The sequence below is a fragment of the Pseudomonas sp. B424 genome, assembly GCF_055408345.1.
This window is the reverse complement of record NZ_JBUZTL010000025.1, coordinates 1-57,671: the sequence shown is the minus strand read 5'-3', so window position 1 is coordinate 57,671 and position 57,671 is coordinate 1. Positions and strand designations below refer to the sequence as shown.

The 57,671-nt window shown below is 49.7% G+C and carries 42 protein-coding genes (1 of these 42 running past the window's edge); 10 read left to right on the top strand and 32 right to left on the bottom strand.

All coding sequences use genetic code 11. The features are described 5' to 3' along the window. The 4 genes from ACZRMS_RS22035 to ACZRMS_RS22020 all read right to left on the bottom strand — a co-directional run. Positions 1 to 5,322, bottom strand: the 5' portion of a protein-coding gene (locus tag ACZRMS_RS22035) for a helicase-related protein (RefSeq protein ID WP_463997058.1). 2,091 nt of this gene lie to the left of the window's left edge; 5,322 of the gene's 7,413 nt are visible here — the first part of the coding sequence; its start codon is at positions 5,320 to 5,322; the stop codon falls past the left edge of the window. 83 nt (positions 5,323 to 5,405) lie between these two features. Then, positions 5,406 to 6,827, bottom strand: coding sequence for a hypothetical protein (locus ACZRMS_RS22030; RefSeq protein WP_463997057.1), 1,422 nt, complete (start codon positions 6,825 to 6,827; stop codon positions 5,406 to 5,408). A 9-nt stretch (positions 6,828 to 6,836) separates the two neighbouring features. Continuing rightward, complete coding sequence (locus ACZRMS_RS22025; RefSeq protein WP_463997056.1) at positions 6,837 to 8,342, bottom strand: YqaJ viral recombinase family protein; 1,506 nt, start codon at positions 8,340 to 8,342, stop codon at positions 6,837 to 6,839. Between the two features lie 219 nt (positions 8,343 to 8,561). Beyond that, on the bottom strand, positions 8,562 to 9,161 hold the full coding sequence (locus ACZRMS_RS22020; RefSeq protein WP_169873041.1) for a hypothetical protein: 600 nt from the start codon (positions 9,159 to 9,161) through the stop codon (positions 8,562 to 8,564). Positions 9,162 to 9,253: 92 nt separating this feature from the next. On the opposite strand from ACZRMS_RS22020, the gene ACZRMS_RS22015 reads away from it, so the two are divergent. Then, entirely contained in the window at positions 9,254 to 9,946 is a 693-nt protein-coding gene (locus ACZRMS_RS22015) for a hypothetical protein (RefSeq protein WP_463997055.1), read from the top strand. 3 nt (positions 9,947 to 9,949) lie between these two features. After that, positions 9,950 to 10,774 carry a hypothetical protein gene (locus tag ACZRMS_RS22010; protein WP_463997054.1) on the top strand — a complete coding sequence of 275 codons (825 nt, stop codon included), beginning with the start codon at positions 9,950 to 9,952 and terminating at the stop codon, positions 10,772 to 10,774. Between the two features lie 3 nt (positions 10,775 to 10,777). Here ACZRMS_RS22010 and ACZRMS_RS22005 read toward each other — a convergent pair whose 3' ends face one another. From ACZRMS_RS22005 to ACZRMS_RS21950, 12 genes are all read right to left on the bottom strand, one after another. After that, on the bottom strand, positions 10,778 to 11,062 hold the full coding sequence (locus ACZRMS_RS22005; protein ID WP_169873038.1) for a hypothetical protein: 285 nt from the start codon (positions 11,060 to 11,062) through the stop codon (positions 10,778 to 10,780). After that, complete coding sequence (locus tag ACZRMS_RS22000; protein ID WP_169873037.1) at positions 11,052 to 11,384, bottom strand: hypothetical protein; 333 nt, start codon at positions 11,382 to 11,384, stop codon at positions 11,052 to 11,054. Before ACZRMS_RS22000 ends, ACZRMS_RS22005 begins: the two co-directional genes overlap by 11 nt. A 34-nt stretch (positions 11,385 to 11,418) precedes the next feature. Continuing rightward, positions 11,419 to 14,376, bottom strand: coding sequence for a hypothetical protein (locus tag ACZRMS_RS21995; protein ID WP_463997053.1), 2,958 nt, complete (start codon positions 14,374 to 14,376; stop codon positions 11,419 to 11,421). A gap of 143 nt (positions 14,377 to 14,519) precedes the next feature. Next, positions 14,520 to 16,589: an ATP-dependent helicase gene (locus ACZRMS_RS21990; protein WP_169873035.1), complete on the bottom strand. Its 2,070-nt coding sequence runs from the start codon at positions 16,587 to 16,589 to the stop codon at positions 14,520 to 14,522. Beyond that, positions 16,564 to 17,904, bottom strand: a complete 1,341-nt coding sequence (locus ACZRMS_RS21985) for a hypothetical protein (protein WP_169873034.1) — start codon at positions 17,902 to 17,904, stop codon at positions 16,564 to 16,566. Before ACZRMS_RS21985 ends, ACZRMS_RS21990 begins: the two co-directional genes overlap by 26 nt. Before the next feature lie 2 nt (positions 17,905 to 17,906). Beyond that, positions 17,907 to 18,599 (bottom strand): hypothetical protein, encoded by a 693-nt coding sequence (locus ACZRMS_RS21980; protein WP_169873033.1) that lies wholly within the window; start codon positions 18,597 to 18,599, stop codon positions 17,907 to 17,909. A gap of 12 nt (positions 18,600 to 18,611) precedes the next feature. Then, complete coding sequence (locus ACZRMS_RS21975; protein ID WP_169873032.1) at positions 18,612 to 18,992, bottom strand: hypothetical protein; 381 nt, start codon at positions 18,990 to 18,992, stop codon at positions 18,612 to 18,614. A 20-nt stretch (positions 18,993 to 19,012) separates the two neighbouring features. Continuing rightward, complete coding sequence (locus ACZRMS_RS21970; RefSeq protein ID WP_169873031.1) at positions 19,013 to 19,534, bottom strand: hypothetical protein; 522 nt, start codon at positions 19,532 to 19,534, stop codon at positions 19,013 to 19,015. A gap of 13 nt (positions 19,535 to 19,547) precedes the next feature. Further along, positions 19,548 to 20,867: a hypothetical protein gene (locus ACZRMS_RS21965; protein ID WP_169873030.1), complete on the bottom strand. Its 1,320-nt coding sequence runs from the start codon at positions 20,865 to 20,867 to the stop codon at positions 19,548 to 19,550. Positions 20,868 to 20,880: 13 nt separating this feature from the next. After that, positions 20,881 to 22,170 carry a DotG/IcmE/VirB10 family type IV secretion system protein gene (locus ACZRMS_RS21960; protein WP_463997052.1) on the bottom strand — a complete coding sequence of 430 codons (1,290 nt, stop codon included), beginning with the start codon at positions 22,168 to 22,170 and terminating at the stop codon, positions 20,881 to 20,883. After that, positions 22,170 to 23,180, bottom strand: coding sequence for a DotH/IcmK family type IV secretion protein (locus ACZRMS_RS21955; protein ID WP_169873028.1), 1,011 nt, complete (start codon positions 23,178 to 23,180; stop codon positions 22,170 to 22,172). The genes ACZRMS_RS21960 and ACZRMS_RS21955 overlap by 1 nt, the downstream gene beginning before the upstream one ends. Before the next feature lie 2 nt (positions 23,181 to 23,182). Then, a complete protein-coding gene (locus tag ACZRMS_RS21950) occupies positions 23,183 to 23,920 on the bottom strand; it encodes a DotI/IcmL family type IV secretion protein (RefSeq protein WP_169873027.1) in 738 nt (245 codons plus the stop codon). 177 nt (positions 23,921 to 24,097) lie between these two features. Here ACZRMS_RS21950 and ACZRMS_RS21945 point away from each other — a divergent pair, with 177 nt between their 5' ends. Continuing rightward, entirely contained in the window at positions 24,098 to 25,168 is a 1,071-nt protein-coding gene (locus ACZRMS_RS21945; protein ID WP_169873026.1) for a DsbA family protein, read from the top strand. Positions 25,169 to 25,225: 57 nt separating this feature from the next. Here ACZRMS_RS21945 and ACZRMS_RS21940 read toward each other — a convergent pair whose 3' ends face one another. The 5 genes from ACZRMS_RS21940 to ACZRMS_RS21920 are packed head-to-tail and all read right to left on the bottom strand — an operon-like array spanning position 25,226 to position 33,039. Beyond that, on the bottom strand, positions 25,226 to 29,689 hold the full coding sequence (locus tag ACZRMS_RS21940; RefSeq protein ID WP_463997051.1) for an LPD1 domain-containing protein: 4,464 nt from the start codon (positions 29,687 to 29,689) through the stop codon (positions 25,226 to 25,228). A 2-nt stretch (positions 29,690 to 29,691) separates the two neighbouring features. Then, on the bottom strand, positions 29,692 to 30,825 hold the full coding sequence (locus ACZRMS_RS21935; RefSeq protein WP_326427831.1) for a hypothetical protein: 1,134 nt from the start codon (positions 30,823 to 30,825) through the stop codon (positions 29,692 to 29,694). A 10-nt stretch (positions 30,826 to 30,835) separates the two neighbouring features. Beyond that, complete coding sequence (locus ACZRMS_RS21930; protein ID WP_326427830.1) at positions 30,836 to 31,900, bottom strand: hypothetical protein; 1,065 nt, start codon at positions 31,898 to 31,900, stop codon at positions 30,836 to 30,838. After that, a complete protein-coding gene (locus ACZRMS_RS21925) occupies positions 31,890 to 32,534 on the bottom strand; it encodes a hypothetical protein (RefSeq protein ID WP_169873022.1) in 645 nt (214 codons plus the stop codon). The genes ACZRMS_RS21930 and ACZRMS_RS21925 overlap by 11 nt, the downstream gene beginning before the upstream one ends. Then, positions 32,527 to 33,039 carry a type IVB secretion system protein IcmW gene (locus tag ACZRMS_RS21920; RefSeq protein WP_169873021.1) on the bottom strand — a complete coding sequence of 171 codons (513 nt, stop codon included), beginning with the start codon at positions 33,037 to 33,039 and terminating at the stop codon, positions 32,527 to 32,529. The genes ACZRMS_RS21925 and ACZRMS_RS21920 overlap by 8 nt, the downstream gene beginning before the upstream one ends. 100 nt (positions 33,040 to 33,139) lie before the next feature. Here ACZRMS_RS21920 and ACZRMS_RS21915 point away from each other — a divergent pair, with 100 nt between their 5' ends. After that, positions 33,140 to 33,661 (top strand): hypothetical protein, encoded by a 522-nt coding sequence (locus ACZRMS_RS21915; protein ID WP_169873020.1) that lies wholly within the window; start codon positions 33,140 to 33,142, stop codon positions 33,659 to 33,661. After that, positions 33,594 to 36,008, top strand: a complete 2,415-nt coding sequence (locus ACZRMS_RS21910) for a DotA/TraY family protein (RefSeq protein ID WP_463997050.1) — start codon at positions 33,594 to 33,596, stop codon at positions 36,006 to 36,008. Before ACZRMS_RS21915 ends, ACZRMS_RS21910 begins: the two co-directional genes overlap by 68 nt. Positions 36,009 to 36,084: 76 nt before the next feature. On the opposite strand, the gene ACZRMS_RS21905 is transcribed toward ACZRMS_RS21910, so the two are convergent. From ACZRMS_RS21905 to ACZRMS_RS21885, 5 genes are all read right to left on the bottom strand, one after another. Further along, positions 36,085 to 36,963, bottom strand: coding sequence for a hypothetical protein (locus tag ACZRMS_RS21905; protein ID WP_463997049.1), 879 nt, complete (start codon positions 36,961 to 36,963; stop codon positions 36,085 to 36,087). Positions 36,964 to 38,196: 1,233 nt separating this feature from the next. Further along, entirely contained in the window at positions 38,197 to 39,264 is a 1,068-nt protein-coding gene (gene parM / locus ACZRMS_RS21900) for a plasmid segregation protein ParM domain-containing protein (RefSeq protein WP_463997048.1), read from the bottom strand. 17 nt (positions 39,265 to 39,281) lie between these two features. Next, entirely contained in the window at positions 39,282 to 39,581 is a 300-nt protein-coding gene (gene icmT / locus ACZRMS_RS21895; protein WP_169873016.1) for an IcmT/TraK family protein, read from the bottom strand. After that, the gene (locus ACZRMS_RS21890; RefSeq protein WP_169873015.1) at positions 39,581 to 40,792 is read right to left on the bottom strand and encodes an ATPase, T2SS/T4P/T4SS family; all 1,212 of its coding nucleotides are present in this window, start codon (positions 40,790 to 40,792) and stop codon (positions 39,581 to 39,583) included. The genes icmT and ACZRMS_RS21890 overlap by 1 nt, the downstream gene beginning before the upstream one ends. Then, positions 40,792 to 41,559, bottom strand: a complete 768-nt coding sequence (locus ACZRMS_RS21885; protein WP_463997047.1) for a type IV secretory system conjugative DNA transfer family protein — start codon at positions 41,557 to 41,559, stop codon at positions 40,792 to 40,794. The genes ACZRMS_RS21890 and ACZRMS_RS21885 overlap by 1 nt, the downstream gene beginning before the upstream one ends. An 893-nt stretch (positions 41,560 to 42,452) precedes the next feature. Between ACZRMS_RS21885 and ACZRMS_RS21880 the strand changes: the two genes are divergently transcribed. Then, positions 42,453 to 43,934: a hypothetical protein gene (locus tag ACZRMS_RS21880; protein ID WP_463997046.1), complete on the top strand. Its 1,482-nt coding sequence runs from the start codon at positions 42,453 to 42,455 to the stop codon at positions 43,932 to 43,934. A gap of 4,891 nt (positions 43,935 to 48,825) precedes the next feature. On the opposite strand, the gene ACZRMS_RS21875 is transcribed toward ACZRMS_RS21880, so the two are convergent. Then, positions 48,826 to 49,764: a hypothetical protein gene (locus ACZRMS_RS21875; RefSeq protein WP_463997045.1), complete on the bottom strand. Its 939-nt coding sequence runs from the start codon at positions 49,762 to 49,764 to the stop codon at positions 48,826 to 48,828. A 627-nt stretch (positions 49,765 to 50,391) separates the two neighbouring features. Here ACZRMS_RS21875 and ACZRMS_RS21870 point away from each other — a divergent pair. Beyond that, the gene (locus ACZRMS_RS21870; RefSeq protein WP_463997044.1) at positions 50,392 to 50,880 is read left to right on the top strand and encodes a hypothetical protein; all 489 of its coding nucleotides are present in this window, start codon (positions 50,392 to 50,394) and stop codon (positions 50,878 to 50,880) included. A 103-nt stretch (positions 50,881 to 50,983) separates the two neighbouring features. Here the strand turns inward: ACZRMS_RS21870 and ACZRMS_RS21865 are convergent, their stop codons facing one another. After that, positions 50,984 to 51,580 (bottom strand): hypothetical protein, encoded by a 597-nt coding sequence (locus tag ACZRMS_RS21865; protein ID WP_463997043.1) that lies wholly within the window; start codon positions 51,578 to 51,580, stop codon positions 50,984 to 50,986. A 164-nt stretch (positions 51,581 to 51,744) separates the two neighbouring features. On the opposite strand from ACZRMS_RS21865, the gene ACZRMS_RS21860 reads away from it, so the two are divergent. Next, positions 51,745 to 52,611: a hypothetical protein gene (locus tag ACZRMS_RS21860; RefSeq protein WP_463997042.1), complete on the top strand. Its 867-nt coding sequence runs from the start codon at positions 51,745 to 51,747 to the stop codon at positions 52,609 to 52,611. Between the two features lie 63 nt (positions 52,612 to 52,674). Here the strand turns inward: ACZRMS_RS21860 and ACZRMS_RS21855 are convergent, their stop codons facing one another. Then, a complete protein-coding gene (locus tag ACZRMS_RS21855) occupies positions 52,675 to 53,553 on the bottom strand; it encodes a restriction endonuclease (RefSeq protein ID WP_463997041.1) in 879 nt (292 codons plus the stop codon). Between the two features lie 67 nt (positions 53,554 to 53,620). Then, on the bottom strand, positions 53,621 to 54,007 hold the full coding sequence (locus tag ACZRMS_RS21850) for a hypothetical protein (RefSeq protein ID WP_463997040.1): 387 nt from the start codon (positions 54,005 to 54,007) through the stop codon (positions 53,621 to 53,623). Positions 54,008 to 54,293: 286 nt separating this feature from the next. On the opposite strand from ACZRMS_RS21850, the gene ACZRMS_RS21845 reads away from it, so the two are divergent. Then, positions 54,294 to 55,310, top strand: a complete 1,017-nt coding sequence (locus ACZRMS_RS21845) for a hypothetical protein (protein ID WP_326427812.1) — start codon at positions 54,294 to 54,296, stop codon at positions 55,308 to 55,310. Between the two features lie 251 nt (positions 55,311 to 55,561). Next, on the top strand, positions 55,562 to 55,825 hold the full coding sequence (locus tag ACZRMS_RS21840) for a PapB/FocB family fimbrial expression transcriptional regulator (RefSeq protein WP_463997039.1): 264 nt from the start codon (positions 55,562 to 55,564) through the stop codon (positions 55,823 to 55,825). A gap of 691 nt (positions 55,826 to 56,516) precedes the next feature. On the opposite strand, the gene ACZRMS_RS21835 is transcribed toward ACZRMS_RS21840, so the two are convergent. After that, positions 56,517 to 56,945 (bottom strand): DUF6283 family protein, encoded by a 429-nt coding sequence (locus ACZRMS_RS21835; protein ID WP_169873004.1) that lies wholly within the window; start codon positions 56,943 to 56,945, stop codon positions 56,517 to 56,519. A gap of 60 nt (positions 56,946 to 57,005) precedes the next feature. Next, entirely contained in the window at positions 57,006 to 57,479 is a 474-nt protein-coding gene (locus ACZRMS_RS21830; protein ID WP_463997038.1) for a hypothetical protein, read from the bottom strand. Between the last annotated feature and the right edge of the window lie 192 nt (positions 57,480 to 57,671).

Sequence of the window (57,671 nt, the reverse complement as noted above, 5' to 3'; positions counted from 1 at the left end):
AAGGTGCGTCTCATCGACGTTGATCAGGTCGATACCCAACTTGTCTATGGTGAGAACGCCTGTCTTGCGCTGTGCGTCTTCGAAGACCCTTTTAACGTTATCGAGCTTAGACACCTGTGTCTTCAGATGGGCTTCCAGTTGACGCTTAATACGGCCATCGGTCCCCTCGATTTTTGCACTGATTTTGTCGATGTTCTTGAGTAGCTCCCGTGATTGGATTTCGAGTGGTGCCTGGAGACGATTCATCATCCCGTGAGTGAACACGACCAGATCCCAATCGTTGTTTCGGGTGCGGGCAAGGAACCGCTGGCGAGCAGCCCCCTTCAAGTCATCAGCGGTGACCTGCAGTATGCGTGCAGACGGGAACATCTGTTTCGCTTCACGCGTGATTTGCCCAAGCATGTGGTTGGGTACCGCAATCGCCGGTTTGTTGCACATGCCTACTTGCTTGAGTTTGATTGCGATGGCGACCATTTCAAAAGTCTTACCCGCTCCAACGCAGTGAGCTGCCATGCAGTTTTTGCCCATCAGGGCCATGGCTGCAGCATCACTCTGGTGATCTCGCGGGTGCCATGTAGCAGCTAGACCTGGAAACGTCAGGCGTGAGCCATCGATCTTAGGTAGCGCAATGGTGTTGCAGTTGGCGTTGTACATCTCGGTGTAACGATGGATTCGATCTACATCGCGGCCAACCCACGTTCTGAACGCAGACTCGATGTCTTCCTGCTTGGTGCGGGAAGCCATGGTGCGTTCGTCATTAACTGAAGATTTGCCATCAGTGCTTTTATCGTAATGCGTTGGCTTCTGTGCGTTGAGCTGCATTTCCAGCAGCTTTTCGAAAGAGCAATCTTTTGTACCGTGTAGGGTGCTACGACGGGTTTCATGGTTGGTCTTGAATGAGCTTGAAACCTCAACAGTCCACAAACCGACCTCAGCGGTGTGGCTCACGCTAAAATCCCGAGGTGACAGTTCTTGACCGAACAGCTCGCTAACAAATGCTTCAATGTCGCGCTCTGGAATCCAGCCGACGCCTAAGCGAAGCGAGATGTCCTCGAAGGGAATTGGAGAGGGTTGAGCTTCACGCAACTTTTCAACGTTGACATGGAGTTCTGGCATTGTCTCCAGCGCTTGCTCGGCATCAGCTAACTTGCGCACGACGTTGCCGCTCAGATACTGGTGCTGCGCTTCGTACTCGTGAGTTTGCGGATTCAGGAATACCAGATCCCCAAGTAACTTCTGCTTGATCTGATCAACATCTTGTCCGAGTGCTTCGGACATGAACTCGAAGTCGATACGTCCCTTGATGTCCAAGGAGTGGAAATAGGCGTCCTCTGCCGTCTCAATGTTAGGGACCAGCTCAGCACCTATGACACGCTTATCGAACGTATCTGCCAGCGCCAGCACCTGCTCTTCTTCATCATCCCAAATCTCAAGCGCGCAGACTTCAGCAGACCCGGCGTCATCACCATAAATGCGAACGTTCTTAGTGGTGTTTACGGCGCCATGCTTTTTGGTGAACGCGTCGTACAGACCTTTCGTCTTTTCCTGAGCTGCACCCAAAACGACATCGCTGCCATTGAGTTGGGCTGAGATCAACTCACGGCATGCATCACGCAATTCGATGTACGCAACCATGGTGGCAGCTCGTTTCCCGGAAAATTTCGTTTCCGCGACAACATGCTCAAAGCCCAGCAGTACACCTTCCTCATCGAATTTGTGAGCGATGTCTACTATTTCAAGAATGCGTCCATCGTCGACAATGATGTTGTCGCCAACAAAATTGGATTGCCGTTGTTCAATGCGGGCAAAACTGCTCCAGTCCTCATCTTGATATTCTTTTTGATTGGTGGAAATACTCTGCTCGGTAGGCTCCCAAGCTGCTTTGTGGGCGATGCCTTCCGGCATAAACGCAGTGACTCGCGCATCGATCTGCACTTGCAATGCGTCGAAGCGATCAACAATGGTCTGTGCCTGGAGTTGCTTGTTGTGCAGGACTGGCTTTGGTCCAAAAGCAGTTCCGACCATTTCGTACTTACCAAGTACATTTTGGGGGTTGTCCAAAAAATACCGGTTGATGGACTCGCTACCCTCCTCATCCGGATACATCAGCCCAGTTGACTCATCGAGGGACACCCTGACCGATTCGGTGAAGTCATATGCTGGCTTAGTACCTTCGGGTCTGCGCTGAAGGAACAGAATGTCAGTCGCAACGCTCGCATTGAGGTGCATGAACGCTTCGCACGGTAAGCGTACGGCGCCGATTAAGTCGGCCCGGTTGAGCATCTCTTTTCGGACAGTGTCGTCGAGCTTGTCCAACGAACCAGCTGACGTAATGACTGCCGAAATCCCACCTGGCTTAAGCTGATCAAGGCTTCGCAGGTTGAAATAGTCATGGATATGGTGAGCGTCCGGGTAATTCGAATCATGAATTTTGGATGATCCGAAAGGGACGTTCCCAATCACTGCGTCGAAGTCACGCGCTAGGATTGCGTGCTCATATTTGGCGTTAATGATCCTGGCATCAGGCGCAACTGCAGAGGCAAGCCGCGCAGTGATTGGGTCACATTCGACACCTATCAACGTAGCGTGACATTGTACCTTGTCAGGAGCTGACGCAAAAAAGGCAGCTGAGCCGCAACCAGCGTCTAAAAACTTGCCGCCCGCGCTGACACCCGCCCGCATAACACCGTTCCAGATTGCTGAGCACAATTGAGGTGGGGTGTAGTAGGACTCAAGCCGGTTCTCCAAATATGACCGCTGAAAATCTGCAGGAGTCATTCCCAAAGATTGTGCAATTTGGTTACCAGCATAGTTGGCGTGACTCTGGCGGTGGTCTACGCGAAGCTTCTCACCCTCCACGCCCCAGCCCCTGAACGATGACAAAACGCGCTTGCTCACATCCCCGTGTGCCTCTCCTGATTCAACTGATACCAGTGCGGCGAAGATCGCGTTGGTCGAAGGTGTATGACCCTGTGTATCGAGCATGTGCTGCAGCGTAGAGCCGCGCCAAACGCGATCAATCGCGAACGCTGGCACGTCACCATCGTCACTGAAGGAGGACGTGCTCGGTTCGGATGGGGAATTACCTTCTGGTCCGCTTACTGCACCGACAGCACTCGTTACAGTTACAGGGCTCTCTATGTGCTCCGCAGAGCCATTTGAACGCTCTGGTGCGGCGTCTGTCGCTTGAGCCCCCTGTTCGGCCTGTACGCGCTTCAGGAGCGCCTTCATTTGCCCATAAGGGGTGTGTTGCATACGAGTAATAAGCGGAGTGACCAAAAGCTTACGCTCGATGTCGTTCAGCTCTTGTTCGTACTCTTTGCGGTACCGACTATCAGCAATCGCCATACGCATCTGTTCATCGACACTGGCTGTGACGATGACCGAAGCATTCAGCTTTCGATTTTCTTCGATGTAGGCGCTTGCAAGGCTGTCTTGCGGGTCTATACCTGCGTAGTAGATACCATCAAGGAATTTGCCATTCTCATTCGCATGACCCAGCAAGGGGCGAGAGGCATTCATAACAAGCCACCCTTCGGGGAAGCTTGGTTGAGACTCAGCTGTAGCTACTACGGATTTCAGGGTTTGCAGCTGCTCATCCAACGCAGAGTTCGCTGGTTCAATAGCGGGATTTGGCTCAACAGAGTCTGACGCCACCTTCGCTGGTGCCTGCTCCTGTGCCTGAGACTCAGAAGATTGAACCGACGCTACCGTTTCAGGATTACGACCAGTGATTAGGTGCGGCCAAATTGCAGCTACTTCTTCCAGTAACTGCATCCCCACAAAGGCGATTGGGGTGGATAGAGTGTCGCGCACCTCGAAGATCGGTAGAACCTGGCCCTTACCGTGGCCAGTGATCTGTAAACCCCCATTGCCTACGCCGATTACTACTGACTCACCAAACGGAGAGCGGTAGAGATACTCAGGGGCCCCGGTGCTTGGCTCTTCATCCGCAACAAACTCAAAGCCTGAACTGGTCAGCAGGCCGCCAAGGCCTTCATTTCCAGTCATGCGCCGAGTAATGGATGCAGCCAGCACTGAGTCATTTTGAGAGGCGAAGTTGAAGGCATGAGCTAAATTGGCCTCCTCCCCCGTGTAATGGGTAGCAAAGTGCTCGACGATATTGTCGCGCATGCCCATATGATGCAGCTCTCGCCGCTGATCTTGGGTCAAATAGAGAGAGGCTGCTCGCCCACCTGACATGCCAGCGAGCGCATGCTCGAATGCTTCACGATCAACCCCGTTGCCATTCATGCCAGTTTGATAAAGGGCGTAAGCGGTGTCGTATTCACGGCGGTTGAAAGCTTCGCGGGTATCCCAGTAATCGTCGGATTCTAGGTCTTGGCTTTTCTGTACCTGGTGCTCATCACTTAGCTCTAGAACAGGCGCAGCTATGTCCTGGTCAAACGGGTTTTCAAGATCTGATGCGCCACTCAGCCCCGTGCCGTAGTTCTCACTAACAGCGTCGTACTCCAGCTGGCTAAAACCTTCGCTGGTGCGCGCTTCGGGTGTTTGAATTGGCTCAGACTCTGGCGCAAGCAAAGGCTCAGAACTTTCAGCGGCAGGCAGAGCGGCTTTAATTGCCTCTGCCTCATTCGGTTGGGTTAGTGCTTCGCTTTTCCCTGATGTTCCTCGCGCAGCGTCTGTATCTGCAGGCTCAGATTGCTCAGCAGAGTCTCCGCCGCGAACGACTTCGCCTGGTTGTTCCACGCTGCTCGTACCAGATGAGTCGCTTCTCGATTTAGTGGATTCAGTTTCCGGTACTCCTTCTCCAGTTGCCGGGCCCTGTCGATCAGGATCTCCTCCTGTTCGTTCAGATAACTGGTCAACGTGCCCGACTGGTGTAGGGACAACATCATCTGAGGATTGCTTTCGTACATCAGGCTGTGGAGCGTCCTTGACCAGTACCCCATTGGCTCCAGCACCGCCAGCATTGAGGCCTCTAGCGGTATTGCGAGCTGTAATTCCTGTAGGGCGGCTTCTTGGCTCTGTGTTTGTTTCATGCTTAACACCTGTTTCTTGGCGCTGTTTAATATCAAATTTGGCTGCTGGCGAAATTTCCTCTACAGGCAGATCCACTACCGAACAGTTTGGAAAGCTTTTTCGGAGATCTGTCAGTCGAAAACCAGTATGGCTTCGCGTCCAGTACTGCTTGTTAGGGAACCTTACATCACGTGAAAAACCAAGTGAGGTAAGGATGGCAAGCGTCTGCTGGTCCTGAAGGCCTGGGCCAGCGAAAAGAAGAGTGTGATTCTTTTTGGGTGATCTATCTCGACCAAGTACGAGCTTAATCCCGTAGCTTTTGAAGTCGAGCCATTTCATTGTTTGACTCATATACACCATCCAACACAGGACAAGCCGAGCGGCAATGCCACTCGGCTAGATAACATTGAGAGCGAATGGGCTTAGCCCATGCGGGGTGCATGGCGCTGGGCAGAAAGCGCTTCAGCTTGCTTAAGCAAATCGTCAACGTCGTCAAAATTATCCAGACCGGTGCCTAATTGCTCGATGATTTGCACGTCCGTGTCGAGCCCCTCCAAGTCATATTCGGCTGGATTGAATTCTTGGCTCGCGTTTACTGGGGCGCTTTTTACTACTGCTGCTTGTTGATTTTGCTCATGAACCAACGGCTGTTGCGGTGCTTTGTCGTCAGGGAAATCGTTCAGCTCAAGCGCTTTCTCGCGGGACATCGCCGGACTTTGAGAGGCTTGCGAGCTTTGCGCGGCTATAGCGTGGTCAGGCGCAGCATTTGGCACGCCAGCAGCTAAGTTTTTCCGGGCCTCGATACGCTCGATTTCGTTGGAGAAAAGAGGGACCTTCGCGGAGGCCTTGCCCCCTGGAACAGGGACAGTATCTACAACGGCGAATTTGTTGGTGCGCGTCATTTTTACATGAAGAAACGTCTCGCGATGACCTGCAAATGAACCTCCTCCATCCTTTTGGATTTCATAGGCTTGCGGAACGCTGTAGTACTCGCGGGAGATTTTTTCGTTGGATGTGACTTTGTCGCGACCGACATTGATGACCAAACCCGGCACCACAGCGATGTCTACTTTCTGCAGTTCTTGGATGGGAGTTCCTGCACCTATCAGGTTCTTCATCACCGTATTTAATGTGATCACACCCTGGGTTTTTTCAATACGCTCTAGCAATTCTTTATCTGTTGGGAAGCGGACACCCTTCTGCTTATCGTTGGGGTCAACAAACATCGCTCCGACGCCAAAAACCTTGAAGCTTTGGTCTGCAAAGCGAACCGTTACCATGGGGGTCAGGCCGCGATTAGCACCATTACCCCAGATTGGCTTACCTACCATGTCGTGGGTAATACCTGATGACTCCTCGGCATCCCACTGCTTGAGGTGGTGCAAGATTGATGCTGACAGACCTGTTTGTACTTCAGAACCATTCAAAATGGTGCCAGAGCTTTTTGGGTCGTATGCAATAACTTGAGCACCCACCATGTTTGAGCCCGGCGTAGTTCTCACTGGAAGCGGTTGCATTACAGCATTCAAGCAAAAGCTGTTCTGATCATAAGTGTGAAAGTACTTCGCCTTAAACACGGCACCGGGATGCTGTGGGCTGCGCTCCACCTTGTCTGCACGCATAAGGTCGCCTGCCTTTGGCACGGCCTGGCCAGCAGATGACTTAACCGCAATTACTGCAACACGCTCATTGGTATCCATACGAACCCCAACGACCTTGAACACATCATGGTTGGTTGGCGAGTGAACCGGGTCATGCTGAACCTGGATCATGAAGACCTTCGGGTCTGAAGCTTTTTGTTCCTTTTTCAGCGTCTCTTTAAATAGCGCATTGATGTCTACCATTTATAACTCCTAACGCAAGCCGGGTTGGGCTCTCATGGGGAAGTGGGATTCTTGCTCTTCGATGTTTACGGACGCTTGGAAGGCGTCCGCTAATGCCAAACTGAGATGCCCCGTCTCAATCTCAATTGGCATATTGGTTTCAACGGAAGGATCGTCGTCCCTAAAGTCCGACTCCTCTCCCTGATTGGAAATTAAGCTTTCGTCAATCCATGCGCCAAAGTGCTCAGCAGCACGCTCTTCGTAATGCTGAGAGACAGCTTTATCGTCTTTTTTTGTGGAGATGCGGACGGCGATACCTGGCTTACGAAGCTTGGCCATGTCCACCCCCTGCTCTTTCAGGTATGCCTCTGCCTTTTCAGCATCAAGCCCTGCCTCATAAAGCTCTTTGTTGTCCAGTTGCCCGCCCAGTCGCTGAATTTCTTCCAGTAGTGCACTGACAGAATACGTGCGGGACTCGGACTGCAGCTCCTCCTCTGTCGCCCCGCGTAGCAGCGCTTCGTTGACGACCAGCTTCGAATCCAAACCATTTGGTTTTACGCCGACCACTGACAGCGGTAGAGATTTCCCCTCAAAATCGACATCTTCAAGTAGCTCAGCCATGCCGGAACTGGCTTGGCTGGCAATACTCGTGAGATAGGAGATCCCCGACTTAGCCATCACATACTGCTGCTGGTATCGCGCAAGATTCAGCTCAACATCCCCTTTCAATTCGAGTTTGCCGTACTGACCTGGAGTTGGAACCACCCCCTTCATGACAAAGTCATTCCAACAGTCTTTTCCTGCTGCAAGCAGCTCAGCCTGTAGGTTTGTTTTCAGTTCAACGGGTAGCAAAACAATCCGGCAACCTGGGAGGTCAACGCGAGATATAGAGTCGACCAGCTCTGCAAAGCGCTGAGGCTCGATCTGGGCCACATTCTTGGTGAGATGCTCAGCGAGCTGAGGAGGTATGTCGAGTTTTGCCAGAATCAGACCGTCAATTCGGATACCAGCGAATTTTGCGAGGGTTGCGTAATGATGCAGCTGAACCTCGTAGTCCAACTCGATAGAGTCAGAAAAGGTATTTGGGACCTTGTAATCAACAACAAACCGTTTGCCGTTCAAAATGACAATATCGTCAGGGTTACCGACCATGAACTCATAGCCCGGTAATTTTTTGGCAACCGACAACGCATTCATGGCCGCTAGATCGACCGACCCAAATGATTTCTTCAGAAATACCTGACGTGCAAGGTCTTCAAGGGCGTTCCCCCTGCGCATGTGAAACGTTTCAAAGGAAGGTAAGCGCTTCATTAGCTTACCTTCCACCACGTCTTTTATGGTGCTGAACCCTGAAGACGTTTCACCACGATAGAAACTGATTAGCGCGCCCATTTCTGAGCCGCCGATACCATGTAACCTTTTAGCGTGCCATGTGGCACGCGGCCCGTGATACCGAGTGATGCCCTCCACCCACCGATTAGCATCTGCCTGTGCGATAACAGGCAGCTGAGGCAGGGCTTCAAGTATCTGTCTCATATAATATTATTAAACCTTGCTAAACGGCACAAAAAAAAGGGCGCTTCCGCCACCATCTCCCATCGTGATGGTAGGCGCAAGGCCCTTCTGCGTCAATTTTTTGGACCCGCCAGTCGATAGCCTAGCGGTCGCTCCCGTTGCTGGCCGTAAGCCCGGTGCAGAGGCCAAAGATAAATAAAATGAGGGGATGGGTGCAGTTAGTTACTGAACTGTTCAGTTTTATATTGCTTCACAGGTGATGTCGATGCCACTAAGCAGTTGTCCGCAAGTAACACCATCGATAGCGCTTAGATTGAATAGCGTTGCTACCTGAAAGTCTCCAGCTTCTTTCGTATTGATCGTGTAGGCGATAACACTTAAGTGTTTAAACTTTTCCATCAAAATTACCTCGTCCATGAAGTTAGCAAATCGCGTTCCGCTCCTTTTAAAGTCTTCGTGACCTTCAGGGAGGTTGCGTTCCCAAACTGACTCGACCGCATCAGTCACTTCTTTTTTTGCTCTGGACATAGCCAAGAAGCCGGTATGTTCAATACCCCGCTCTGGGTCATCCGGAGCAAAACCTGCTTTATTCCTTAACCAATTCCCAATATCTACTGGCACTTGGACAATAGCTGGGGTTAAATCATGTTTAGGCGCTTCTTTGAGGAGGTATGCCTCACCTGGATTCCTATGACCGTATAAAAATGTCATTCCGCTTGATGGAAATTTGACGCTGGGAAATCGACTTTCTATACCCTCCAAAGCAAGCGTTGGCATTATTGGCCTACGATCCTTGCCTGCCTGATACCACAGAACCGTGGTCAGATTGATTTTTGACATACCTACTCCACTAGACACACGGTAAAACCGGGCTTACTAAACGCAATGTACAGCTATACTATACCTATTTCCACCGATTCAGGAATTGCGACGTGCGTAAGAAAACACTCAAATCCAGCGTCACTGAGGAGAACGGAGACCTTTCTCAACCAGTCATGCTGCGAGGGAGTAACCTTGACCAATTCGCTAGCACCCAGCAGTTAGGTCTCATCGAACGAGCTACCGCTTTTGGCATGAATACGGCAGCAATGTACGGTCTTAAAAATGCTGATTTGCCGCTGAAGGCGCCCCTGGCCATTTTGCTGCGTCTCTATGCCGCATACCCAGAACATCTTCCTAAAATGTGGACGCCTTCCTTTACTGAGTTCATTTTGCTTGTACAGAAAGCTGAGCCTGGATTCAAAGAGTACTCTGCAGGACCTCTATTAGGGATCGACAAAAATTCAATTTATCGAATCCGAAATGAAGGGTTTGATGTTTGTAAAGAATCAACAAAGATTCTAGTTACTTTGATATATAAATTGCTGAAGGAAAACTTGTCTAACTGGTCAGTTATTAAGGATACAGTGCAAGTTGAAGCCGAGTCACGCGGCTTAGACCCTGAATTAATATGGAAGAAAGGGAAATGGAAAAGTTCGTCAACGGATGATGAAGAGCCTGAAGCTAAGACCACAACAACTAAAGTAACCAGCCCTAGAAAAAGCATGAAAACTGCGACAGTGACACCAGTTAAAGGTCAGGCGATCAGCAAGAAAATTGTATGGACGGACTCAAAACGGAGTTAGATCATGACTGAAGGTGAAGGTATATGCTTTGCGTCTGATGCCCTTTCAGACCTGGTTGAAGCCCTAAACCGCTGCAAAAGAGAAGCGCTGCGCCCTGGCTCGATAGGTCGTAGTGCTTTTTTCAGCTCAACAGGCATCCAAATTTTTGGCGATTCGTCAGAGCTTCTCATCAAGGCTCTATCAGACTGGGATGTGATGGGGAGCGCCGAGCACGGCAAGGTGCCTCGCTACCCGGCTCTTATCGAGGCAGACGCAGGGTTGCTATGCGCAATTGATGACTTGAACTCCAGTAAGCTGGCGTTCAAAGCCGCTGCGACAAGCATTGAAGCGGCCACTGATAAAGACCGCCAACGCAAGTTGAGAGAAGTTTTTAAAAAACTTCATCTGGGTCGTGCGCATCCACTGCAGTGTTGGCGGGAAGTCAGGGTTTTCCGAGGCCCGAGCCTACAAACTGTCGGTTTCACCACATCGACCAAATCATTCAGCAGCAAAGCAATGACCCGAGTTCAAGCCATCAGAGAGCTTGAGAAAAGAGATGCTGATCGCGAAATACGAGCAATTGAGCGAACAGCCTATCAGTCGGTACGGTGGGTCAACCCAGTGTCGCCATATATTCGGGTCAATCTGTCATACCGAGCGGAAAATAGAAATCTCATCAACGCTACCTTCCACGCTAGCTTACCCATCATCATTGAGAAAGGGGCATGGCCAGCAAAGCTGAATTTCAACCAACCTAAGGAAACACCACAGGACCGGAAAGGCGGCGCTCAAGCGGGAGAGGTAGTACAGCTCCTATTTAGAAAAGACGCTTACCTGGCACTCAGCTAAGTCTCAGCCCATGCGCATCGAGAACGACTTTTCTTCTTTGTATTCAGCGAGAGACCGGAGTATATCGCGGGGACTGGGCATCAGATCCTGAATATCATTTGCCCGACAATCGTAGACGGGACGGTCCTTTGTGATAAAAGACCAGTCTTGGGATTCGACAAGAATATCAGCTGGAGTATCGCGACCGTTCAGGCGTAAAGCGGAGACCTGTCCCGGCCCGCATAGCTGAAATGCATCGAAGCTATCGATCATCTCTTGAATAGTTTTATCGGTACTTTCAGGTTGCATAATTTACCACGCCATTATCTAGTTCTACACCGCGAATGGGGTTAACCACCCCCAGACTACGCAGTCCATCGATTACACTTACGACCTTCCCTGCCTCTAGGAGTTCCGTGATCGTAGGTGGTAGCGCTACTAAGCCCACCCACTCACACGGCGCACCCTCCTCATCAACCAGTTCAAGGATGAGGTCTTTGCGTCCCATTCTGGCGATCAAGTCGCAACGCCCGAGAGTTAGATCATCACCAATGTAGCCTGCCTGACCATTTAAAATAATGGTTGGTGCATTGTTGCCCCCAACGCCTACCAGATATTCACACAAAATCAAAGCACCGTCTCCTGTCAATTCTTAAGCCACGACGTTACTGCTTACGAAGCAGCTCTATCGCTATTTGCTCTGTTGCTTCCTGCCGACTCAAATTTTTGCCAGCGGCACTTTCCATCTTTGCCTTAATCGCTGCTTCAGTGTCAGGCACATGCTTCGCAAGTGTTGCCCGAGCCCATGATGCAGATTTTCCATCTCGGTAAAGGATACCACGAAGTGCACGCTCATCTGGCTCTGTTGCATATGCCCAACGCTTAATGCCACCCATCTGGAAGTGTAACAACAGGTTCTGGACACCATCAGAAGTCTTGAACTGAGCAAACACCATGGCACCCTTGGTAGCGGTGGGTCTCGTAATACCATATATAGCATCACGCTCGTCGTCATTTAGGGTGAGGATCGTTTGAACCCTGTTGGCAGTATCCATATCCTGGCTTACTCCAAAGATAAGAATTGTAGAAGCCAATCTCAGCAAATCTTGTGGGAGATGCTCAGGTATTTGTGTGCCTAGCAAGATGCCGACCTGGTACTTACGCCCCTCAAAGCCCATAGAGTCGATAATGCTCAAAGCTCCTGCAACCTTACCGAGACGGTGAACCTCATCAGCCCAGAACAGCTTATCTACCTGATCCTGTGTTTCTAGGTAGGTCAAGTGATATTTGACCATGACAGGTGACAGACCAAGTTGTTTTTGATTAGCAATAATCTCTGGCCCCGTGAATTTCATGTTGACAAAAAGGTCCTCCGTCAACAATCGCATTGCCACTGAGAAATATACTGTTCGTTCCCAATCGTTGAACGAGGCCGTACCACGCCCGAAAACAGTTGTCATATCGAATACACAGACTCTAGATTCTGAAATATCAATATTTGTCATACCACGCAAGCATGGGAACAATGAATTTGCCGACGACAGGCAGTTAGCAATCGCAGATGTAAGGGGTTGCCCTTTGTACTTCATGTCACCGAATCGCTGTGATAACGAATCCACCACTAGTACTAAGTCACCGAAAAGAGGTACGGCCGACCTTTGAGCAATTCGAGCAGCATATAAAATTGAGTTATCTTTGTGTTTCACCCCGTAGTGCGCAAGAGCGTCAACAATATCCCAGTAGCACTCATCAGGTTTGGTTTCATATTCAATTTTATCCAGAGCTGCTATCACAATCGGATTTGCAGCAAGGGGTTGAAACATTGCTGGTTGAGACTGCCGCTCGTTTGGATCTTTGGCACTGTAAGCCAAATCAATGACGACTTTGAGAACGTTCATTACGTTCGCAATACCCGCATCCTCCAACAATTCTTCACACATAATGCTGAGGAAACTCAACAGGTGTTGCTTATGATCCTCAAGTGGATACCTAAGACAGAGTCGCGTATCTAGTTGATTTTTAACAATGCTCCCATTGTTGGTAAATTCAATGAATTGGGCTTCATGTTTTCGATCAGCAGGCAGAGAGTCTCTAACCATGTCCACTACGCCCGAGGATGATGAACCGAAGTCTATTCCTCGAATGTATGGCATTTCCCTGGCCAAAGGGTGATTAGCAAAGTAAAAGATATGCTCGGAAATACAGTTTGATTTACCGTATCCCATCCCGCCAGTGATAAGAGTAATCATGGCGTTTTGCTTTTTGCTCATTGGTTGGTACGGCATTAGTACCCCATCAGGGGTCCTGAACCACATACTTAATCGTGGGTCCCAAAGACTAGCTGGACGCATAATAGGCAATTGCGAGATTATATCAAATTCGGTTTGAGGGGCTTTAGGACAGATTGGGGGGATAGCGTAGCCTGCAGTTGCTGACATGGTTGCTTCGATTGAACAACCGTACATAGTGTCAACTTGCTGTCCACCCCATTGCTGAAGAAGAGTTTCGACATCGCGAGCACGGGACTGCAATTCTTTGATGTTGTAACGTGGTTCCCCATCTTTGGCATAGGTCACATCGACTTTTGACCAAGTGGTTACCGCAAGCCCGTAGCCTAGCACCGAACCTCCAGATTCGGTGTACTCGGATAGCGCTTGATCTGCTTTTGAAATTTGGCGATTGCTTTGAGATGCAAATGAAAAGACAGAAGCAAACAGGCGATTCCAATAATTCGCCTGGCTAGAATTTGTTGTAAGACTGAAGGCCATACGTACAGGAAGGCGTCTGGTATAGCAAGTTTCTAGAAAGCTCTCCAAATGCGTTGGATTTGTTGCAAGCTCAGAAACATACATAGGTGCGTAAATCCTATCACCCATAACAGCGTACTTCCCAAGATCAACCGCATCCTCAAGCATTTGATGAGAAAGTTTTGGTGGTAACTTGAAAGTCCAATCATTTGGTTTCCCAGTCGCTGTTTGGGAATCCTTAAACGACTGCTTTACTTCTTCAGTTGCGCGTGTGCGTACATCCTTGGGCTTGAGCAAAGCCTTCCACCCTGGACCAGTCCCATCAGGAAGGAGTGAATAACGCATTTCTTTCAACGCAGTGTAGCTATCCAAACGCTCAAACGAGTAACGACTTTCATCACTACTCATAAACATTTTTATCTTATTTACTTGTTGTTCATGAAGAACTTCAAGTGCCCGTACACCTGCCTTTAGGGTCATTCCATTTCGACCCTTAGCAGACTGTCTAATATCGCGCAGGCGCTCTGCAAGGGCGGTAGACTGATCTGACTTAGGCAATGAATCTAGATGCGTCACGATCAGCAGGTACTGACGCTCGCGGGCGCAGATGGACCCGTATACCCCCGCCTCTTCTCTTAGAACGTCTTCAGAACTTAATCCTCGGCGTTTGCCCGCATCGATCATGGGTTGACGACTATCCATGATCTCGTCTTTCATTCCATCGGGATCGTACTCATAAAACCAAAAAAGGTCACTGCCACTCGAACTTTTAGCAGACGTAGAGTTACGAATGAATGTCATCCACTGAGAGCGCAAATTTTTGAATTGTTCGGGAAAATATTGTCCCATGTAACCATTCACTCGAATAACACTCATGAGTGATCCGTTATATAGCGCAAGCACCATATCGTCATGGGGACACGCTATGGGAAAATATTGTGTGTGATCAGCTTTAGTCCAACCCCGGACTCCATCGTAAAGCTCTTCGATACCGTCGAATAGGCGATCTACAATATTAGTCAATTTGTCATTCCCATAGCTTTAGTTATTGCTTGACGAACGTCGTTGTAGGAACCGGGTAAAAAATCTGGTTCGTTGGAGTTCGAAGAAGTAAGAATATTTGAACAAGAGTAACCCATTTCACTTAGGAAGCGAGATGGTGCATATATTTTATCGTCATCACTGCCTGGGAATGCATAATGAGCGGAGTGAAAAAACTCGCAGCTAACTTTTGCACGCGTAATGCCTACATAACCTAGGCGTCGTTCTTCCTCCATGTGCGAGTAACCAGCATCTTCATCACTCACATCACTTCTTGCATCGAGAGGCATCAACCCCTCACTCATGCCGACAATCAGGACATAGGGATATTCCAAGCCCTTGGACCTATGTATGGTGCTCAAGGTTACCTGGTCAGAGCTGCCTTCAGTTTGACCCGCATCTCGCAAAGCAATCTCAACGGCAATATCGCGCCACGAGAGTGTTTCCCCGGATTCTTTTCGCTCTCGAAGTTCATCTTCAATATTGTGAGCGAGCATCTTGATGTACTGCTCTTTTTTCTCACGAATTTGCTCGTCTTTTTCTCGATCCAGTATTGCCATTGGCCCGTTAACGGCCCAATCAACAAATTCCAAAGCGGAATGACATAGCAAAGCTTCCGACTGAAGGTCGCTCATGAATGTCCGCAGCGTTGAAAGGCCACGTTTCGGTACGTTATCCAGCGATTCTGGGAGTTCATATAGCGTTGCGCCTGGCGTATTCGCTAGCCAGTCACATACTGCATAGCAGGATGCTTCGCCAAAACTGTCGATGTATGGCGTAAGAGATTTTAACGCATATGTATCTTGGGGATTCCGCGCCAATCTAACCGCATTCGTGATTGCGGAAACCTCAGAACGATCAAACAAACTCATCCCGCCCACCACGTGATAGGAGATGCGCTCTCTTCTAAGGGCAGGTTCGAGCAAGCCCGCCATTCTATTCGTGCGATATAGAATGGCAATGTCTTTGGCAGGAACGCCGGATTCAATAAGCCTCGAAATCCCCTCTGCAATTTCGCGGACCATCTGCCAATGATCGGGATAAGAGTTCAAGGTTAGCTCTTCTCCTTCTTCTCCGTTTGAAAACGGAGTCTTATCTAGACGGCCTTCATTGTGTTTGATGAGATCGTGCGCCGTATTAACAATGGCTTTTGTAGATCTATAGTTTTGCTCTAGTCTAAGAGTGGTAGCATCAAAGTCGTGTTGGAATCTAGTGAGGTTTTTCACCTCAGCACCACGCCAACCATATATTGACTGGTCATCGTCGCCCACGCATGAAACTGAACAGTATCCTTTGGCGATTTTTGCTATCAAGCCGTATTGGATACGGTTTGTGTCCTGGTACTCATCCACAATTAACGCGCCTAATTCTTTTCTCACACTTTGGAGAAAATCAATATCACGAGTAACGCGCAAAAGCGGTAGGAAAATCAAATCATCAAAGTCGAGACAGTTTGTAACTTGTTTTTGGTTTTCATACCCAGTAAGGGTATTCCAAGCCAGTTCAGTTTCCATATCAGTTAATTTATGGCTGGATTGTAGTGCCTCACAAAGCACGCCCTTATTTTTGCTTTGATTCCTTACGTCGTAACCACTTTGCCGCTTTAGGCTCCAAGTGTTGAGCCAGTTCATCGGGTTAAGCCGTTTTTTATCAGTTGGATCGATTTTCTTAGGCAGACCTAACTCGTGTGCTAGAGCCCTTAGGGACCTTTTCACATCAGTTTCACTAAGCAAGCTGAACTCAGGTGCTAAGCCAAAACCTTGAGGGTCTGACTTGATAAGTTTCATTCCATAACTATGAAATGTGTCTATAAGCACATTATGAGGAATGATCCCATTCACGCGCTGAACGCGGGCCTTCATTTCTTTGGCTGCTTTGTTGCTGAACGTCAGCATCTGTAAATTCAGACCATCAGGTTGCAGCTTAGCCATTTTGATTGCTTTCTGAGCAATTACTGCAGTCTTGCCAGATCCTGCCCCTGCAATAACCAAGCACGACTGATCAGATGGAAGATCAACTATTTCACTTTGTTGTGGATTTAGCTGCATGCTGAGCAAGCTCCATCTCTTTGAGGCAACCCTGGTCGACCTGAATGTTTTTAACAAACTCAAGGGACGATATAAGCCGCTGCTGAACGCAAAGAGCGGACATGTTGTTCATTGGGTATGGCGTCAACCCTTCCAAACTGGCGGGGTATAGCAAACCGCTTTCGAGAGCTGCCTGCGGTATTAACATGCGTACGGATTTCGGACAGACCACACCGATACGTCCATTGCCGTAGGTGGTTATCTCCATTCCGGCTTTGTGCAGGGTGAGCGCCGTCTTCAGGCACCGCATACGGTCTTCAGCTTGAAGCCACGCGGTAGACAGCGTTTTGGATATTGCAAAATTACCGCTGTTTTTTCGAAGTGTTCCAACCCAGAGATTTTCCGCTGCGAGGCCGTAAGCATAAGAAATCGCTGAGCGTTTGGTATTGAATATGCGTAGGCCGGTGTTTTGCCATGAGTCGGCCACCGCTACATCTAACACTTCGACCTCACCAAAACTGCTGAGGAATGCTAATTCTGGTAATGCACACCACTCTCTGAAATTGCGCGCATCGTATGACTGCCCTCTCGCGGTCACCGAGTTAACTCCAAGCGCTCCTGCGCCGTAGTTCATCAACTTACCGACACGCTCTTCGATCTTGTGTAGTCGAATACGAGCAAAAAGTGGTTTTTTGGCATCGAAGGCCCAGTTCACCAGTGTGGCAGGTGATCGACCTAGATCAGGTAAATTGTGCTTGGCTATTTCCTTGAGCCCACCATGTGGTACTGGCAACTTAAGCATTTCATCTGCCCATGGCACCCTAGGAAACCAATAGCTAAAGACCTCAGCTTTTTCGTACCGCCGATTGCGCTCGCAAGCGGTGAATCTTTGACAAGATTGTTCTGCCACATGATGCAATATGCTGTTCTTTGGACCCTCTGCACTTCCATACAGCTGGCCTACTGCCTGGGCCATGCCGAATGCCGGGTACTGTGTAAGTCCAAGTTGCTTTTTTAACAATTCAGCAGCACACCCCAAAACCTCGGCAAGGATGACTACTTGTTGTTCAATCGATACAGTCTGGAGCCCTAGCTCTTGAACCATTTGGCTCAACCTGGTCCGGAAGTAACTATCACTCGCAATATGCGGGGTGCGGTTCAGTCCTGCCTGAAACAGATCGTCAGAGCTTGCGTTTGTAATCCAAAGCGTTTGGGAGGGAAGGTCTGTGGTAGCCGAAAAAGAGAATGGCTTGCCGCGATGTTCACATGCAATGTTGTCATCTCGGCTGAACGGAGATGCATTTCGAAAAAGCACAATTCCAATTTTCAGAGCCATCCCTAAACCTCGTCAAAAAAGTTATTCGCTTTTTCAAGCGGTAAATAAGTCGCCTGGAACCAATATTTAGCCTGACTAACCCAAAAGCTTGAATTTGGCCAAAAACGAACGCCACTCATTATTTCATCACGCGCCGAGTGAAACTCATTAGGTAGTAGCGCCAATGCCCGAGAAAAGTCCGAATCGCAGTCTTCTTTATATAATGGAATGTTACTTGCTAGATGGGCTCTGCGCCCTCGGAACGAGATGTCCGCGTGATTCAATGCCTCTGCAAGCGGGTGTGCCACATCCAAGCAATGCGTGCTAACGGCTATGTAGGAAGCAATCAGAGATAACTTACTCTGCTCAATTTCTGGCAGCCATATCAAACTCCCAGCCAACGGCGTCAGCTCTCCTTTTAATGCTGGATGCTCGACTACTGACCAATTGACTGCTAGCGCTGAAGCACAAAGAGGACACATACATTTAGCGTCTTTTAGTTGTAGTGCAGCAAGACCTGGGTGTTGTATATCAATAGGCACCATGTAGCCATGCGGTATTTTCTTACTAGTACGGCTAACAAACCCGCAGGAGTAGCATTTGAATCCAGCTTTATCAAGAACTTGCATGCCAACTTTCTGTAATCTTTCGTTGGCGAACCAAAATCCTTGAATTACTTTTCCAGCCAAATCGGGGTTGTCAACCGTACCAATCATTGAAGTTATTCCTTAGTAAGAAACACCAAGCTCATCGAAGCTGTTCGAGGCGTTGCCTGCACCTGAGGTCAACGAACCCGATGCGGCCAAAATGATGATAGGAATAACAACTGCTGCTGCACCCCCGCAAATCGAATATAACTGCCAAGTAAGCGGCTGCTGTTGTTTTTTGGTAGTGATGGAAGAAATTACTCCCCATGCAGCGAAAACGACCCCCGTCGCTGCAAAAAGCAAAAGAATGATAGGAAGCATGATCTTCGCTTCATCTTTCCAGCCCAGCCCAAAGTCCGAAATCATAGGACCTGCTGCAAACGCAACACCTGAGGCACTGAGAAGTGCAATTGTTGCTACTGCCATTACAGCGCGTGTAGCAATATTATTTTTCTGTTTCATAGGTAAAGCTCCTTCGATAGTTAACTAAAAAAACCCAAGCCTGTAGATGCCTGAATTGCTAAGGCTATATGAACTGTACAAACCAATGCCGAGCCTGCGAATATTCGGGCCATGATACTTCCCATCAAATCACCGCGTGATTCAATTGAAACCGTGCCTAGTTTAGAAGCCATCAAATAAGCGCGGCCCAGTGTCACATATCCTGTTAAAACCAAGATCCCGATTGCAGCCATGATGGCGGGATCGTATGACCCTCCTCCGCTATATTCTGAAATACCCATGGGGTCTGAGTTAGCCCACAGGGTACCGCTCCAAGCCTTTGTCCATAGAGCTAGATCTACCATCGATGAACCCGCAATCAGTTTCCAAGCGATATGGGCACCTGGAGTTACGAGTCCACTATCACGCTTGCCAAGTTTTATAATAGCGAAAACACCGTTCGCGGAAATCCAGATACCCATGACTGCAAAAATCATCAGGATTGTGTCCAGTATTACTGGATACTCGCCACTCAAATTTGTAAAGATAGTCGTGAAATCCACTGTTTATACCTTTTCAGCGAGCGATTAAACCGCTTGTGGTGCATACAGTTCGCGAGTTCGGATCAAAGCTTTTTACTCGGCCAAAGCCTGGAACCTCTGCATCTTCACGAAGCATTAATGCTTTGCCGTCATCGCGACGAACGTACGCGCCAGTTGCTGTTACACCTTTGACCTTCCAAATTTGGGATACTGTTCTTGCGCCACACTGAACAGCCTGATTACCTTCGTTAACCTTGACCTGTGGTTTAGCTTGGGCTTGAACCTTTGTTTGTGTCGCAACCAAATCATTTTTCTGAGGCGATTTTACTTCTACACGCTTGGCTGGTGTTTGAACTTTAGGATAGTCAGATTTAATTGCGCCACCAACAAGCACAAGTTTCCCACTCGATGGGGGGTTTTTCGCTGTCTCAAGTTTCATAGCTTTCATTGCAGCAGCCACTGCGGTTTTGGATATATCATTGAATCGCGCTTCGGTACTTTTCGAAAGCTCATTCATACTCAATGTCAATTGATTGAGCTTACCTTCAACCAAATCTGTTTTGGTTGAAGAGGCGGCGATTTGAGTTTTCAGAGCTGTGATTTCGCCACTGATGTTCCTGAGCGTTTCTAATACAGTAGTCATTTCTTTACCGCTGTTAGCGATTGCAACTGAAATTGCTGCAAACTTCTCATCGGTTCCTGCGCTTACTTCTGCTGGAGCGGCTTTACTGCCTGCTTTGTCATTGAGTGAATTACGCTCTGAGGCCTCAACAAGTGTGTCGTAGAACTTTTCATCTGGCTCCAGCTCGTTCCTGGGGATGATAGGCTGCACAGGTACACCGCCAGACTCAATCAAATGCTCATTGCTATTTGACTCACGAGTTTCTACGTTGGATGAGCTGTCGTCCCCAAATTGCAGTGGCTCAGTTGCCATGGTGTTCGCATGTGGCTGATCAATATGTTTGGACGCACCAAATGTTTCAATGCTGCTGACTCTTTCGATAGGCGTATGTGTCGGTTTCAGGACCTGTGAGGCTACCCAGCCCAGACCGCAAAGCATGATAAGAACTGCTCCACCGCCCAAAATATGCAACCGATACTTTGAGAAGAACGATGGCTTGGCAAGAGCCCCCTCGGGCTGAATCTCCTCGAATTCGTCTTCAGACTCATGCCCATGAGACTCGCCCGCCTCAGGTTCACGTGGCCCTCGAATATCGCGACGTATGACATCATCAGGTTCAGCGCGCAAGACCGAGTCGTCACGTATTTCAAGTGACTCGGTCAAGCCATCAGTTTGGAGGTCTTTTTCAGTGAAGCCATATTCTGTGTCGTTACTTTTTTGATCGTTAGACATGCCGAAATCCTAATTATTTATCGCCGCACACATCATCCATAAAGACGACGCCGACTAAGTCATTAACTTTAAGAGAAACTGTCAGGGGTCGATTAATACGATCCTGCATCACATCACCTATGGACTGACCAAGATCCCCTAGAGCCATTTTTAGTTCTCGGCTAGTATCTTTTGTGGTGTCCTGGACAACGTTGTCACGAACATAAATGGTTTTCGTATCGGCGTTTCGCTCCGAAGCTTTGCCGATTGCACTTAAAACGGTCCCGACACCCCACCATCCGTAGCGATACATTGTGTGATAGTTCACATCTCCGCTAACAGCGTTAAGAACGGTGTCCATGTCGAGCCCGATTGCATTAATCTTAACCGGATCATTTATGCCAACTAAACTGTTCAGCTGCATGCGCATCCATTCTTCTTTGCGCTCGAACTTACCAGTCATTCGATGTTTCCGCAGTGGGCCGTTCACCAGCTCAAGAATGACAGGCCCTCCAACATCACTATTCAAAGCCATCGTTGATCTAGCTACATACTGATGACCAGCCCTAATAAGAGGCTTTTCACACTTAGATGGCATCTCACCTGCTAGGGTGCCGTTGCTGTCATAGCGCTGACTCCCATTCGCCGCAGAACCATCATATTCTGCACTAGCATTTTGCTTTTTAGCAGGTTGCTGATATGTCCACGACACTGTCTGCAGTACAGGTACCTTTTCACCTTCAGCCGCAATCAATCGTTTAACCATATCTATTTGCTCCGAGGACGGAGGAGCAACTTGTTGCACTTGCTGACGAGTACCAGATTGTTGGTTCCCATTAGAACCAAGACCGGGTTGCCCCTCTGGCTCTGTATTGCCAACCTTTGAGACCCTGTCGGGTCTCCCAAAGTCTCGCTGTCTTCCAAACTCGCCATTATCTTCAGTCACAACAATGGGATGTTCACTTGGGTTTATTTCTTGGAGCTTTGGCAGTTCTTCCTCGTTATAACGTGTGGCTTCTTCCTGCTGCATGTTAGTCGGACGCGTATTTTTCTGTGTTTTGATTGAGCCGCCGTTGGTCACACCCGCTCCACCTTGTAGTACTGGAGCTTTGACCGACATGTAGCTCCAAGCTGCCCCACCGATAACGATAGCCGCCACAACCCCAAGGAATATCAGCTTCCCTTTATTCGCTGGGTTGAAAATTCCTTTGACTGCACTAAATCCGCCAACCCGTGGAAGGTCAACATTATGCTTTGCTGAAATTCTGTCTCTTGGGTCTGCGTCGATGTGCCCCAAGTCCAACTCATTAATATCCTGGCTCATCAGTGTCCACTTCCATTAGCTACTTCTGCCATCACATCTGATTGAGCTATGCGCTTTACCTTTAGCGTCACAGTTTTACCTTCACCATTACTGGCCATAACTACTGTACTTGCAGGAAGTTTGTAGGCACGGTAACGGCCATTGGCATGGCTAGCTCCAACAACTTTAGGTGAAAAGACTGATAATGGCGTTTGCATATACATAACATTACCTTTAACCCATACCCGCCCTTCACCGCCCTCGACTACCATCGCGGTACTTCCAATGGGCCCAACTCCATACAGAGCGTTATTCAAATCAGAATCTGCTTTTGTTCCGACTACCACTTCATCAGATCGATTAATTTTCGCTAAATCCGTTTGAGGGCCGACTTCTGTGAGTTTAACGGTAGCTTCTTTGTGAAATACCCCTGACTTGCCCTCCAGCATGATTGTTACCGGAGTAGAGCGATTAACTAGGTACACGGTTAAGTTACCTGTAGCACCGTGCTTACTTGATGTCAGAGCAAACGATCCTGCTTGAGGATCGAGGGGATCTATTCCACCACTTCCACCTTTGCCAGATTCTCCTTCAGCAGTAGGAGTTGCATCTGAAATTCTTTCGACTTGTACCAAACCTTCAAGAAAGTTTACTACCTTACGTATTGGCCATGGATTACCGTAAGCATCAACAAAATTCACGCTTGTGCTCATATATCGCGCAATATTAATTGTCGGCGTTTTACTGGACGGTTCGCTTGTTATTTCGAACGTCTCTTCAATGTCTAGCAATGGCTCAGCAATATCGTCGAATGTCTCAAGCACAGGTACGCGTTGTGCTGCACTGTTTCTGATGATTTGCTTACGCACATTGATGATCGCCTCTGGACTCGCAGTCAAAATCGTATCTGCAATATCTGGGATACTGGCTGGAGGAAGCGGCTCACCTTGCTGGGATTCACTGCCAGCAGCATAAGCTGACTGGTTGAACAAAACAGAAACGATAGACACGGCTAGTACTAACTTTTTCATAATCAACGCCCTTGAGCTGATCGAGGAACTATTCGATACGATTCAACCCAAAGGCCGTCTTCTCGCAGTACAAGTGAAGTTCGACGAACCTTCATAGTCATCACTACATCCATCGTGCCCCGCTCCCGCCCATCAATATTCACTGTATATGGAACATCGACTATCCACTCGTAGTAGCCTTTCGAGTTAAGCTGATATGAGCGCATCACAGGAGTCATGCTTCTCGCGTACAAGTTTCCCTGTAATTCAGGAGTTAAGTACTTCAACAAACCTATTTTCTTCAGGCTGTCTGAGAAATTACTCCGGCTTTTATCTGAAAAACAGAAAGTGTTGTTGCTGAGCGAAGTATTCCAATCTACCCAAGAAAGTCGATATGCGCTTTCAACACATTTCTGGGACCAAGCCAAGATCTCTTTCTGCGAGTACATCGGATCATTCAACAACGGCAGTGGTCGAATTCGGCCATCAGTTGTTTCTGCTAATAACTTTGGCTCAGGTTGAAATTTGTACTGCACGAAATTACCTGAAATCGAGCAACCCAAGGCAATAAAAAGACCAAAAATGATTCGATTCTTTATTGTCTTTTCTGCACGCGCATCGAGGCCCGCCTGGATCATGGAGACTAAGCCATTGGCATCGAGAATTTCTTTTGCCGCCTCTGGCGTCAGTTTCTTGGGGTTCTGAGGCGCTTTTTTGCCCTTAGCGCTTTCAGATGCGGGGGGGGGATTTCCAGTAGACACGTCCGGCTCCATCGATGCCTGGCACCCTCTCGACGCCAGCTTTCGCGTATCCTAGCAGGAAACCATTACTCCGTGTAGTATCACTATACGATGTTAAATCGCTGATTACACCTCGCACCCTTCTGATTCAATTGTTCATCTTTCAACTTCAACCGCCATCAATGCTGGAGCACATGCATGACCTCTATCCATGAAAGGAAAACCCAATTTTTTACGCCCTCTAGGGTCAAATTCGGCGCTTTGGGCTTCGCCATTTTCGTTGGGCTTGGGGTCGGTGGCTATGTCCTTTACGGCAGTAAATCTGGTTTGGTTAATGCAGCTACGTCTGTTGACGCAACATCTAATGATATTGAGCATAGCGTTTCAGTGCCGGTTTCAACCCCGACTGGACCCGACACATCGCTCATTCAGCGCCTGATGCCAGACGCGCAAATTCGCGGTACCGAAAAAATCGATTTCGGCCTGGGTACTTATGTTTGGGAGGTCGACATGCTCGCGGATAAAGCGAACCTGCAATCGTCAGGGTTCGCTTACCTTTCTGCAGACGGCACCAAATTACTCAATGGGCCAATGATGGATAAACGCAGCCGCGTAATGGCTCTTAATCAGGCTCCAGTGGTACCCGATTTGCCTACAGCGCCAATTCGGCCTGATGTGAGTCAGATGCCTACTCAGGCTGCCCAAGATTTCAATCAGGAGCAGGCTTTCAACCCTCAGCCTGCCATTGAGGCCCAAGTAAAGAAGGCTGCATATCAACGTGAGCAGTTCTATGCAGGCATATCCCAGCTGAACTACATCAGCTCCACCACAGGCTCCAACATTGCTTACGTCTTATTTGATCCGTTGTGCTCTGCTTGCGCCAAGCTGTACAAACAGTCATCGGCTATAGCTGCTGCTTACGATGTAGAGTTCCGCTGGATTCCCATCGTTATCACTGAGCAGAGCTACCCTATCTCTGCACTGCTGCAGAAAACCTTCATGGCCGACAAGGGTAAAGGCCTTGAGGTTCTGGATCAGATCTTAACCAAGCAGTGGAAGGCTGAAGATCATTTGCTGGAAATTTCTGCGCTGACGGAGGCTGACTATGAACAGGTTAAGCCTGCAGTGACTGTCTTTGTTGAGATCGCACGCGCAGTACCTGGTATCGGTACACCTTTCGTGATGTTCAAAAATGCATCTAATCAGGTTGAGGCTTTTGGTGGCGTTCCGCTGTCAACTGACTGGGGTAGCTTGCAAGTTAAAAAGTAATTTGGTGTTGTTGAAACCCGCTTGCATTGCGCCAAGCGGGTGATGATGATTTGCGGCTTAGCCCATTCTCATCGATGGCTGACTGGCAACCGATGTCTCCCTTATTTCCCTGACTTCTGGTGGTAGGGGTAAATGCAGCGTAATACCCCTGCCTTCTGCTAGCCCTGACACTGCACCATTTCGGATAGCTAGCTCTCCAGTCATGAATGCGGAGAAAAGTGACTTCGCCTTCTCCCCTCCCAGTAGCGCAGCTACCTCTGTTACGCCGTCCACAAAGCCCCGCACTTTATAAAACTCCGTGAGTCTTTGCTCACTTAGGTCCAGCTTTCCTGCAGACCACATTTGGAAAGCGTACGCCTGCATCTCAGACGGACTTTCCATCGCGGCATTGATACCTACTTCCGAGAGGCCATGCATGCGCATGGCCTCTGTGACATACAGAGAGAGAGGTCCATCATTTCTAAACACTGTCTGTAGGGATAGACGTTCATCAGCGGTCAGTAGCTTAGCCTCGCACGCATGCCAAGCCTCGTGATAGAAGGTCTCGCGGTCAGCGTATTGCTCATTGAGCGCTAATACGTCGAGTGCCGAGCTGTAAAAGCCTGCCTTTGCGCCCTCTTCATTGAAGAGCATGAATTTTGGCGTCGAACGTTCAAACAATCGGTTCAACTCGTTCATACCCAGATCGACAATGTCTTGTGCCGATAAAGGGAATGAACTCCGCTCTTCACTGTGCAGTACAGGCATCTCAATGTCCCCAAGGATCGGATGAGTCACCTTACGGACCTCAAGCTCTACAGCTTCCAACAGAGGCGAAACCCATTTATTGATACGCTCAAGGTGTTCCTTGTTTGGGTAGGAAGCTCCACCTTTACCATCAGCTACCAAGTAATCATTTCTCTTGCCCTGATATTGGAGTTGGTCGGCGAACCATACCTCCATTGCCCTAGCAAACATTTCTGCTGGTTGCGCCAGATAGTCGTCGTCCTTCGAGGACGCCATCATGTCGGATAGTTCTACGTAGTTTCCAATTACTCCGGGGTCAGTACCTGGTGCGGGTTTACGCATGATGGCCACCTGCAAATCCCTGAATGCAGACCGTACTGGTTCACGCAGACTGGATTCATTGATTATTGGTAAAGCACCTGGTCGCTGTAACGAATAAGAAAAGGTATCGAGCAGGTCTTGCGGCTTACCCGTGTGGATATGGCCGAAGTGGTTGGCAAGGGCATGGAAGTATTCGTGGGCTAGAGAGCCATCTCCGGACATTCTCGTGAGATTGATCGCATAGTTGGCGGGCTCAAAGTGAGCAGCTGCTGAACGGCTCCCCCCCTCGCCACGTGAACCAATGCACAATCCAAGTCTACCCCCCAAACTAAGAGCCATTGGCTCCCAGCCGAGCACCGACGCAAAGTCCATCATAGAGTCATAGGAAAGATTCAAATGCTTCTCGCGTTCTTTTTGATTCGTCCAGTTACCGTACTCAACCCCGCTAAAACCGAAGGTCTTCAGAAAGTCCTCTGAAATTACCGACACACCTTTTCGGTAGTCATCCCCCACACGGACAACATCCCCGCGCATTACACGTGAACCCGAGGCTGGTCTTGTTACCTTTTTGGACTTCAGGTGATCATCCCACGTCGCATCTTTGAGAACGCTCCGCATAGAAGCCGAATCAGTGAAGGGGGAGTAGTGCCCTACTTTCAGTCCAGGCATTCCTCGTACCTTGATTTCTTTGTAAACCCCTTTCACTGAGTCGCTTTGGCACGTCGCACGAGTAAACAGCTTGAATTCAATATCAAGCAATGCACCATTAATGAATTTTGTATCATGCCGTTCTGTGTCCGGCAGTTCACCGCTCTTCACTTTCTCAATCAGATCAGCTGTACCGTCGCGCATACCCGCGATAAGGTCCGTAAACGCCTTTACATGCTCTGTGGCCAGCGACTTTGGGGCTTTCGGGAGGCTTTTCCACAACGTATCAATGGCTATCGCTGTGTGTAGGTGCAGCCCTTTCTCCTTCATTTCCTCAAAGCTTGTGCGCGGCCAGATCAACTCCCTCTTCACATAAATCTCTTTTTGTTCGGCGCTCATCTTTCCTGCGTGGAGCAACAAATCATCGCGGCTGAAGTTACGAATATCTTTGCGTGCATATCCTGCAACCACTCCAGTGTCTTGATAGTCACCACTAGCGCCCTCAACCACCTTTTCCAGTCCAGATCGTTCACCCGCGATCAATGAGCATAATTCAGGGTCCGAGAATGAAATTGCGTCGAAAACTGCAAACTTTGCTTTGAGTTTGTATACCTCTTTCGTTTGAACCATCGCTTTGCCGAGTACCGCATCTCGGTTTTCAAGGACTGCATCGTCCGTACCTGGAACACCAAATGTATAGTATTTTTTCTTCTGACCTAACGCGGCGAGTGCAACAACAACACCCTGGTTTCCCCTGAGATTATTTGTGACTGCTTTAATGACTCGTTGGAAACCTGACTCTGACCATTCAGTGATACGGCCTTGAAACGATCTCATTAGCTCGTTCTTAACCCACTCGGCAACCTTGCTCTCATCTGCATTCTTCGTGGCTTCAATCGCCTTGCGGAAGCGTGCAACAAGCGGAAAGGAATCCAAACGCAGCTTAGCCACCGCAAGCTCTTCAGTGCGCTCTCCAACCAAGTCGTTGACTGAAAGGGCCTCAAGAACCTGCTCCATTGCAGAAACAGCGTCAGCATGGTTTTCCAGGGGGATGATGCGCATCCGCTTTGGGCTGGTGCAGGTGAGGTGAGGGATCTTTCGAGATAGATCTGCCACCTCGCTACTTTCATAGCTCATCGACATTTGAGCGAATGAAAGCTTCGCGTCAATTGGTTGGATGCTTGCATGCGTTGGGCTTTGAAGCTCGCGCAAGATGTCAGCTACAGATACCAGAGAGACTGTGTCGTGGGAGATGCCAAGACTCAGCTGCCCATGGCTCATACCCCTAACATCGCTGGGCACCGGATAGTTGAAAAGAGTGAGGCTTACTCCTTCGCCTTTCTCAATTCCGTATAGCGCTTCTTTGGCGACACCATACTTGTCACCTGCAACAGTGATAATCGACATGAGTTGATTTTGGGTGATATTGCTTCCCAGTCCGGAGGACTCCAGTTCATTGAGCGCATTCGTAACGCGATAGCCTCTATAGAACTCAAGCGGGATAGCGCTTTCAACGCCTGCAGCTGCGCCGAGGGATTGGGCATCTCTTTCAAATTCGGCAATACGTAACCGCAGCTGCTCGTCTAACTCACTGGCCACTTGGTCATAATGTATCAGCCCGTTATCAAGGACCATTGCTGGGGTTACAGAATCAGTGACAGAGTAAAAGCCGAGTCCATTATATGAGCCGATTCTCACCGCTAAACCTGCGCTTGATGGGGTCATCGAGCGATTTTGGGCGAGACAAAAGCCTATTCCTGTTGGACCATAATAATGTTGTGAGACTGCATGTAGATTTGACTCGATTGATTCCAGTACACCCTGTACTTCATCGAGCATTACTGCGAGCGCGTCGTCATCTTTGGCCCTACTTGATAAATCCACTTTCCAACGATCTTGGGGGAAGTAGATGCACGTCTTGAGGAATGCAACAACTGCTTGCCCTGCTTCATTCGACAAGTCAGCAAGGCGGAACTCAATCGTAGGTTTGTAGGGTGCTGTAGAGGTATTCGCAAGCTCGGACCCAGCTGCCACACTCTGGTTTCTAGACCACTCTTCACCTGCATCCAAAAACTGAACCTGTTGTCGACTGACTTGGCCAAGTGTGGATGCAGAGATCCCGCCAACAAAGCGAGGGCCCCCTTCATAAACCCAGACTTTGGCATCCCCCACGCGCAGTGGCATTGCCAGTCGGCCCTTGTGAATCACGCCCTCGGAGTCAGCCCAATTCACGGTGTCGCCACTATGCAAAATGCATTTGCCACGCGGCACCACCTGATTAAGGTCAACTCCTCCCCAGCCTTTAAACGCGGCGTAATCGAGCGCATCTCCCACTAAGGTTTTCTGGTGACGCATCCTGGCAAACGCCAACTCTGCGACGGCGTCAGCTTCTGGTGTGGAGTCACCTGCTAACGCCGACTCCACATGACTCCACGCTACAGCCTTGGAGGTAACGTCATGGAAGCTCATCTCAAAGAGCACAGCATCCAAGTTACTTTGCCAAAGCTTAACAATTTCGTCCTGAACGGAAAGAGGCACTGGGTTTACCTGGGTCTCCTCTTGCGCGTTGACCAGATCCTCGGGCCGGAATCCAGTCAGAATAATTGAGGGCGAAAGGTACTGGAACTCTGACTGGGTCACCGGTCCAACGCGCAGCCATGCGCGACTCCCCTTTTTGAACCCCAGATCGTCCAGACGTGCGCTCCAATCTGCTGGGGCGCGCTCGACAGTGGTTATGAGCTTGTTCTTCACCATCACGGGATTGAACAAGGCTTCTCCGTGCTGCCCCCAAATGGAGGGAAGCGAGGAATCACGAACAGTTGCCATTCCTACATCCTTGGGCTTGAGTTGTACCCGAAGGTCTCAGCTACTTTGCTGAACATTGACTTGAGAAAATCGGCAACCTGGTCAATTAACTTGTCGAGACGTTGGCTCAGCGTATTCCCATTATGGTCATGGAGGGAGTCGAGCATTTCCTTGTGCTTATCGCTGACGCCCTTCAGTTTGTTGGCGATCTCGCCTTCAAGGTGATCACCGGATAAACCCGCCGCGACACCAGCCAATGCAGCCTGATTGGTCTTGGTCGATAGAGTGCCAATAGACTGAAGCAGGTCGTCAAACATCTGCCTGTTAGCAGGATTTGCCATGAACTCCTTCACGAACTCAGTCTTGTGGTCCCCTTTAAGGCCCTTGATGCCAGCCTTAAACCCATTGGCATCTAACCTATTCAGGATTCCGTCCATATTCTGAATATGAGAGTCCATTTCCCCTGTCAGCTTTGTGTACTTACGGGTGTTGATCGAGGTATTGATCGAGTTTCCACCAGCGCGGAACATTTGAGCCAAGCTCGCGAGACCGGCACCGCCGAGCATGCTCATGCCTTGGATCAAACCGACTTCCTGGCGCTGAGCTTGTTGGTCGCCCAACATGCCTGGTGCTTGAGCCCGCGCAATACCTTCTGAGGTATCCGAGCCCTGTTGACGCTGCGCTGCAGCGAAAGCAGCGTTGATGTCATCAGCATTGTTTGTGGGACTCTGTGATAACGAATCACCAGCTGGGTTTTGGGAAGGCGCTTCACCGAATGATTCACCCAGTTGATCCATCAGGCTATCCTGCGAAGCGTCTGCAGGGTTCAATGAGGCCTTCTCTGTTTCTGCATCAGCTTTCGGCTCTAAATCTGTGCCAAGATCCAATTCTTCGTCGAAGAGAGCCGCATCGAGCAAAGCATCGTCTGTCATCTCCTCGCTAGATACCTCGGAATCGGTTTTGCCTTGAGAAGCAAATGCACTGCTTAGAAGAGCGTCCATATCGCTTAGGTCTAGGCTTGGCTCAATTCGTAGATCGTTGTCTGCGCGATCAAGAGCAGCTTGTGCTCGTACAGCTTGCAACTCCTCTTCTGCGGAAATACTTGTATCTAGGCTTGCAGTAAGCTTTGTATCTGACTCAATTTCATTACCCAACATAAAAATCTCCTTAGCGTGTCTGCAAGCCATCTTTTGAAATTTCACGAATTTCTTTCATTGCAGAAAGAATAGACTGTTCGCGTTGTATCTTATTACTGCGACCCTGCTGATAGAGCAGCTCTGCTTGCGCGAGAACCATTTCTTTCAATAAAGAAACCTCACTCACGTTTGTAGCTACCCCCTTGATCCAAGAAGGCGACAGCGCTCTGTAATTGGCACCCAATTCATCAACCTGGTACGAAGATAACTTGCCAGTTGTCCAAAGCGCTTTTGTTTCTTTATCCATGCTCTCGACATAATAAGACAACTGATCTTTAAATGACTCAGAGTTGATATATTGAATGCGCGAACTTTCGTCCTGATCGAGAATGAATTGAGCCGCTTCTTGGCGGCTCTTAAGCACCTTCATCTGCGACAAACCTTCCCGTTCACCCTGCGAACCGTTTTTCTCTATGCGCAATATTTCTTCGGCGGGTGGTAACTCCACAGGATATGGGTTAGTAGTGGCATCTCGGACCAGCCGGTGCTTTGCAATTGCTGCGGCATCGTTTGGAATAGGTTCGCCAGAGAGAATGATAGTTGGATCAGATTTTTCTTTCTCGGCGAAGACTTCTAGCACCTTTGTAATCGAATATTCTTTCCGACTTTCACCTGGGGGTAGATTAGCGCCACGAGAATTATAGCTCGCTGTTTTTAAGGCTAAAGTCTTTCGCACTGCCGACGATGCGCCTTTACTTCCTGACCGGATACCTGCTGTTGCTGCCTGCGAACACGCGAGTCGAGGCTTGGCAATAGACGGGTCCATTGTGTATGCGTTCTTAATACGCTGCTCAGTCACACCCTGCGATGTTGCAATAGCAGTTTGAATGCCCAGCGATGTCCGCATGACATAGTCATCGGCATTAAGTAGGGCTTCGGTTTGCATACGCATAGCATCGATTATGGAATGCGCGGCGTTAAAAGTCGCATCTTGGCAGTTGTAACAATAAACAGGTATGCCAACAGCAAATGACTTCGAAGACGCTGCTAAGATTGCCGTGGCAAGAGCAACCTGCAAGATTTTTTTAGAGCCCATCCATAGCATCCTTAACACCTTTATCAATGGTGTTTTCAATACGTGGAGTTCGGTCACTAGCAGCGTTAGGCAAGCTATTCGTAACTGCTTTAGTTTGCTCTCTAGAAATTTCTCGTGCCTTGGCTGCAGCAGCATCTGCCACCTTATCTGCGACGATAGCTCCAAAGTCATAGGTTTCAGTTTGAACACCACCGGAGCCATTAGTTGCTCCAACACCTATAGATGCGACTCCATAAGGATCTGAGATGTTGTAACTCAATTTTCCAGCAATGCCAGATATAAAGTCATTCGCAAACTTACAACTCATATCGCGAATTTTAGCCATAATACCGCTCATTAAGGCTCCAGTTGATGGGATTCTCATGCGCAGCAAGGTATCTAACGTGTCAAGAATAGGCAGGCACGACGCATCCTTAACGTTGGGGGCGGTTTCGATCTGATTTGCAATTGGCACTTCAAGATTTTTCTTGTAAATACCAACTGCCATTTCGTCCATCTTCCGAACGTTGGCAGTCATCATGTCATCGATGTCGCAAGCCGAATCCGTAGTGGTTACGGATTCAGCTTGAGCAAAATTAATTGGCAGCACTAAACAACCGCACAGCAGTAGTGCTGTTGGCTTCAGCTTATTCATGTCGGGTTTCTCTGATGGTTCTGATAGCTTCTGCTATCGCATTGGTTCGGTTATCACCGAAAACCCGCCCTAAAAGCTCCCCCCTGTGCACGACCATTACTCGCTCAAAAAACAGATCCGCAAACCTGCCTGATCCACCGCCCACTCGACCCAACGCCAGTGCAAAACGGTTTACAAAATTCGGCGAATTCCTGTCCATTACCTCTAGCAGCCTAAAGAACCTGGAAGACGCCACCCAAGCCAGTAATTCTGCGAGCGCCGCTGCCATGTAGGGCTTATGCATGTCCTTTACCCATGACTCGTGCTCGCTTAGCTCGATGAGTTGATTCAACACCCCGTCAAGCTCTTCATCACCGCCTTTGTTCAGCCAAACCTCTTGGCTATCCATCCAAGTCATCAACCGGGCCAGAGAATCTCCCAAGTCTTTCCAGCGCTGGGCGACGACAGCAGAGTCAAGCAAACCCCCATCTAGACTGGCTCCATGGGAGCAAACTGATTCACTCAAGGTGTTCTCCCTAAACCTTTTTAACAATGTATCGTATTTTTATACCATACTTATTCGAGCTTGCCTAAACGGCGTGTAGTAGCCCATAGCGAGAATAAACATGGAAAAAACCACCCCCACGGACCTGCGACCTGAGGCTGCTAGCGCCCAACCAATGCAGGCGCCTAGTCCAAAAAAAGGGAGCCCTTTTGTTGGCGCCCTCAAGTGGTTGCTCGCCACCAAATCTTGGTCAAATCAAGCGTCCATCCTTAAGAAGCGTGGGTCATTCCCCCTTCTACGCCATGTACTGAAGAACCAAGTCATTTCGAATCGAATAATTATTCCGACGGAAGCCATCAGCGACCACCTGATCGCGAAGTCAATTATTGGCCATCGGATAATTCTCGCTGCGTCATCAATTACGTGTTTTTACTCGCTCATGCTCATTCCTCGCGGAGTGGCCATTGGCATAAAACTAGACTCTTGGTTCAACGCCTCTCTTGTACTTGCCACACCATTACTTATTTACTCAGGCCTGAAGATCTTGATGAGTCTGAAGGTATTAAGGGCTTTAAATGAAGAGCTTGATTCAAGAGAGCATGCACAGGCTCAATCTACGGTTAATGGTGGCGCTGATGCTTAAGCGCAATATTTCAATTCCTAGGTATGGTTTATACATAGCGGCGTTGACCCTTCTCTTTGGGGCTGGCCTGGCGCATGCAGACGAGGGATTCAAAATTGAATCACTCGCTTCCGTTTCGAATGCGGGTTATGACTTTGGGCAAAAAATAATAAACTGGGTCACCTACGGTTCTGACACGGGGTCGCATGGCGAGAAGTCTTTGCTCTCTGTGCTTTCCTTGACGCTAAATACCATTGGCCTATTCATGATGGCTGTGCTGATGGTTTTTGGTGGTGGCAACTACATCATTCAAACCGCCAATAAAGGCGTCCCTGGTGGACAAGTTATTTCATCTTTCTGGATGCCTCTGCGTATGGCAGTGGCTAGTCTGATGATGATTCCACTGACATCAGGTTTCTCTGCAATGCAATATGGAGTCACTTCTGTTGCAGAGATGGGTAATACCCATGCAAACATACTTGAAGAAAAAGGGCTAAATTATATCTACGATTTCGGCGTCTATCGTCCAATATCAATTATAAATGGTGAGGATGTAATTTTTAGTTGGATAGGTTCTGAAGTTTGTAGGCAATACATCAATTCCTATACCAAAGCAGAAACAATCGGATATACAGTCTCGACTGTTGGAGATGTGCACAAAGGTTTTGTCAATAAAATTCAATACCCTTACAAAGAGTCCTCAAGCTCCTTTCGAGCGGCGAACCCTCGTTCAGAATACTGCGGTGCGATCACCATTAGCGCACCTGCAAAAGGCAAAATCCCCGATAGCACTGGTATGGCGGAATTCGCTAAGAAAACTGATATTTCTACCCAAGTAGCTACAGATGCCCAGTCGAAGCTGGTTTCTTTATTGAATGGGCTCCGTCCTGAAATCGCCTCTATAGCTGCAAAAATTATGGCAGATCAAAGTGCACTGCAAAATATGCAGTCAAACGGATCAGGGGCTCAAGCAACCTTTGAGAAAGCTTTAAATGAGGCTAGAGGAAAATCTTCAGGCTTAGTAGGCGAAATAAATGCGGTACTAAAAAAATACAACGAAGGCCGTCAATCAATTGTTGCTCAAGCTGTTAACACAGCCAACACTGCTGGGCGCGACGGTATGGACTGGAAAAAGCAGACCATTGATGGTGGCTGGCCATTGCTAGGTACTGTCTTCTGGCAGGTGAGTAACGGGCAGTCTCAAATCAATAGCCTGGCCCAACTCATGGTGGCCACAACCTCGGACCCTCAGATTGATGGTGAGTGGGCTCAGGACCAAAGGCTCGACGAGTTGTCCCAGCGAGTGGTCAACGTCAAAAAAGCATACGGAAGTTCAGGCGCCAGCATGCTGGCAGATGGCTCTCCAGGCCAAGTGATACCGTCACTCTCTGCAATATCAATGTCAGGGAGTGAGGGTGCTGGCATGTACGATGCCATAAAAATGTCCCTTTACAACATGCTCAGCTCTATCACAAGAAGTGCTTTGCAGATGAACTCGCCAGATGACCTGATCATCAACATCCAGTTTATCGGGTCGGCAATTGGTGCAGGCGCTGAAGCCATGTATTTGACTAAAGCGGGCGTATTTACAGGCGCTACCTTCCTTGCAAAAACGGCTGAGATGGCAGGCGATGCTTTAAGCTCTAACGTGTTCTCGTGGGCCACTGGAACTGGCACAGCAGCAAAGTTTGTTGGTGGCGTTGGATCGGTGACGATTGCCGTCATTGATGCCATGTCAAAATTCTTGTTTCCACTCATAGACCAAATGCTGGCGATATTGATTGCCGTTGGATTTATAGCTGGTGTGGTCCTTCCAACAGTCCCGCTGAGCATCTGGTTTATGGGTGTTATCTCATGGATGCTTTTCTACATTGAATGCTTGCTTGTCTCCCCTTTCTGGCTAGCCGCACACGGGACTGCAGAGAAAGAGGGTTGGGGCACTGAACATACCCGCCAGGGCTACATGCTAATGATTGGTCTGTACTTAAATCCAATTCTGCGTGTGGCTGGTTTTTTTGCGATTTTTATTGCCCTCAAGCCGGTTGCATACCTCGTCTCGTGGTTTTTTGACTACATAGCAGGCGTGCTTCAATCTGGGTTCGTGAACCTGTTTTCATCTGTTGGCGGCGTCGTCATTGGGATCTTGTTCGCCTATACCGCAATCATTCGGTGCTTCTCTCTCCCCTCTGAGCTTTTTGAAAAGGGATTACGCTGGGTCAACGGTGGCCACGAAGTTACAGGCGATGGACACAGCGAAGAAAAGGCCCGAGGCAACTTCATGGCATTTGTGAGTAAAGGCGAGCATGCCGCCTCTCGTCCAATGCAGTTTGCTCAGAAGAAACCTTCACCAGCTACGGGGCCTGGCTAAGCACAAATTATCTTGGCAAAAAAAAACCAGCTCAATGAGCTGGTTTTTTTGGCCTGTAGCAAAGGGATGGTCAACCTCACTTCATCAACGGTACTGCCATGCTACCCACTGCCAGGATGACGAATGCGAACATAAAAAGACCTGCAAGTGGATTTGACCCCGTCACCATCAGCTTGTTGAACCAAGTACCTGATTCTGGTTGTGCAAAGACAAAACCATCACGATATGCAACCTCCAACCATTTCCGCATCATGGTTACACCTGCCACCTGAAACGCAAGAACCGAGGCAACTGCGAGCACACCGATAGTGAAAGCTATCTTAGCCAAGCGGTATAGGAAGTCCAACAAGCCGTCCCGCATCAGCAGCAGACCCGCAACACCTTCTACTAAGTCTACGGCCTTGCCTGTATTCCATGGGAGGACATAGGCCCACTCAATCAGCACCACGCCAATCACTGAACCAGCAACAAGCATTGGATAACTCTCACGCGCATAGCTGTAGCCAGAGAGCTTTCCAGCGATCACTGCGTTACGAAGAGCCCCCACTGCTCGTGGGCCAAAGACCAACAAAGAAAGTAGCCCGACTACCAGGCACCCTGCGCCCACTTTCATCTGCATGAATGCAATCGCAAAGAACACCAAAGCAACGAACCAAGCTGAAACTTTCCAAAGGGGCCAGACTTCGCTGAACCAACTCCCAGTCGATTCGCGGCTGTAGTAGAACTTGTACTTGCGCTGAGCCCCTTCACCTTTCGAAGCAACGCCCATAGCACCGTAGCGTTGCGCTAGGCAAAGAAGAATCTTTGACTCCACGCCTAGTGGACCACCCATCCATGGCAGCGCCACAGGAGCCTGGGGATTGCTGCGCACAGACTGAGCAGCTTGGTCGAGGATTTCATTACAAGCGCTGAAGCCTGTAGCCTTTCCGTTCAAGTAATCCGTTTTGGTATTCATTTGTCATCCCTAAGCATGGTCTAAATTGGCCTGATCCTATACTGCTGCCAAAACCCCTCTGTGTCAATAAATAAATACCATATTTTTTTATTAGAATGCCTGCGTCTTCAATGGTAGGATGCGCCCCATTCAATACTACGCAACCTCGGGATTCATATGGCAGGACGACCTCGGCTCGAAGGCAACCACGTCACGGCCACCACTTTTAAACTACGCCCTGAGCTACTACAGGTCGTTACAAGTGGAGCCTATGCCCTCTCTCAACATCTAACGCGTGAACATCCTAAAAACCGGCCGCATTCACCCAATAACGCTCTTTGGGTACGCTCGTTGATTTCATTCGCTTTTGACAACAGATCTTGTGTCTCGCATGAAGCTCAGAAGGCTTCAATCGCCGCTGTGACCGCTCGTGTAGACAAGCCGATACTATTAAGCTTGAAATACTCTGAGGAGATTAGGGTCAAGTTGCGGAAGATAGAATGCTCCGTCCAGGCTTTGGACTGGACTGTCGATTTCAATAGTGGTGCCACCCTGAACTTCATCGTCATGGTGTACGGAGAGCACTTCAATCGTTCGCTTGAGTAGTGCCCTACCCGCCTCAATCGAGCAAAGCTCCTCTTAGTCTGCATAAAAAAAGGGGCCCTAGGGCCCCTGCTTCAATTTCTATTATCCAACTACCCCATTGCGCTCAGCAAATTGCCTCGTGGCCTACTGTGCACCTGCGCTGGTGATGGAGCTTTGTCACTCGAATCTACACCTTTTCCATCCGCTTCAATCTCTCGAATTACGTTCCCGATGATTGCGCTAGGTGCTTCCTGAGTCCGAACAGCCTGTACCCTATCCATGGTTTCCAAAACAACCTCAGGCTCGCTTGATTCAGGGATTTCCACCTTGGCCACAACGGGAGCCCGGTGAGGTTCTGAATGGTGCGGAGCCTGTGACTCAACAGATCTTAGGCGGGGTTGATGCCCGACTTCGACAATCGTGGATGCAACGACTGACTGTCCTTCGTCTTGGCGCAGTTTGGACTTTAGGGCATCAAGCAGGAACTCTTGCAGTACTCCTGCCTCTTTCATGGACTCAATCATGTCCATTAGCCGACTCTTTTCACTGTTAAGCGCAACGTCGCTTTCGGTGGCACGGAGCATGAATTGTACGCGAGTCTTAATTTGGCGCGCCGATGCGATAGGTTTGCGTCCAACCATTTAAATATCTACCTGGTGATAATCGATGTCAGACTTTTTCCTGCCCTGTCATGTACTTGAGTACGCCGCGAGCATTTGCAAACTCATCTCCAATGCTGCAGACAGGTACAGCATTTCTCAATGATTCTCCGAAAAGCACTGCACCGCCACCAACGAAGTGAATGACCTCAAAATCGTTCATGCGACCTGCCTTCGATTGCATATACGACACAACACGTTGTGTAACAGCTCGGAAAATCACCTGCAGATCAGCGTTCAGATCATGTACTTGGCCACCTGCCTTGTGTGTGCCGGTCTCCATGATACGAGCTAGCGCCCGAGGGGACAGTGCGGACTCATACCCTCCGGAACTGAAGCGTTTCTGATAGGCCTTGTTGATCTCTTCTTTGGCATCAAGCACGCCGATTTTGGCAGTACCTGAGTGAGTGTGGTCGATCATAATATTGCCATCGACCATTCGAATGCAGACGATGTCAGTAGTTGATCCACCAATATCGACGATCAGTACGCTACCGTCATTTTCACTCAGATCTTCGAACGCGTCAGTTTGGTTACAACTTTCATCTAGTGCCCAGTCGTAGAATGCGCTCATACCTTCAGGGAAGACCCTGGCGCCTACGATTTTAACCTTCACTTTGTTGTGTTCTGCTACCACGTTGTTCTTGAGGAAATTCGCCTGGGAACGCTCTTGAATTTCAACGTTCATCTGCCCGTCGACATTGAAATAGTCGGCGAATGGGAGCGTCACTCCGATTTGAACCTGCTTACCTGCCAAGCCGGAGCGGATCAACGCATGATGCATTAGCACCCTGTTTGCCTCTACAAATGGGTAGTTCGAGTTGCGAAGGTCAAGAGGCTGTGTGATTGCCGAGCTGCAGGTGTAGGTATTGGTGACGTCTCCCTCTTCTGACAATACTTCGTAGGTGTCTTCCTTCACACCGCCCACACTAGTAAGTGTTGAGCCACCAATCTGGATGCTGGTATCGACTTTTGTGCAGATGATCTTCTGTTCTTCGTCGAAAAAAACGATTTTGTGAGATGCGTAGCCATTGTCGTCAGCTGCGAGCACTACTTTTTGTTGCGGCTTCTTAGTCATTATCAGCACCTAAATTTTCAATACTTGGCCATTCTGGCCATTTTTCGATTAGTTGTTTTTGTCCGAAACGGTCCTGCGAAGTAATGCCTGAGCCGTTTTAGTGCGTACATCACCGTCCAGCCTCTACGCTCAAGAACAACCAGCACTACGATCACGCAAAAACAGACTTTCACGGTGATCCAAAAGGGCAGAACTGGAAGAATGAGCAGCGGAACCAGAACGCTTGTATGAGCTTCCAGTACCTTGAAACTGATTTTTGACTGCTTGCTTACAAATGCGGTGTTAACCACCTCGCCCTTCGGTGTTGTTAGCAGCATCAGATGAACTCCGATTTCAGCTCTCGCTCAAGGGCATACAGTGTCGACTCATCGATGTTGCCGAGTTTGAATTGCCCCTCAGCTGAGGCAAGCAAGCTCAGCCCCTCACGTTCCGTAGCCTCTTTAACAAGCAGCGGGACTTTATCGATGTTGCTCTTCAGCAATTCGTTTCGGATGTCTTGTGTGAACGCCAGAGCCGAACGAATAGCAACAAGCCCATGACCATTCTTGTTTCTTAACAGCCGCTGATGAACGATTAGCCTGGTGTTATCGATCAATGCGTTGGTGACCCGTATGCGTTCGTTTGCTGGAAACGCATCAACCATCCTTGGGATAGTCATGTGGGTACTGCTGGTGTGTGAGGTCGTGTAGGTCGTGTGTGCTGACATCGAGGCCATAACTGCACCATCAATTGTCTCTCTGTCACGTGCCTCGCCAAATACGACCTGGTCGGGATGGCGACGGAGCATATTTCTCACAGCTAAGTCCCATTGCTTGATGTGAGCACCATGACCCGGACGCCCAATTTCCGACTGAATCACTTGACCTGTAATACCTGGGATGTCGTTTAGATCATTTTCAATTGGCGCGTAAAACGTTATGACCCGTTTGGCAGGGAACCCTGTGAGATTTCTGCGCAGAATTGAGTCGAGCAAAGTCGTTTTGCCAGAGCCCGTTGGACCCGTGACAATCACGATCCCAGACGATGGTTGAGAGTTTTCAATGATGTACGGCTCGATTCCTAGCTGCTCAAGCGGGACCACATCCTTGCCTGTAGGTCTAAAAATTATCTCCAGACCTTCGCCCCCACCAGCGGCCAAACAACCTGTAGCGCAGCAACGGAAGCGAATAGGCTTCTTAACGCCCTTACTCACGATGTAATTGAAGTCTCTAGGTTCGGCCCGCGAGATCTCAAGGGCTGCGTTTGGGTCATTCACCAGACCGCCCAATAGTTCCTGCATTTCTTGCAGATAGAACTTACGCTCACCGAAACGGTAAAGCGTTCCACCTGCTTTCATGACGATCATGTCGCCATTCACCAGAATCAAATCGGACACTTTGTTAACGACGCAGTGCAAAAGAAGCGCGTCCAAGAAATCAAGGTTGAGCCGAATTGGCACCTCAATGGTCGGGGCCTCAAGGATTTTGTTGAGGACCAGAGAAGCAACCACACCTTCACGTTGCTCAGCTGGTTGAGCATTGCTCTTCATTAACGCGTCCATATAGGTGCCCACGTTTGGCTATTTGTGAAGTTGCCCAGCTGGCCTATACCTATAATTTGCTCACCTACGTTCATGGTCCGGCCTTGGAAAGTCACTTGTGAGTTCACCACTTTCAGATCAGCTGGTGAAAACATCGCTCGCGATTCCAGGGTCACGTATTGGTGGCGCCCTTCCACAGCCTTCGTAAGCTGATTCACGCGATCCTTGAACATCTCATCGGCTTGATAGATGCCCGCATTCCATCCTTCTAGTAAGGAACGCTTCCACTCACTTGTTTCGAAGTCATCGCGTGGGAAAAGAGCCTCATGGGGTAACTCAGGTTTTTCGTATCGCTGATACACGTAGTCCCTCCATGTAGGGACCGAGGAGACCACCTGGGCCTCTTCCTGAACGGTGTAACCGGCTTTGACTCGGTGCACCAAGCCGTTTTCCTTTGTGTACTGATCTCGAACCTCAGTAATCGCAGGTATGAGCAGGTGCCCGTCTCTAACGAACTGCGCAAAGTTGAAGGCCACATTGAGTTTTGGCTCAACAGCTTCGAGATAATCCATGATCATCCCGTACCGATAGGCCAAGGCTGTTTGCGCACCCACGCGAAGACCTTCTTGACGCAAGGCATCGGTCCGAAGCTTTCCGCCCTCATCATTGGAAAGCTCTTTCTTGTCTCGCCCCTTCAATTCGCCAATCAATCTCAACTCAGCAGGAGCCTCGATTTGCGATGCGGGCATTTCAGCTACCGGAAAATCGACCATCATTTACCCCGTATAAGAATACTAAACATTGTTACTCGGGACTTTATCACACCTCCAACTCTTGATCTCAGGGGAAGGAGGTGGATGTTCTGTACCACTTGATGCTTAGTAATGTACCACACGTTTTCTATTTACGTACCACATGATGGCCATTTTTGTGCCACATAAATGGCAATTTTCGCTAGCTACAATGCTCTATTACTCATGATCCACCGTGGCTGGTTGCCGAACCTTGAATTAGCCGTAGCTTAAAAAAGTTATTTAAAAGCCGTTCAGTGGCCATTTAAAAGCCATTAAGTGGTCATTTCTAAGCCATTAAGTGGTCATTTCTGTGCCACTGAAACGGAAGAGCCAGTGGGAAGCCATTAAGTGGCTATTTCATAGCCATTAAGTGGTCATTTCTGTGCCACCGAAATGGAAGAGCCATTGGAAAGCCATTAAATGGCTATTTCAAAGCCATTAAGTGGTCATTTCTGTGCCACTGAAATAGAGGATCATTTGTGCGGCTTTCAAAGAGGCATGGTTGTGCCACCTTAATGGCTTCGGATCGGCCCGCTACTTCTGCCCCTCCCCCATCACCATGACCAAACCCCCTCTAAAGCAACAGACATCGACAAATAACCCCCGTGATAATTCTTAAACCGCGCCACTAAAACTCTCTCTCTCTCCTGGCTCTTTAAGACCTAACTGAGCCCTAGCAAGGCCTGCTCATGTAACCCCCTTCCCATGTCTTCGACATGATCATAGGCAGCACCTCTATTCGAATTCAGCCTCTTAATAACTGACCTGATTCAGTTCTGTACCTAGCATCGGACGTTTTCTGTACCTAGGGGTGGACGTTTTCTGTACCTAGGGTAGGATTGTTGTCTGTACCGGGGTCCGGACGGTCTTGAAAAATGTCCCGAATCTATTACGTTTTGATGTTTTTTGGTGGTACACCGAAAAGCAGCGAAACGACCGGCCATCCCTATGAATGCCAGCAGAAGCGAATCCTCCGTCATCACATTTGTGTTGGATCGTTAACACCCATTTGGGCGCAAACCATGACTATCAGCAGTGAAATCCAGCTACGAGCAATCGGCATCCTCAACTCATTCAGAAGCGATAACTCAAACATCTCTGCGTCATCACCAAACAACAGCGCTGACTCAGCCACCTCCTCGGCGCCCACCCTTCCTGGCCCTGCTGATCACCCTGATGCGAGTGTTGACGTTGCAAAGTTCACGCGCTGGCTTGACCTACGCGTTACCGACAAAGGATTGGGTGAAAAAACTGCGCTGTGTTATCGCAAATGGGTTGCTAGCCATCTTGAATCTGTTGGTCATACGTCAACCCAAGAGCTTCGTGCCTGGATACCACCAAGCAGGCGTCAACGATTGAAGGAGGCGGCTTCAATAAGTCCTGAGAACGTACTTCTTAATGGGGTAGACGATTCAAAGCTGTTCGTGTCGTCGGCTAAGAAAAACCAGCGTTATCTCTCATTCGTCAGCGAGAACGTACTGGAGCTTCTGAAGGCTGACTTGATGCCTCCAGCTCGTACGAAAGATGAGGAGAACAATCCATCGCGTAATCGAATCGCGAGCATGGAAACCGCTATGTGGTTCATGTGCACGCTATGGACTGGACTGCGACCACACGAATGGCCCTATGCTCGTTATCTCGAAGAGCATTACGACCCGGACACGCAGCAGACTATTCGACGTGTCTTGGAAGTGACCACGCTTAAGCAGTCAGGTCGGCGTGAAGACAATCCTCTTAAGGACAAGAGATACCTTGTGCTAGAGGATTGGCCTGATAACCAGCTGCGTGCTCTGAAGATGTTTCTCGAAATCGTGTACCAGCACGAGGATGCGAAAGAGTTTGGCAATTTCTACGACCGACGCCGCAAGACGCTGCAGCGATCTTGGGCCAGAATCCTAAAGTTCCACGGTGGTACTATCGAACATCTTGGTGCTGAGATGGCTCCATCGAACAAGCCCAAATTGAAGATGCTTGCCGCAACTACCAGCAGCCCCGGTGTGTTTGAAGGGAACTCGCTCTGCTTCTATACGGCGCGTCATGCCTTTGCTGAGGAAGCTCGGCGTAGTGGCACCTTCAGCAGATATGACATAGCTGCTGTGCTTGGGCATTCGATGATTACGAACCAAAGCTATTACGGCCCGCGCAAGGAACATCTTGAGCGAGAGCACCGCTATACCCTTCCAAAACCATGGCCTGGTGAGTCGGACGCCATAGCGATGTGGGACCAGACAGCTAATCCATTGAGAGGTAAGTTCACTAATCGTGACGACCTCTCACAGTCGCTTCTAGACACCGAGAGCAAGAATCGCAACCGTGAGGATGCGGATGGCATATCAAGCTTCTGGCTGGGCCTGTAGGGGCTCAGGCTCATGGCTTCTGGTGTGTAGGGTTGAGGGCCAATGCGCCCTCTTCCATTTCTGGTTGTCTTATCGCATAATCATTTGGCACCGTAGCCGTTCGGCAATTTAATCGGTGCTCCAGCAATACCTCTTAAAATGGATCGTACGATCCAGACCCAGATACTGCGGCTCAGCAACCCTTCAAATCCCTATAGTTCGTACCACCACCTTTCAATTCCCACATACAGACAGCTCTTGTCTGAGTTGGTCTATATCCTGTGTTTTTAAGGATTCCTGCACCTAATCGCGTCAACGCTAAAACGCTTTAAAGCGTTAACGTAGAGCAGCTTTACAGCGTTCCCACTTTCAAAGCTCCATAGCGTTCCCGCTACGTACAGCCCGTGAGTGTTATCGCTATCTCAGCTTTGGGTTGACTGTGAAGCATCTCGCCCTGGTGCTGGTGGCCTGTCAGTGGTGCGCAGTATTGATAGTTCCACGGTGGAACATTTCGTCGTTCCATACATTGTGGCTGAAGCGTTTGGCGGATGCCCATGGCTCAGTGCGCTGAAGGTCAGGCTGCTGATTGGGCCAACTCAATTTGAGTAAGGCCAGTGGGCGCATTCTCAGCTATTGATTGCAATGTTATGCGTGGCAATTCTTCGCTCTTCTACTTGAGTTCCACGATGGAACTTTTCGTCTTTCGTTTTGATAGTGGTATTGAGGGTCGGTGCTTGGCCGCCATCTCTGACTGAGGGTGCGGTATTGCGTCCGTGATTTCTGCTAAAAATCCTGAGCCCTGGACGGGTATAAAAAATCTGGTCTCTGTGACTGGTTTCTTGCGCATGGTATGTGAGTTCCACGATGGAACTTATCGTCTTTAGTTTTGATTGTGGCTATGAGGTGTCGTGCTCGTCCGCCATTGCTCGCTTTGGGTGCAGAATTGCGCTCTCGGTTTCTGCTGCCAAATCCTAAGTACTGTCGTGTCTTGATGCTCCGGCCATAGAGCTTTCTTTCCGGGGGGGGAGTGCCACGGTGGAATCCTCCTCTTAAACTCAAGAGGAATTGACCTGCACTTTGGTTCGCAGGAACTGAAACCGTCCTTATCGTATATAGCCTCTCGGGACCTAGGCGGTGTTAGACATCAATGCCAACTGTTGGATCTGCGGGCTCAGCAATGACATGACGTCTGTGTATTGAAAGGCGTTGTTGCCACTAGTTTCTGGTGCAAATCCTGTCTGCTACGTGCCATTGCTTACTGGCGCCAACAACAGTTCAAGTCCTTCAAGTTGGGTGAACATTGCGCCAGTTGTGGCAGCGGCGGGCTCTTGCTATTGGTCGGGATTGTTCAACAACTGGATGTCCTGGTGACAAAGCCCGGACCAGCCTTCGCCATTGTCCGTGTCTACTTGTCGGTCGCTGCTGAAGCTTGTCAGTAGTTCCACGATGGAACTCATGCGTAATAGGGTTGGTAGCTGCTCAATGATGCTGCATCCGCTCTCTGGTCCTGATCAGCCGATTGAAACTTGGTTAGTGCCGTGGCGAACCAGATCTGAATTTCTGTCCTGCAGGGTCAGTCATAGCCATCTTCCTGGCACCGCCCTACTCCGCTTGATACTCATGACGCTGCGTTGTAGGCGTTGGCGCCCTAACCGCTTTAAGTGTTAACACTGGGGCTTCTTACAGCGTGAACCCTGGGCTGCGCTGTGTGGCGTTGGCGCTGAGTTGTAAGCTCGTAATTGACAAGTCATGTCTGGTATACGCAGGAGCTTCTTGTTGCCGCTGTCATAGATGATGGCGCAGTAGTTTGAGCGTTGACGCTTCATAATGACGGCGCCCATGGATTCAACACTTCATGCTGTGTGTGATCCCCTTGAAAAGCGCCAGCTCTGGTCTCAGTCAGCGCAGGGCATTGGGAGGCTAGTCAGCTCAGTTTGATAGCCGGTCGTTCGTATCCGTAAGTGTTTAGCGATTGACGATGGGGGCAACGCACGTTGCTTTGCGAATACTGGTAACGAGCGCCCGCCTCGTCAGTGCTCGCGTGGTGTGGCGCCACAGGCTTCGCGTGAACGCTCTACAGCGGTACCGAAAAACGATTCTATGTGGTCACGCTAAGGCGATTATTGGTGTCAACTGTGAAGCCGAGCCTCATCTGCCATGCACGTAAAGTGGAAGGACACACGCCGCTTGCATGATTGATTGATTGGCTTCTTGATGGGTGGGGATTGAGCCTTGTTGCTCTTTTTATATAGCCTTTAAAGTGTAAGGTTATATCGTATCTGTCAATCGTACGAATGGTATGGTTCTAATCGCTTCCCCACATAATTGATCGAATTGGGGCTCACTCACGTGCATTGTTCCACTGTGGAACTATTGCGAGGGAACTCATCTCCCTGCTCAAGTTTGGTGAGTTCCATCGTGGAACTTTTGAGGGCTGGGCCTGCAGCGTGAGATTAGGTACTGTCGAAAATGTCCTGTTCCCTGCAACGACATCACGGTTCCTGAAGGTGACCGTTCAAAGTTCCATGGTGGAACTGCCTGGCAGATCACCAACTGCCCGCTTGTGTTTTGAAAGCTTATGATGATCCGAATTTTCGTAACAAGTTGCTGGCACCGACCTACCATCACTTGCCCCATCAAATGTTCCACAGTGGAACTTTTGGTAGTGCGGCGCTTTTGCGAATGACTCATGGCTACTACTAAACACTCAGCCTCAAGCACCAAGCCCATCCTAAGCAGAGCCGCCCTACTTCAGCCGCTAGTGCGTCTAGCCCAAGATGTTATTTGTCAGCTATGCAGTTGTTCCATCGTGGAACTCTTCATTGTCAGGCGTCGATATTGGTCAGCCAGCACCCTTTGAAAGTGACCGGGCTTTTGAGCAAGCCTAACGGGTTTTCAATGAAACGGTTTCCTACTGGCCAGAGTTCCAGCGTGGAACTATCTGAGTCAAAGCTGGTGTCGAGTATCGGTAGCGCAAACAATCAGAGTGGCTACACACCTACCAGCCAACACTCCTTGATCGTCATCAAAAAGATGTTGCCGCCCATGCTATCCGCTTTTCTGGAGTTCCAGCGTGGAACTATTGGTGAAGCACTCGACGGTCATTCGATTTAGTTCAACCCGTAGCTACGCGTCGCACATGAGGGCGAGAGGGTTTGACTCTCGTGAAAGCATCGATATTTCAGAGCCGATTACGTTCCACCGTGGAACTCCCTGTAGGTCTTTATGCAATGTCTACCTACTTGTGAAGTTGTTCAGGACGGCTTTAGGAATGGGATATTTCGCGTGTGATTTGGCGATGGGTTCTACAGCCTCAACTGATAGCGCAAGAAACTCTTGAGCGTTTGGCATTACTGATTGAAGTTCCACAGTGGAACTCACGTTGCTCCTCTAAAAAACCATAAGGTTCCCACCATCTGCTTTTGTATAGATGAGAATCCATATGGGTCACAACGGGTGGTCCGTCATCCTGCACCTGGCAAACAAGCTGTGATCAAATGGCCATCCACTCAATGCTGATAGCGTTGATCAGAGGCTCAATATGGTTGATGCATGGCTTTATAAAGCTTGAGGGATCTAGGGGTCGGTTCGAGGAGCAGAGTGCATGGATGACCGTGCAGTCGAGTCCGAGGTATAGCTGCCACATCCAACGGGTTCCACCGTGGAACTATGACCAAGCTGATAAATTCCAAGCGCAATAGGTCATGCATCACACCCGTCTAGTAAGTTCCATCATGGAACTCGTATCGTGACCGCGATGAGTCACTCACCAGCGCCAGCATCATGAAAGCCATTTATCCCTTGTCGGTTTTGATTCGCCGTTCTTGGTTCTACCAAGTCAACACGCTCTGTGCTGCCTGACCTGTGAGGGGCAATCGTGATGTGTCGATTACTCTTTTAAACGTTCCAGCGTGGAACCTGGTTAAAAACGCTGAAGAGAGTGGCCATGGAGCAGGGGAGGGTTTGCCAATTGTGACGACTCAACTCAGGCCAAGAATGACAAATTCCGCTGGCTTCTTCATGAAGTGAAATTCCACCGTGGAATTTCACCCGCCCATTTAAGAGCTAACAAGCCTGAAAAGCGTGTTTTTTGACATCGCTGCACCGTGAAATGTACAGGGGTGAGCTGAAGCAACAGTCTCAGATTTCACGTAGCGTGAGATGGTGCGATTCGTTTAAAAACCATAATTTCGAGGCTTTTCGTTAAAAGTTCCACAGTGGAACTGTTGAACGACTCTGATTGTTAAAAAATCAGCCCTCGTTGGTTCGGTATGCCAAGGAGATATTTTGATCAGAAGCTCAGCTGATTCTGGTTGTTTTGGCATGCTTGTGAGCGGACCGTTTGGGGAGGGTAGAAACTATAGCTACGTATAGTGATTCGCTACGTAGTTTTATGGCTCCAGTGTAAGCGCTCAAAAAAGCCACCGAGTTGACTCTCAAAAAGCTACAAATCGTTGTCACAAAAGCCTCTGCGTTAACGCGGTTTTCAGCCTCCAGTGATGACCCAGCGGTAGATCGGGTTGTGGGTCCCCACCTAATAGTTCAGCTATGCGCTCATGCTTGTAGGCACAAGTAAAGTTCCACCATGGAACTATCACGCCCTGGTACCTGATTAGTTGAATTGCTGCAGGCAGACCATCAAAGGTCACTCCTATTGTTTTGAAGCTACGCTTTTATAGAGTGCCTGTTATACCCCTTAGCAGGTGCCTGATTTGAGTTGAAGAAGAGATGGAAATGAGCCATTACGTCAGCAGGGGTCTGTTATTGAACTCGTTGATAAAGAGTTCGATACAAGAAAGGGGGCGCTAGAGACAATGGGGGGCATCCGGATCGTTGGAGATCGGTTGCAACAATGAATTGGTCGTGAAAAATGAAACTGAAGGCGATGAGGTACCTGGTCAAGAACCGAGGTTTATTTGGATAGGGATGCTTTGAGTTTCTTAAGGGCTTCGGCTCCAACCTTCCCGCGTGCAGGAGGTGTTGACGAATCCACTTGAGGAGGAGGGCCTGTTTGACGCGGTGGGTCCTGGTCTGCCTGATTGTTCCACTGTGGAACTTTTGATTTCGGCATATCGGACATCATTGCAGCAGTCATTGCCAGTGCAGTGCTTGCCAAAAGCTTTCGAAGGGAAGGTCTGGCAGATGACCTGGCACTAAACCGATGAAAGCTCTTGTGCGGAACTATGGTCTCAGGATTAACCTTTACCCCACGGTAGCCGCTTGTTTGAATCAGAGCGCGCAGTGAAGAGGCCATCGCCCTAGCTGAAGAATAGACGCCTAGCGCTTTATAGAAGGCTGGCGTTATAGCGATCAGGGCAACACCACGGTTTATCAAACGGTGCCGAGACAGATTGGACAGGGCTCGCTGTACAGTTCGCTTGCCAAGGCCCGTACCAGAAGCGATTTCGCGGATATAGAGTTCGCGGTAACGCTTTTTCTTTACTGAAACGCAAACGCCGCTGACTAGGTCAACTTTATCCACGAGGTATGACAAGACCAATGCGATGCTGCGGCGCAGTTGAGCGTGCATCATGTGATTCCCGTAGGACTCGCGCTCGATCTTTATGCGTGCTGATAAAGGGTAGCTACTGGTGTCTGCAGCAGGAGAATTCCACCGTGGAACTGGTTTGCCAGCTTCCTTTGCCGCCCTCATTTCACGATAGACAGCTGCATGCTTGCGGTTGCCGTAATAGTCGAGGTCAGCATCCCACTTGGAACGCCTTACAGAACGCAGATGTGCCAGCTCACTAAGGATCGATGGATCAACCGCGAACTGACCGATGCGGTTTTTGAGCATCTGCTTGAAGGCCAGAACACTTTGTTGAGGTTGGTTTCGAGTAAGGGTTGTCATGATTCACGGGGGTTTTGTGCGCCAAGCAGCACAACCAGTGATTCAAAAAGGGAGGAGGGACAAATCTGGAGGGAAATGACAAATATCGTGGAACTTGGTATTGACCAAAGTTCCACGATAGCGGATTATGAGTGCCACAGGGTTTCGCTAAAAACCTTGTAGAACTCGCATAATCCGGCTTTGCATCTCGACCACCTAAACCCGCCTGCAAGCGTCTTTGAGGTCCTGATTGTATTGCCGGTTTTTTTTTCCCCTAAATCCCCCCTATAGCCAAATCCAACGGCTGGTCCATTGCATGAGACCTCTTGGTCATCATGTTGAGAGTTCCACCATGGAACCCTGGCGCTCCGCTAAAAGCGCATAAATCAATTCTTTGAGTGGGGCTTATGCCCTCTGTTGTGTTGACCACGTGTGGTACGTTCCAGTGACCACTGTGGTACAAGACCGCACGAGAATACCGCAGTCCCTTTATTTGTCCGACCTGTTTATTCGTACAGTGCCCGGAAAATGGAAAGTTAGGTATCGTATTACGTTACGATAACAATTAGCTGAGTGGGCATTCAGTCGGCTCTAGTCAAATCCGCTCGTCAATGATCGAGCGCTCTCTATCGATGCAAGGCAAAGTCAATGACTCAAACGGATGACCTCGATGTGCTGCAGCACGGTGCTAACGCAAAACGATTGGGAGTGCGCTTTCCGCTGTTTGCTGTCGAATGGCTAAAACTGACGATGATCGAGAAAGGGAGCGGGGTGCCTGTGTTGTGTACACCTGGATGGAAAGGGCTGACCGTGCGTCTTTACGGTCGCTCGACGTTCAGGCGCTGGACCCAGAGTGGCATCACTGAAACACCCACCAATGCAATCGAGATAGTCCGAAGCACTGACTTCACCAACATTCAGTTGCTGAGCAAAACTGCCAGCTTTCTTCAGATACGCATGGGTGCCAGGGTAAGCCGGTCAAAAATGGTCGAAATGTGTGGTGATCAGGTTGCGGCACAGATCATCGAGCGGGTGATCCCCAAGCGGGGTCAAGACTATCCTCAGGTCGTGGTGTCTGGTGAGGATCTTGATGATGGCGCGGAGTCAGAGTCGGAAAGGCAAGCGAAGGACACGTGAGGCTGCCTACAGTTTTCAGACCTTGAAAAAGCATTACATTGCGCTCAAGAAAAAGCCCGCTCAAGTGCGGGCTTTTTCATGATTGGTGAGCAGCGCCAGCAACTCAAACAGGTTTTGCTATCTGGCCAAGTACGCCGAAGTTGGAAGCGGCCATCTTACGTCTTGGTTTGTGGGTAGGGGCGGGTGTTTCTGGAACCGCTGGGGCTGCTGGTAGCTCAAGGGCCCTGGCCTCCATTCGGGTTTGCTTATTGAGGGCAGCCAGAATTGCTGCATCACCTGACTCAACAGAATCGCTGCCTTTATCTGCCTTCACTGAAGCTGCCTTGCGGATCATGCCTGTCCATCTCGGCGGAGGAAGGTGCGCTATTGGGGCCCCCTCTAAAATTTGTTTTATGAATATCTGTACTTCACTCTCGCGTTTGTAGAGGACAAAGCCACAGTCCGCGAACATGCGATGACGCAGTAGAAAAAATGCAGTCGATACGTTCTCGATTAACTGGCGAACCTCAACCAGCCTGTCATCAATCAAGCATTGGAGCGCTACAAAGTTTTCTCCATTTGCAATGCCATGCTCTCGGCAAAGCGGTAGGAATCGATCAGCGACCGCGATCAAGCTAGCTGGAGAGGTCGCCTTCTCAAGAATGACGCGGTGGTGTTCCTCGTCGCCGTTCTTTGTTATGCACACCACTTTGATTGGCATTGTGTCGAATCCAATGTACCTATAATTGCTTTGATTTTAGCTATTCATGTTGCGCATAACAAGGTTAAACGCACTGCATATATCGTTTATTGCGCAGTGCATTGGCAGGCGCGTATCCTGCGCGGAATCAGTACAAAATCATTTGGCGGCATAGAGGTGCCATTTTGACTCAATACAACTACGCCTCCGGTTTTCTGGCCCCTATCAGCGCTGCGCCTGTAGCGCGCAATGCCAGAGAGAACGGCAAACCTCCAAAGATCCATGCCCGGATGCTGGATGACTTCACGCTGGGCGTGTTTTCACGCGCTGCAGGGCAATTGCTATGCGGCGCACCCGAGGAAATCCCGTGCCTACCAGTATCACTTCCCCTCGACAGTGTGAGCTGCGTCCTGTGCCGTACGCAGCTTGATCGATGGTCCCGTGACGCGTTGTTGTCAAAGTGCAAAGGGTTTGCCCTGAGTCGTGATGGGCATACCCGAGCAGTTGCTGCTAAGTCCACCGCTATGGCGAGTGAGATCCTGGGCATTGGTGATGGGATGATGGTTCGATGTGGCATCAACCAAATCGTTTTGGGAGCCCAAGTCGATGATGGTTACGATCACATTCGCAAAGCCCTTAAGTCCTACGACTATGGCTCCGTTATACGTATGGATGATGGAGACACCGTGTGGACGCTTGAGCAATCCTCCGAACGAGCAGAGGAAATTCTACGCCAGCACCTGGTGAGCTTTTCCGTTCGTGGAAATACCCGTGTCGTGAAGAGTGCGCTGCAGCGAAACAGAAGTATCAGGTTGACCCCGTTCGAGGTGGAGGCTTTACGTGATCTGGGTGGCGCCGCATGGGTACGGGCGCGAATTGATCTGGCGAAGAAGAGCCATATTGAAAACGGGATGGAGACCCCCAGTGTCAATGTGACTATCCGCACCACGGATGCTCAGTGGGAGAAGGTTCGAGCCATGGGCGGGTACACGTGGATTCGCTCGATGATTCATCGAGCGTTGAAGTCGAAAGTAGAGCAGAAAGGTGTGTAGAGCAGAGTTAATCGCGTAATGGTTTGAGCCCATAGTCCTGGGCTCGCTGAGCTTTCCTTCACGCTATGGAATGTGGCGCACTCCACGGCATTTAGGGAAGTCCATACACCCCCAAAAGCTACGTCCAACATTGGCACCAGATTTGGCGGTCCTGCTCACCATGGACTTCCTACAAAGCGGGCAGTTGGGTTCGTTTGATTGTTGTGGTTCTGGCTCATGGTTTCTAGGTACAGCTCTATCAACATGGAGATTCACAGCAGGCTCGACCCTGGCCTTATCTGGCATTGCAGGAGAGCGTTTAGTTGCTGCGATCCATTCAGCAAGAGTCTGGCCGTCCACCAGATGTAGATTCCTACCTTTGGCAAACTCCCTTGCAGGTTTAGTAAATTTGCCACTGGTTACAACGAACCCGCCAGCGGCACCTTCTGCCGCCATGACCCCGTATAACTCACGAACGACTGAAACCCCGACTTGCATTGAGCGCCAATGCTTGCATTGCACAAGGAACCGCTCAGCGTCCTTCCTTGCAATCAAATCTACTCCTCCGTCCGGTCCACCGCCGCCAGCTTCCTGAATAGCAAAGCCTTGGCGTCGTAGAGACTCACCAACCAGAAGCTCGAAGTCTTTCCATGAATAGCCAGCTAAGGATTGTGTGGTGGAATTGTTAGCTGAGTTCAAAAGACGGCTGCGCTTGAATCGTTTGGCGATTGAAAGGATGGCAGCGAAGACGAAGATCATCGGGGCAACATACTGTGCAACCGAGGCGACACCCTTCAATATTGCTGGCGTAAAGTCAAAGCTTGAAGGGTTTACGACAACAGGCTCAATGGCGATTGTATGAAGGTAAAGACCTGATGCTACTGCACAAGCAAGACAGATCCACCACGGAAGCATGCTGGCGATGTGTATTAAGTCATTTAAGGCGGTGTTTCTCTTGGCCATGCTTAGCTCGATTGCTGGAGGGGGTTGGGAGACAGGTTACTAGCGACCTGCAAGTAGCGTATTTGCGTTACACCTGTGGGTTATGAGCTGAGAGCCGGTAAGCGGTGGGTAGGGTTGCCAAAACACACACGGCGCTGGCACCCAGCAATACAGAGCATGCGATTCCAGCCTCAGTGCTACCGAGCAAACTCAAAATGGTTGGCGCGGTCATCGAGCCCACGACAGCTAGCGCCAGCGCAAAACACAAATCAGTTAACGAGGCACTGGCGCCGGTCACCGCCTTATTGCTGACCTGCAGCTGGCGAGCATTGGCCACCACCCCCATCATTTTCGCGACCACACCAGAAAAGTAAGTGCTAACTGCCAAGCACATTGTGCTGACACCGCTCATGTGGTCGTCGGACTCCCCGCTCGTCAGCGCCAGCACAACGCTTATAGCCACCCAGATGAACATGGCGAAGGCACCAGCGTTTGCTATGAATCTCCACTTTGAGCAGAGGGATTCGGCCAGTCGCCAAGCAACCAGTCTTGAAAACCGTTCTGACGTTGTTCGCATTTCGAAATCCTAGATGGTGATGAGAGGTCAAAAATAATATGAGAATTGCATGGTACAGAGATATTAAACATTGCAAAATCGCCTCACTTCACTGTGGGCGTTCTCATTTGCGTATACTCCGCGCCCCACAGGCCAACGGCCCGCTAATGCAAATCGGAGCGGCCATTAACGGATAGGGGGCGACTTGAATCCTACAACCGAAACCTACGATGAGATTCAGCGTGCTTTTGAGCACTTCAATACCGAGCTATTCGGGGGCCGTCTTCCTCGCTGCTTGATTACTCTTCCGCGCCAGCACGACACCTACGGATACTTCTCTGCCAATCAGTTTGTGAATCTGGGCGAGGACAGCAAAGGTGAGTTCTGTCATGAGATTGCTCTGAACCCAACTTACTTTGCCATTCGTTCGATTCCTGAAACCCTAAGTGTCCTGGTACGTGAAATGGTCAGCCTCGACCAATTACTCAACACGGAAGGGAAGCCACCGCGCCGCCGCTATCGCAATCGTGAATGGGCCGACATGTGCGAGGCTATTGGCCTGATGCCAACAGATACCGGAAAGCCGGGTGGCAAGCGTACTGGCGATAGCGTGCAGACCTACATCATCGAAGGTGGGCTGTTCGATGTGTCTAGCGCCATGCTCGTGGACAATGATTTTAAGCTCTCTTGGGTTGACCGCTTTCCGCCCCAGTTGGACCAAGAAGCGGGTGATGTACCCACTGCGCTTAGTTACGAGCACGCAGGCAGTGGTCCTGCGCCAGCACAGGAACTGGATCGTTCTCTGGCCAACCCTTTAGATCAGCTGATGGAGTTGGATCGTGAGTCTAGTGAAGGCAGTTCACTTGTAAGTGCTGAGAGTGATGATGTTCTGCCCAGCGACTCCAAGCCGGTGAATCATTTTAAGCCGGTTGCCGACCCTGAGCCTCTGGGAGGTGATGATGCGCCGCGAATGAAGGTGTTCGCCGCTGCAAATACTGCAGATCTGGCGCAGATGGGGATTGAGCCTAAGTCAGTCGCCAAGAACCCGAGCAAGAGCAAGTACAGCTGTACTGTGAAGTCATGCAAGGGGAATGCATGGGGTAAGCCTGGCATGCGGCTTTCCTGCATGGGTACGGACAAGAAACCGCACGATCCTGAACTGATGGTGTTCGATGGGGCGCTAAGTCAGGCTGAGCAGCACGAGAGCGTTGAAGTCTTCTAAGTTCTGAACGTTGGCGCCAGCATGTGGTTCAACTGCTCAGCGGGCAGCTCATCGTTTGGTATGATGTGCGTCTCGTTCTTTGAACAGGTCACGCCCGCTTGGCAGCCTCACTAAGGGGGCTGTGCGGGGCGCCAGCGGCGATGAATGTCACCGCCGCCCAGAGGCAGCGTTTCAGCTAATGGCGGCTTGTGCGCGACTTGCAGCGCCTGAGAGCTGGTTTGAATATCCCCGCGTTACTACCTGGAGCACGCATGCAATTTGCAGTAGGGAAACTTGTGCCTGGCCGCGTTGACCCTGAGCAGTTCGATCTGCTTTTAGCGGGTACCTCGATTCGCTCAAAGGAGCTGATCCTGGCACTACGCGATCACCTCGTTGGCGGAAGGCCGGTGTCTGAAGTTGTCGACGAGAATCTGGTCAACCTCAACCAGTTTTATAAGCGCCTTCGAGTGCTGCAATCCGAGCATGAGCGTGCAGCAAGGCTCAGTCGTTTTTATGTCCAGCTGGCGCCCCAATAGTCATAGGACATTGATTCTTGGATTGAACAAAAAAGGGGAGGGCCATGGCCTTCCCCTTAAAGTTTCATCCGTTCGAACTATGTGTTGCAGACTAAAATCATTCTGGCCGCTTCGATTCGGACAACCTCCTGTTGGCGTCCTAGAAGTGCATCGAAGTCTTTGCGCTTAGCAGATTTCGGAAGGCCCTGAGGTACCCAGCCATTCCGCCCCCAGTAAAGCTCAATAGGCCTGCGACCGAGGAGCTTTAAGATTGCTCTCTCTCCGTCAGTGAACTCAGACGAATCTTTGTTTGATTCCATAAAATCTCCAGGGTCAGCGTGGGAGACCTAAGGCTCTCCTGAGGTGGTATGTCTGGACCGCCGTTATACCCCAGCCGACCACAAGAAATACGACACATATGCCAAGGTTTAGGGACCAAAACTCAGTGGCCCACTTGCCAAATACGGCAGTTACTGCTTCAGGAAACAAGTAAGCGCTGAGCTGGAATGTAAAATTCAAAACTATCGCCAAGGCAAGCCAGTACATCCACTCCGCTGCGCGCTCGGCCTTTTTAATAAAGCCATTTTGGGCCTCTTTGGAAACCATCTTATTCTCCAGAATTGTTTCGTGACACAGCGTGTTCACTGTTAAAAATTCGCGGTTTACTTGGTAGGGATACCCGATCAACCATTACTTATCTGATTGCCGCGAGCTATCGGCATGGTGCGATTATTGGATCATCCTGCTCTACGCCATTGGCGATGGCCATCTCACGGTAGCTCTCGAATAACGCATGGCCACCATCGTGGAAATCTTCAGTAAGACGGCCTGTGACGTAAGCCATTCGCACTGACAGGTTGTGGTCGGCGCCGCGAAGTAGAAAGCCCGCGCATGTCGCTGGACGTTTCTTTCCAGCTGAATGACAGGCGAAGGTCTCTTGCGCCATGTCGTAGGCCGTGTGAGCAGAGATGCGGAAGGCCTCAGATGGGAACTCGCCCACCGCGTCCTTTCTCCATGGGCAGTCGGGACACGGCTGCTTCCGGTGCACCATCTTATCGCCGCCGTTGGTGAGAAGGGTAACGACCTGGTGATTAGGGTCGGCAGGAGTCTCCTTCACTATCTCTGTTACACGTTTGCTCATGCGCGAGTCCATTACTTAGCAATGCGGTCATGTGGAATGACCTGGTGGTGTTTGGTGTGGTCAGGCGTGTGCGAAAACGGCAATAGCCACGACTACCAACAGGATGGCCATGACGGCAATAACGCCGACCAACGACATAACCAGTTTGTTAAGCGCCTGAATCTCTTTGCCCGTCCTTGTGACGGCTGTGATCAGGTCATTCATGTGTCGCGTGTTATCGATGACGATTGGGCCTGATGGTTGAGGCTCTTTGTCCTTCGAGGTTTTGTCGGCATGTATCGAAATAATGCTGGCGCCCGCGCCAGCACAAGCAATAGCGATCAACTGTCCAAACAGGTCAAGGTTTCGCTTCAACAGTGGCGCGAGGTCATTCATGTTGCCATCCGGATAAAAGACCATTGGCATGTAGATGAACTGGAAAGCCAATCCGTAGCTGATGAGTAATGAGCCTTTGATGACCCGATCAGCCTTGATCTCAATTAAAACAAGGAAACCTTGGAATCCCGCGAAGAACATCAGATATGAACTGACCATCACATACCCGAGCACAGCGGGGGCTGGGACAACGACCAAGAACACTAACATCGAAATGACAAACAGAATTGTAAGTCGCGTTCTGCGAGGGATGGCGGTTGCAGGAGCTGAGTGCAACACGGTTATTGAATTGAAGCCGGAGCATCATGCCGCATAGCCAAGGCTTCCTGCATCACCTCTCCCATGACTTCG

Bases quoted from the DNA above. Each gene is read 5' to 3' on its own strand.
- ACZRMS_RS21910 (WP_463997050.1), top strand. From the start codon at position 33,594: ATGAAGAGCTTGATTCAAGAGAGCATGCACAGGCTCAATCTACGGTTA.
- ACZRMS_RS22005 (WP_169873038.1), bottom strand. From the start codon at position 11,062: ATGCAACCTGAAAGTACCGATAAAACTATTCAAGAGATGATCGATAGC.
- ACZRMS_RS21915 (WP_169873020.1), top strand. From the start codon at position 33,140: ATGGAAAAAACCACCCCCACGGACCTGCGACCTGAGGCTGCTAGCGCC.
- ACZRMS_RS21885 (WP_463997047.1), bottom strand. From the start codon at position 41,559: ATGATGGTCGATTTTCCGGTAGCTGAAATGCCCGCATCGCAAATCGAG.
- ACZRMS_RS21840 (WP_463997039.1), top strand. From the start codon at position 55,562: ATGCAATTTGCAGTAGGGAAACTTGTGCCTGGCCGCGTTGACCCTGAG.
- ACZRMS_RS22020 (WP_169873041.1), bottom strand. From the start codon at position 9,161: ATGTCAAAAATCAATCTGACCACGGTTCTGTGGTATCAGGCAGGCAAG.
- ACZRMS_RS21945 (WP_169873026.1), top strand. From the start codon at position 24,098: ATGACCTCTATCCATGAAAGGAAAACCCAATTTTTTACGCCCTCTAGG.
- parM (WP_463997048.1), bottom strand. From the start codon at position 39,264: ATGACTAAGAAGCCGCAACAAAAAGTAGTGCTCGCAGCTGACGACAAT.
- ACZRMS_RS21905 (WP_463997049.1), bottom strand. From the start codon at position 36,963: ATGAATACCAAAACGGATTACTTGAACGGAAAGGCTACAGGCTTCAGC.
- ACZRMS_RS21890 (WP_169873015.1), bottom strand. From the start codon at position 40,792: ATGAAGAGCAATGCTCAACCAGCTGAGCAACGTGAAGGTGTGGTTGCT.
- ACZRMS_RS22030 (WP_463997057.1), bottom strand. From the start codon at position 6,827: ATGGTAGACATCAATGCGCTATTTAAAGAGACGCTGAAAAAGGAACAA.
- ACZRMS_RS21855 (WP_463997041.1), bottom strand. From the start codon at position 53,553: ATGGCCAAGAGAAACACCGCCTTAAATGACTTAATACACATCGCCAGC.
- ACZRMS_RS21980 (WP_169873033.1), bottom strand. From the start codon at position 18,599: ATGATTGGTACGGTTGACAACCCCGATTTGGCTGGAAAAGTAATTCAA.
- ACZRMS_RS21985 (WP_169873034.1), bottom strand. From the start codon at position 17,904: ATGGCTCTGAAAATTGGAATTGTGCTTTTTCGAAATGCATCTCCGTTC.
- ACZRMS_RS21850 (WP_463997040.1), bottom strand. From the start codon at position 54,007: ATGTTCATCTGGGTGGCTATAAGCGTTGTGCTGGCGCTGACGAGCGGG.
- ACZRMS_RS21930 (WP_326427830.1), bottom strand. From the start codon at position 31,900: ATGGGCTCTAAAAAAATCTTGCAGGTTGCTCTTGCCACGGCAATCTTA.
- ACZRMS_RS21960 (WP_463997052.1), bottom strand. From the start codon at position 22,170: ATGAGCCAGGATATTAATGAGTTGGACTTGGGGCACATCGACGCAGAC.
- ACZRMS_RS22025 (WP_463997056.1), bottom strand. From the start codon at position 8,342: ATGAGACAGATACTTGAAGCCCTGCCTCAGCTGCCTGTTATCGCACAG.
- ACZRMS_RS21935 (WP_326427831.1), bottom strand. From the start codon at position 30,825: ATGTTGGGTAATGAAATTGAGTCAGATACAAAGCTTACTGCAAGCCTA.
- ACZRMS_RS21870 (WP_463997044.1), top strand. From the start codon at position 50,392: ATGACTCAAACGGATGACCTCGATGTGCTGCAGCACGGTGCTAACGCA.
- ACZRMS_RS21965 (WP_169873030.1), bottom strand. From the start codon at position 20,867: ATGTCTAACGATCAAAAAAGTAACGACACAGAATATGGCTTCACTGAA.
- ACZRMS_RS21865 (WP_463997043.1), bottom strand. From the start codon at position 51,580: ATGCCAATCAAAGTGGTGTGCATAACAAAGAACGGCGACGAGGAACAC.
- ACZRMS_RS21880 (WP_463997046.1), top strand. From the start codon at position 42,453: ATGTCCCGAATCTATTACGTTTTGATGTTTTTTGGTGGTACACCGAAA.
- icmT (WP_169873016.1), bottom strand. From the start codon at position 39,581: ATGCTGCTAACAACACCGAAGGGCGAGGTGGTTAACACCGCATTTGTA.
- ACZRMS_RS21990 (WP_169873035.1), bottom strand. From the start codon at position 16,589: ATGCAGCTAAATCCACAACAAAGTGAAATAGTTGATCTTCCATCTGAT.
- ACZRMS_RS21875 (WP_463997045.1), bottom strand. From the start codon at position 49,764: ATGACAACCCTTACTCGAAACCAACCTCAACAAAGTGTTCTGGCCTTC.
- ACZRMS_RS21940 (WP_463997051.1), bottom strand. From the start codon at position 29,689: ATGGCAACTGTTCGTGATTCCTCGCTTCCCTCCATTTGGGGGCAGCAC.
- ACZRMS_RS22010 (WP_463997054.1), top strand. From the start codon at position 9,950: ATGACTGAAGGTGAAGGTATATGCTTTGCGTCTGATGCCCTTTCAGAC.
- ACZRMS_RS21995 (WP_463997053.1), bottom strand. From the start codon at position 14,376: ATGAGTGTTATTCGAGTGAATGGTTACATGGGACAATATTTTCCCGAA.
- ACZRMS_RS21975 (WP_169873032.1), bottom strand. From the start codon at position 18,992: ATGAAACAGAAAAATAATATTGCTACACGCGCTGTAATGGCAGTAGCA.
- ACZRMS_RS21830 (WP_463997038.1), bottom strand. From the start codon at position 57,479: ATGGTCAGTTCATATCTGATGTTCTTCGCGGGATTCCAAGGTTTCCTT.
- ACZRMS_RS21955 (WP_169873028.1), bottom strand. From the start codon at position 23,180: ATGAAAAAGTTAGTACTAGCCGTGTCTATCGTTTCTGTTTTGTTCAAC.
- ACZRMS_RS21835 (WP_169873004.1), bottom strand. From the start codon at position 56,945: ATGAGCAAACGTGTAACAGAGATAGTGAAGGAGACTCCTGCCGACCCT.
- ACZRMS_RS21925 (WP_169873022.1), bottom strand. From the start codon at position 32,534: ATGAATAAGCTGAAGCCAACAGCACTACTGCTGTGCGGTTGTTTAGTG.